Origin of the sequence: Herbaspirillum rhizosphaerae, from assembly GCF_001189965.1 — a bacterium.
Classification (GTDB): domain Bacteria; phylum Pseudomonadota; class Gammaproteobacteria; order Burkholderiales; family Burkholderiaceae_D; genus Herbaspirillum; species Herbaspirillum rhizosphaerae.
On sequence record NZ_LFLU01000026.1, the window covers coordinates 1 to 42,782 of the forward strand.

The 42,782-nt window shown below is 60.3% G+C and carries 40 protein-coding genes and 1 pseudogene; 28 read left to right on the forward strand and 13 right to left on the reverse strand.

The window, feature by feature from the left end; translation table 11 throughout:
- Positions 1–127: pseudogene (locus AKL25_RS24360) on the forward strand (ketol-acid reductoisomerase); the annotation flags it as partial.
- A gap of 145 nt (positions 128–272) precedes the next feature.
- Entirely contained in the window at positions 273–908 is a 636-nt protein-coding gene (locus AKL25_RS22635; protein WP_050479967.1) for a glutathione S-transferase family protein, read from the forward strand.
- 6 nt (positions 909–914) lie between these two features.
- On the opposite strand, the gene AKL25_RS22640 is transcribed toward AKL25_RS22635, so the two are convergent.
- The gene (locus tag AKL25_RS22640; RefSeq protein ID WP_050479999.1) at positions 915–1,400 is read right to left on the reverse strand and encodes a glutathione peroxidase; all 486 of its coding nucleotides are present in this window, start codon (positions 1,398–1,400) and stop codon (positions 915–917) included.
- A gap of 64 nt (positions 1,401–1,464) precedes the next feature.
- Entirely contained in the window at positions 1,465–2,505 is a 1,041-nt protein-coding gene (locus AKL25_RS22645; protein WP_050479968.1) for a type IV pilus twitching motility protein PilT, read from the reverse strand.
- 51 nt (positions 2,506–2,556) lie between these two features.
- On the opposite strand from AKL25_RS22645, the gene AKL25_RS22650 reads away from it, so the two are divergent.
- The 3 genes from AKL25_RS22650 to AKL25_RS22660 are packed head-to-tail and all read left to right on the forward strand — an operon-like array spanning position 2,557 to position 4,852.
- On the forward strand, positions 2,557–3,258 hold the full coding sequence (locus AKL25_RS22650) for a YggS family pyridoxal phosphate-dependent enzyme (RefSeq protein WP_050479969.1): 702 nt from the start codon (positions 2,557–2,559) through the stop codon (positions 3,256–3,258).
- A gap of 42 nt (positions 3,259–3,300) precedes the next feature.
- A complete protein-coding gene (proC, locus tag AKL25_RS22655; RefSeq protein WP_050479970.1) occupies positions 3,301–4,116 on the forward strand; it encodes a pyrroline-5-carboxylate reductase in 816 nt (271 codons plus the stop codon).
- Between the two features lie 7 nt (positions 4,117–4,123).
- Positions 4,124–4,852, forward strand: a complete 729-nt coding sequence (locus AKL25_RS22660) for a peptidoglycan DD-metalloendopeptidase family protein (protein ID WP_240475841.1) — start codon at positions 4,124–4,126, stop codon at positions 4,850–4,852.
- Between the two features lie 55 nt (positions 4,853–4,907).
- Here AKL25_RS22660 and ubiA read toward each other — a convergent pair whose 3' ends face one another.
- Entirely contained in the window at positions 4,908–5,774 is an 867-nt protein-coding gene (ubiA, locus tag AKL25_RS22665; RefSeq protein ID WP_050479972.1) for a 4-hydroxybenzoate octaprenyltransferase, read from the reverse strand.
- A 296-nt stretch (positions 5,775–6,070) separates the two neighbouring features.
- Between ubiA and ugpB the strand changes: the two genes are divergently transcribed.
- The 4 genes from ugpB (at position 6,071) to AKL25_RS22685 (ending at position 10,420) form a co-directional block, all read left to right on the forward strand.
- Positions 6,071–7,378 carry a sn-glycerol-3-phosphate ABC transporter substrate-binding protein UgpB gene (gene ugpB / locus AKL25_RS22670; protein WP_050479973.1) on the forward strand — a complete coding sequence of 436 codons (1,308 nt, stop codon included), beginning with the start codon at positions 6,071–6,073 and terminating at the stop codon, positions 7,376–7,378.
- A gap of 206 nt (positions 7,379–7,584) precedes the next feature.
- Positions 7,585–8,469 carry a sn-glycerol-3-phosphate ABC transporter permease UgpA gene (gene ugpA, locus AKL25_RS22675; protein WP_050479974.1) on the forward strand — a complete coding sequence of 295 codons (885 nt, stop codon included), beginning with the start codon at positions 7,585–7,587 and terminating at the stop codon, positions 8,467–8,469.
- Between the two features lie 27 nt (positions 8,470–8,496).
- Positions 8,497–9,348 (forward strand): sn-glycerol-3-phosphate ABC transporter permease UgpE, encoded by an 852-nt coding sequence (gene ugpE / locus AKL25_RS22680; protein WP_050479975.1) that lies wholly within the window; start codon positions 8,497–8,499, stop codon positions 9,346–9,348.
- A 1-nt stretch (position 9,349) separates the two neighbouring features.
- On the forward strand, positions 9,350–10,420 hold the full coding sequence (locus AKL25_RS22685; protein WP_050479976.1) for a sn-glycerol-3-phosphate import ATP-binding protein UgpC: 1,071 nt from the start codon (positions 9,350–9,352) through the stop codon (positions 10,418–10,420).
- Positions 10,421–10,493: 73 nt separating this feature from the next.
- Here the strand turns inward: AKL25_RS22685 and AKL25_RS22690 are convergent, their stop codons facing one another.
- Positions 10,494–10,958, reverse strand: coding sequence for a RidA family protein (locus tag AKL25_RS22690; protein ID WP_050479977.1), 465 nt, complete (start codon positions 10,956–10,958; stop codon positions 10,494–10,496).
- 118 nt (positions 10,959–11,076) lie between these two features.
- Between AKL25_RS22690 and gcvA the strand changes: the two genes are divergently transcribed.
- From gcvA to cheD, 3 genes are all read left to right on the forward strand, one after another.
- Positions 11,077–12,000 (forward strand): transcriptional regulator GcvA, encoded by a 924-nt coding sequence (gcvA, locus tag AKL25_RS22695; protein WP_240475842.1) that lies wholly within the window; start codon positions 11,077–11,079, stop codon positions 11,998–12,000.
- 23 nt (positions 12,001–12,023) lie between these two features.
- The gene (locus AKL25_RS22700; protein ID WP_050479979.1) at positions 12,024–13,100 is read left to right on the forward strand and encodes a fumarylacetoacetate hydrolase family protein; all 1,077 of its coding nucleotides are present in this window, start codon (positions 12,024–12,026) and stop codon (positions 13,098–13,100) included.
- Between the two features lie 348 nt (positions 13,101–13,448).
- Positions 13,449–14,051: a chemoreceptor glutamine deamidase CheD gene (gene cheD, locus AKL25_RS22705; RefSeq protein ID WP_050479980.1), complete on the forward strand. Its 603-nt coding sequence runs from the start codon at positions 13,449–13,451 to the stop codon at positions 14,049–14,051.
- A gap of 26 nt (positions 14,052–14,077) precedes the next feature.
- On the opposite strand, the gene AKL25_RS22710 is transcribed toward cheD, so the two are convergent.
- The 5 genes from AKL25_RS22710 to AKL25_RS22730 are packed head-to-tail and all read right to left on the reverse strand — an operon-like array spanning position 14,078 to position 17,614.
- A complete protein-coding gene (locus AKL25_RS22710; RefSeq protein WP_050479981.1) occupies positions 14,078–14,461 on the reverse strand; it encodes a nuclear transport factor 2 family protein in 384 nt (127 codons plus the stop codon).
- 47 nt (positions 14,462–14,508) lie between these two features.
- Positions 14,509–15,516: a TRAP transporter substrate-binding protein DctP gene (gene dctP, locus AKL25_RS22715; protein ID WP_050479982.1), complete on the reverse strand. Its 1,008-nt coding sequence runs from the start codon at positions 15,514–15,516 to the stop codon at positions 14,509–14,511.
- Between the two features lie 57 nt (positions 15,517–15,573).
- Positions 15,574–16,212, reverse strand: a complete 639-nt coding sequence (gene yfcF, locus AKL25_RS22720; protein WP_083444843.1) for a glutathione transferase — start codon at positions 16,210–16,212, stop codon at positions 15,574–15,576.
- A gap of 39 nt (positions 16,213–16,251) precedes the next feature.
- Positions 16,252–16,620, reverse strand: a complete 369-nt coding sequence (locus AKL25_RS22725) for a glyoxalase superfamily protein (protein ID WP_050480001.1) — start codon at positions 16,618–16,620, stop codon at positions 16,252–16,254.
- Between the two features lie 46 nt (positions 16,621–16,666).
- On the reverse strand, positions 16,667–17,614 hold the full coding sequence (locus AKL25_RS22730) for a LysR substrate-binding domain-containing protein (RefSeq protein WP_050479983.1): 948 nt from the start codon (positions 17,612–17,614) through the stop codon (positions 16,667–16,669).
- Positions 17,615–17,746: 132 nt separating this feature from the next.
- Here AKL25_RS22730 and AKL25_RS22735 point away from each other — a divergent pair, with 132 nt between their 5' ends.
- On the forward strand, positions 17,747–18,139 hold the full coding sequence (locus tag AKL25_RS22735; protein WP_083444844.1) for a c-type cytochrome: 393 nt from the start codon (positions 17,747–17,749) through the stop codon (positions 18,137–18,139).
- Between the two features lie 76 nt (positions 18,140–18,215).
- Here AKL25_RS22735 and AKL25_RS22740 read toward each other — a convergent pair whose 3' ends face one another.
- Together AKL25_RS22740 and recG are read right to left on the reverse strand one after the other, a co-directional pair.
- Complete coding sequence (locus AKL25_RS22740) at positions 18,216–20,072, reverse strand: DUF4153 domain-containing protein (protein WP_050479984.1); 1,857 nt, start codon at positions 20,070–20,072, stop codon at positions 18,216–18,218.
- 108 nt (positions 20,073–20,180) lie between these two features.
- Positions 20,181–22,322 (reverse strand): ATP-dependent DNA helicase RecG, encoded by a 2,142-nt coding sequence (gene recG, locus AKL25_RS22745; RefSeq protein ID WP_050479985.1) that lies wholly within the window; start codon positions 22,320–22,322, stop codon positions 20,181–20,183.
- 98 nt (positions 22,323–22,420) lie between these two features.
- Between recG and queA the strand changes: the two genes are divergently transcribed.
- Genes queA through AKL25_RS24365 form a run of 3 tightly spaced genes read left to right on the forward strand, consistent with a single transcriptional unit; the run spans position 22,421 to position 24,833 of the window.
- Positions 22,421–23,473 (forward strand): tRNA preQ1(34) S-adenosylmethionine ribosyltransferase-isomerase QueA, encoded by a 1,053-nt coding sequence (gene queA, locus AKL25_RS22750; protein WP_050479986.1) that lies wholly within the window; start codon positions 22,421–22,423, stop codon positions 23,471–23,473.
- 2 nt (positions 23,474–23,475) lie between these two features.
- Positions 23,476–24,603, forward strand: coding sequence for a tRNA guanosine(34) transglycosylase Tgt (gene tgt / locus AKL25_RS22755; RefSeq protein ID WP_050479987.1), 1,128 nt, complete (start codon positions 23,476–23,478; stop codon positions 24,601–24,603).
- A gap of 29 nt (positions 24,604–24,632) precedes the next feature.
- Complete coding sequence (locus tag AKL25_RS24365) at positions 24,633–24,833, forward strand: entry exclusion lipoprotein TrbK (protein ID WP_157050738.1); 201 nt, start codon at positions 24,633–24,635, stop codon at positions 24,831–24,833.
- 85 nt (positions 24,834–24,918) lie between these two features.
- Here the strand turns inward: AKL25_RS24365 and manD are convergent, their stop codons facing one another.
- Positions 24,919–26,127: a D-mannonate dehydratase ManD gene (manD, locus tag AKL25_RS22760; RefSeq protein WP_050479988.1), complete on the reverse strand. Its 1,209-nt coding sequence runs from the start codon at positions 26,125–26,127 to the stop codon at positions 24,919–24,921.
- 309 nt (positions 26,128–26,436) lie between these two features.
- Between manD and AKL25_RS22765 the strand changes: the two genes are divergently transcribed.
- The 7 genes from AKL25_RS22765 (at position 26,437) to AKL25_RS22795 (ending at position 35,917) form a co-directional block, all read left to right on the forward strand.
- Positions 26,437–27,216, forward strand: coding sequence for a FadR/GntR family transcriptional regulator (locus AKL25_RS22765; protein WP_240475843.1), 780 nt, complete (start codon positions 26,437–26,439; stop codon positions 27,214–27,216).
- Positions 27,217–27,594: 378 nt separating this feature from the next.
- Positions 27,595–28,779, forward strand: coding sequence for a porin (locus AKL25_RS22770; protein ID WP_050479990.1), 1,185 nt, complete (start codon positions 27,595–27,597; stop codon positions 28,777–28,779).
- A gap of 134 nt (positions 28,780–28,913) precedes the next feature.
- Complete coding sequence (locus AKL25_RS22775) at positions 28,914–30,215, forward strand: ABC transporter substrate-binding protein (protein WP_083444845.1); 1,302 nt, start codon at positions 28,914–28,916, stop codon at positions 30,213–30,215.
- Between the two features lie 90 nt (positions 30,216–30,305).
- Positions 30,306–31,286 (forward strand): carbohydrate ABC transporter permease, encoded by a 981-nt coding sequence (locus AKL25_RS22780; protein ID WP_050479991.1) that lies wholly within the window; start codon positions 30,306–30,308, stop codon positions 31,284–31,286.
- Between the two features lie 52 nt (positions 31,287–31,338).
- Entirely contained in the window at positions 31,339–32,391 is a 1,053-nt protein-coding gene (locus AKL25_RS22785) for a carbohydrate ABC transporter permease (RefSeq protein ID WP_050479992.1), read from the forward strand.
- A gap of 19 nt (positions 32,392–32,410) precedes the next feature.
- Positions 32,411–33,466 carry an ABC transporter ATP-binding protein gene (locus tag AKL25_RS22790; protein ID WP_050479993.1) on the forward strand — a complete coding sequence of 352 codons (1,056 nt, stop codon included), beginning with the start codon at positions 32,411–32,413 and terminating at the stop codon, positions 33,464–33,466.
- 36 nt (positions 33,467–33,502) lie between these two features.
- On the forward strand, positions 33,503–35,917 hold the full coding sequence (locus AKL25_RS22795; RefSeq protein ID WP_050479994.1) for a glycoside hydrolase family 31 protein: 2,415 nt from the start codon (positions 33,503–33,505) through the stop codon (positions 35,915–35,917).
- A 108-nt stretch (positions 35,918–36,025) separates the two neighbouring features.
- On the opposite strand, the gene AKL25_RS22800 is transcribed toward AKL25_RS22795, so the two are convergent.
- Positions 36,026–37,675, reverse strand: coding sequence for an acyl-CoA synthetase (locus AKL25_RS22800; RefSeq protein ID WP_050479995.1), 1,650 nt, complete (start codon positions 37,673–37,675; stop codon positions 36,026–36,028).
- Positions 37,676–37,952: 277 nt separating this feature from the next.
- Here AKL25_RS22800 and yajC point away from each other — a divergent pair, with 277 nt between their 5' ends.
- From yajC to AKL25_RS24565, 5 genes are all read left to right on the forward strand, one after another.
- The gene (yajC, locus tag AKL25_RS22805) at positions 37,953–38,285 is read left to right on the forward strand and encodes a preprotein translocase subunit YajC (protein WP_029364038.1); all 333 of its coding nucleotides are present in this window, start codon (positions 37,953–37,955) and stop codon (positions 38,283–38,285) included.
- Between the two features lie 122 nt (positions 38,286–38,407).
- Positions 38,408–40,306 (forward strand): protein translocase subunit SecD, encoded by a 1,899-nt coding sequence (gene secD, locus AKL25_RS22810; protein WP_050479996.1) that lies wholly within the window; start codon positions 38,408–38,410, stop codon positions 40,304–40,306.
- 69 nt (positions 40,307–40,375) lie between these two features.
- Positions 40,376–41,320: a protein translocase subunit SecF gene (gene secF / locus AKL25_RS22815; RefSeq protein WP_050479997.1), complete on the forward strand. Its 945-nt coding sequence runs from the start codon at positions 40,376–40,378 to the stop codon at positions 41,318–41,320.
- A gap of 82 nt (positions 41,321–41,402) precedes the next feature.
- Positions 41,403–42,263: a tRNA cyclic N6-threonylcarbamoyladenosine(37) synthase TcdA gene (gene tcdA / locus AKL25_RS22820; protein WP_050479998.1), complete on the forward strand. Its 861-nt coding sequence runs from the start codon at positions 41,403–41,405 to the stop codon at positions 42,261–42,263.
- A 319-nt stretch (positions 42,264–42,582) separates the two neighbouring features.
- Positions 42,583–42,782: hypothetical protein (locus AKL25_RS24565; protein ID WP_205627300.1), on the forward strand; the 200-nt coding region annotated here is incomplete at its 3' end.

Consider the following 42,782-nt stretch of genomic DNA (forward strand, 5'->3'; position numbering starts at 1 on the left):
CGCACCGACCTTGCTGTCGCGTCGTCGCATCAACGCTGAACACCAGATCGAAATCGTGGGTGAAAAATTACGTTCGATGATGCCTTGGATCAAAGCCAATAAACTCGTGGACCAATCGAAGAACTAAGCCATCTCTCAAAACTGTCGTTCCAACGAAAGTGGGAACCGAGTGTCGTGAAGACGGTTGAAGAAAAGGACGCCTTGGCGTCCTTTTTTATTTCGGGGTATCTTTATGAGCCTTATCCTGTTCATCACCTACTGAGGAGACACCAGTGCAACTGATCGGCATGCTCGATTCCCCCTATGTCCGCCGCGCCGCCATTTCTTTGCAATTGCTCGGCTTGCCGTTCGAACATCAGTCAATCTCGGTGTTCAGCACTTTCGATCGCTTCCGTGAAATCAATCCGCTGGTGAAGGCGCCTTCGCTGATCTGCGACGACGGCATGGTGCTGATGGATTCGATACTGATCACGCAATACGCCGAAGCATTTCCTCAGAAGAAGCGCAGTTTGCTGCCGGCCGATCTGGGCGAGTTGCAACGCGCCTTGCGCATCATCGGCCTGGCGATGACGGCGTGCGAGAAGAGTGTGCAGATTGTCTATGAACACAAACTGCGACCCGCCGAGAAGTTGCACCAGCCTTGGCTGACGCGCGTGTCCGGCCAATTGCTGGAAGCGTACAAGGCACTGGAAGATGAGTTCACCAAGCGGCCACGTGCGGTGACCAGCGCCACCATCGATCAGGCTACGCTGACCACTGCAGTGGCCTGGTTCTTCAGCCAGCAACTGGTCGCCGACGTCGTGCCGGCGGCCGATTACCCTGCACTGGCTGCTTTGTCGGAAGCTGCGGAATCATTGCCCGAGTTCGTTGCCGCGCCGTATGGCGACGGTATCTGTCACGTGCATTGAACAGTCTTATTCAGCCAGCAGCTTTTCAATGTCGGCCACCATGTCTTCCGGTTTGGTGGCCGGCGCATAGCGCTTGAAGACGGTGCCGTTCTTGCGCACCAGGAATTTGGTGAAATTCCATTTGATGGCCTTGCTGCCTAGCAGGCCGGGCGCTTCCGCCTTGATGTAGGTGAACAGCGGGTCGGCCTTGTCGCCGTTGACGTCGATCTTGGCGAACAGCGGAAAACTGACGCCGTAGTTCTTTTCGCAGAAGGCACCGATCTCTTCCGCCGTGCCCGGTTCCTGGCCGCCGAACTGGTTGCAGGGGAAGCCGAGCACTTCGACGCCCTTGTCCTTGAATTCGCGGTAGATCTTTTCCAGGCCCTGATACTGCGGCGTGAACCCGCATTTGCTGGCGGTGTTGACGATCAGGACGACTTTGCCGCGATACTGATCCAGCGCGGTCGGCGTGTTGTCGGGCAGGGCGGGCTGGAAGTCGTAGATGGTGGGCATGATGTCCTCGTCGCGGTAAGTGAAAGAATGACGTCCATGATAGCCCATGGGCTATCACCGGGCTTCAGGCAAACTGCTCGGGGCTTCTGGCTGCCGCGCGCGCCGTCTCCGCGGTAATCAATTCCTTGCGCAGCAATTCGGCCAGGCCGTGATCCAGCGTCTGCATGCCGGCGCCCGCCGAGGTTTGCATGACCGATATCATTTGTGCAACCTTGCCTTCGCGGATCAGGTTGCGGATGGCGGGTGTGCCGAGCATGATTTCGTGTGCGGCGATGCGGCCGTCGCCGGCTTTGGTTTTCAGCAGCACTTGCGAGACGACGGCGCTCAGCGATTCCGACAGCATGCTGCGGACCATTTCCTTTTCTTCTCCGGGAAATACGTCGACGATGCGGTCGACGCTTTTGGCGGCGGAGGAGGTATGCAGTGTGGCCAGCACCAGATGGCCGGTTTCGGCTGCGGTCAGCGCCAGGCGTATGGTGTCGAGGTCGCGCAGTTCGCCGACCAGGATGACATCCGGGTCCTCGCGTAAGGCCGAGCGCAGCGCATTGGCGAAGGAATGCGTATGAGCGCCGACTGCGCGCTGGTTGATCAGGCTTTTGTCCGATGTATGCACGAACTCGATGGGATCTTCGATCGTCAGGATGTGGGCGGGGTGATGCGCATTGATGTGGCGGATCATGGCGGCCAGCGTGGTCGATTTGCCGGAACCGGTGGGACCGGTGACCAGGATCAGGCCTTGCCGGCGCAGCGCCAGTTCGCTCAGCACCGGCGGGGCGCCGAGTTCCGCCAGGCTCGGGATCGCGTGCGGAATGGTGCGAATGACCGCTGCCGGGCCGCGCACCTGATGGAAGGCATTGACGCGAAAGCGCGCCAGTCCGGCGTTGTCGATGGCGAAGTCGCACTCCAGGTCGCGGCGATAAGCATCGGCCTGGGTCTGATCCATGATGGCGTCGAGCATATGGCCGATTTCCTGCGCCGCCAATGCGGGCAGATTGATGCGCCGTATATCGCCGCGTATGCGCAGCATGGGCGGTAAACCGGTGGAAAGATGCAGGTCGGAAGCGTGATTCTTGACTGAAAAGGCGAGCAGGTCGGGAATGTCCATTTATAATCTCTTGCAGAAAAACAGTGTTGTCCCTCCCCGAACCAAAGAATTATGTCGTCAATCGCAAAACAGTTGCAAGTTGTTAACGCTCGTATCGCCGTCGCCGCGCAAGCCGCAGGTCGCGATACGCAAGACATCCAGCTGCTCGCGGTGTCGAAGTTTTTTGATGTTTCGTCTGTATTGGACGCCGTGCGCGCCGGGCAGACCGCATTCGGCGAGAATTACGTCCAGGAAGCGCTCGACAAGATCGCCGCGCTGAAACTGGCGGCGCCGGAGGCCGTGGTTGCATGGCATTTCATCGGCCCGATCCAGAGCAACAAGACGCGCCAGATTGCAGAACATTTCGACTGGGTGCATTCGGTCGATCGCGAAAAAATCGCGCGCCGCTTGTCGGAACAACGCCCGCCGGAATTGCCGCCATTGAATATCTGCCTGCAAGTCAACATCAGCGCCGAAGACAGCAAGAGCGGTTTGTCGCCCGACGAGTTGCTGCCGGTGGCGCAGGCGGTCGCCGCAATGCCGGGACTGCGTTTGCGCGGACTGATGGCGATCCCGGCGCCGACCGACGTGGAACAAGAACAGCGCGCGGCGTTCCGGCGCCTGCGTGAATTGTCGGCGCTGCTGCTTGGCAGCGGCATCGCCTGCGATACGCTGTCGATGGGGATGTCGGCCGACATGGATGCCGCCATCGCCGAAGGCGCAACGATCGTGCGCGTCGGCACGGCGATTTTCGGGCAGCGCCAGACCAGCTAACGTAGATAGAGTCATCCGCAGTTATCGATAGGAAGAAAGCATATGTTGAAGATAGGTTTCATTGGCGGCGGCAATATGGCCACTGCATTGATTGGCGGTCTCGCAGGCAAACTGACGGACGGCAAGAACATTCACGTCATTGATCTCAATCCGGAATCGCTGCAAACACTTGCTCAGCGTTTCGGCGTCACCACGGCGCTGCAGGTGGACGACACGCTGGCGCAATGCGATGTCGTCGTGCTGGCGGTCAAGCCGCAGCAGATGCGCCAGGTGGCCGACAGTCTCAAGCCCTTCATCTCCACGCAACTGGTGCTGTCGATTGCCGCCGGCATCCGCAGCGCCGATCTGTCGCGCTGGCTCGGCGACCATCAGGCCATCGTGCGCGCCATGCCGAATACCCCGGCGCTGATCGGCAAAGGCATCACCGGCATGGCGGCCATGGCAGGCGTCAGTGTCGAGCAGCGCGCCGCTGCAGACGCCATCCTGCGCGCCGCCGGTGCGACCGTGTGGCTATCCAGCGAAGACCTGATAGATCCGGTGACGGCGGTGTCGGGCAGCGGCCCGGCCTATGTGTTCTATTTCATGGAAGCCATGCAGCAGGCCGCGCTCGAGCTGGGGCTCACCGCCGAGCAAGGCGTCGAACTGGCGAAGGCGACGTTTGCAGGTGCTGTCGAACTGGCGATCCGTTCGCCGGAGCCGCTGTCCCTGTTGCGCGAACGCGTGACGTCGAAGGGTGGCACGACCTACGCGGCGCTCACCAGCATGGAAAACAATGGGATCAGGCAGCACATCATCACGGCCGTCAAGGCCGCCGCTGCCAGAGGGAAGGAATTGGGGGAGGAGTTTGGCAAGGATTAGTCTGAACGTGCGTCGATACAGTTGCATTTTTCTCGCAGTGCTGCTGGCAGCCTGCGCAGGCGCCCCGCAAGCGGATGGCGATTTTTATACGGTCAGAAAAGGCGACACGCTGATCGCTCTCGGCCGGTCATTCGGCCAGAGCTATCACGATCTGGCGGCGTGGAACAAGATTTCCGACAAGGACGAGATCGAGGTCGGCCAGGTCTTGCGCATCAGGCCGCCGCCATCGGTGGCGCCGATTTCGCGCGCGCGTCCGGCGCGTCCGACCGAGTCGGGCGTGCGTGAACGCAAAGCGGCTGAGGCGAAGAAGGAAGCGGCCCCGGCAGCGCCTGCAACGTCGGCGGCGCCTTCAGTCGCTGAAGCCGAGCGCCTCAACTGGATGTGGCCGGCGCAGGGCAAACTCAGCCCGACCACCGACCGCAATCTGAAGGGAATCGATATCGTTGGCACCAGCAGCCAGCCGATCTGGGCTGCCGAAGCCGGCAAGGTGACATATGCCGGACGCGGTATCCGCGGCTACGGCAACATGATCATCATCCGACACAGCCGCACGTTGTTGTCGGTCTACGCCCACAACAAATCGATCATGGTCAAGGAAGGGCAGACCGTCAATCGCGGCCAGCAGATCGCCGAGATGGGCGACAGCGACAGCAGTACGGTCAAGCTGTACTTCGAGATCCGCAGCAACGGCAAGCCGATCAATCCGACGCCGCTGCTGCCGAAGCCGCACAGTTGATACCTGCTTGTGATCGGGGCTTCATCGCCGGATCGCAAACAGGTTGAATGCAAGGTTAACGCAAGGCGTAGTCCAGCGCCACACCGGCAAACATCGCAGCGCCCAGCCAGTTGTTGTGCATGAACGCGGCGAAGCAGCCGGTGCGGTCGCGTTCATGGATCAGGCGATAGTGATACACCGCGCAGCCGGCGGCGACCAGCATGCCGAGGCTGAACCAGGTGCGCAAACCGTATTGCCAGCCCACCGCCCAGAACAGCCCCAGCGCGGCGACATAGCACAGCATCACCGCCAGCACGTCGAAGCGGCCGAAAGTAATTGCCGATGTTTTCATGCCCAACTTGATATCGTCGTCGCGGTCGACCATCGCGTACTCGGTGTCGTAGGCAACCGCCCAGAAGATGTTGGCGATCAGCATCAGCCACGCCGCCAGCGGCACCGCATCCTGCACCGCCGCGAATCCCATCGGAATGCCGAAGCCGAACGCGATCCCCAGATAAGCCTGCGGAATCGCAAAGAAGCGTTTGAAGTAGGGATAGCTGCCGGCCACGATCAGCGCCGCAACCGACAACTGTTTGGTCAGCCCGTTGAGCGGCAGGATCAGCAGGAAAGAAATCAACGCCAATACCCCGGCGACCATCAGTGCTTCCCAGCCTTTGATCTTGCCTGCCGTCAGCGGACGGTCGACGGTGCGTTTGACGTGCTTGTCGAAATCGCGGTCGGCGTAGTCGTTGATCGCGCAGCCGGCCGAACGCATCAGAATTGTTCCCACCGTAAAGATCGCCACGATATGCCAGTCCGGACGACCATCCGACGCCAGCCAGACCGCCATCAGTGTCGGCCACAGCAAGAGCAGGATGCCGATGGGTTTGTGCAGGCGGATCAGCCGGAAGTAGAGATCGAGGCGCTGATTCAAGTGGTTCATAAGTGATTCATGTCAGGCAGACAAGAGAAAAGCGTCATTATAAATGGTGGCTCAAGGGCGGGTCAGCGAGGGCGGACGGGCAAAGATTCCTGACAATGCCGACAGGAATCGGCAGAACTTTTTTTCACCGGCTTTTTGCTGTCGTGAACAGTTGTAACAAGTGCTGTGAATTTTTGATCAAAAAAAGAAAAATTATTTGCGGACGGCCAAATTAGACGTTAATGTACGCCCGGTGTAACGAGACAGTCACAATGACTTGATAACATCGGTCACCTTTTTTCGGGAGGATTACCCTAATGAAACTGCATCTGAAAGCCTTTGCAGCAGCCGCTGTGATGGCGACAATGACAAGCTCCGCTTACGCGGTTACTGAAATTTCGTGGTGGCATTCGATGACCGGCGCCCTGAGCGAACGCGTCAACACCATGGCAGACGAATTCAACAAGAGCCAGTCCGATTACAAAGTTGTGCCGGTATACAAGGGTACTTACGATGAATCGATGGCAGCAGCGATTGCCGCTTATCGCGCAGGCAATGCTCCGGACATTCTGCAGATTTTTGAAGTCGGCACAGCGACCATGGTTTACTCCAAGGGCGCCATCAAGCCGGTCTATGAAGTGATGCAGCAAGCAGGCGAAAAGTTTGACCAGAACGCCTACGTGCCGGCCGTCTCCGGTTACTACTCGACCGCGAAGGGCATGATGTCCTTCCCGTTCAACAGCTCGACCACGATCATGTTCTACAACAAGGACCTGTTCGCCAAGGCCGGTCTGGATCCGAACAAGCCGCCGGTCACCTGGCAAGAGTTCGTCGGCATGGCTGCCAAGATGAAGGCCAGCGGCGTCACCTGCCCTTACACCACCACATGGCAATCGTGGGTGCACCTGGAATCGTTCGCAGCATGGCACAACACTGAAACCGCTTCCAAGAGCAACGGTTTCGGCGGCCTCGATGCGCGCCTGAAGATCAATGGCCCGCTGCAAGTGCGCCATATCGAAAACATGTCCAACTGGGCCAAGCAAGGCTACTTCATCTACGCAGGCCGCAAGGATGAAGCCAACGCCAAGTTCAACGCCGGCGAATGCGCAATCATCACCGGTTCGTCGTCCGCTTACGCCGATATCCGCAAGAACGCCAAGTTCAAGTTCGGCGTGGCACCGTTGCCGTACTACAGCGACGTTGCAGGCGCACCGCAAAACACCATCATCGGCGGCGCATCGCTGTGGGTCATGGGCGGCAAGAAAGCCGACGAGTACAAGGGCGTAGCGAAGTTCTTCACTTACCTGTCCAAGCCTGAAGTGCAAGCCAAGTGGCATCAGGAAACCGGCTACCTGCCGGTGACCAAGGCAGCTTACGAAATCACCCAGAAGTCCGGTTTCTATGAGCGCAATCCAGGCACCGACGTCGCCGTCAAGCAGATGATCGTCAAGACCACCGACAAATCGCGCGGTATCCGTCTGGGCAACTACGCACAGATCCGCACCGTGATCGACGAAGAGCTGGAAAACGTCTGGACCGGCAAGAAGACACCGAAGGATGCGCTCGACAGCGCCGCCAAACGCGGTGACGAATTGCTGGCACGCTTCGAAAAAGCAAATAAATAAAAATCGTATGAGCTGCATTCCCGGCGCTGACTTCAGGCAATCGGGAATGCAGTTTCAGCAAACGATGGCAAGACACTCAGCCCCGGCCCGCGCCGGGGCGATGTATTTTCTAGCTGCTTGGAAAATGACTCGGCAATTTACCGATGCGGGATGTAAACGTTCTCGGCAATCCTGATGCCGCATCGCTTTTAGGGACATAAGCTATCGTGGAAAAACGCGCTCGCTTCACATCGTCATGGCTGCCGTATGCGCTGGTCGCACCGCAGATCCTGATCACGATATTATTTTTCTTCTGGCCCGCAGTGCAGGCCCTGTATCAGTCAGTGCTGTTGCAGGATGCCTTCGGCGGCTATTCCGAATTCGTCTGGTTCGACAACTTCGCCGCCTTGTTCGGCGACCCGACTTACCTGGCGGCCTTCCAGACCACGGCGATCTTCTCGGTGCTGGTGGCGGTGGGCGGCATGGTGCTGTCGCTGATCCTGGCGGTGTTCGCCGATCGCGTCGTCAAGGGCGCGGCGATCTACAAGACCTTCCTGATCTGGCCCTACGCGGTGTCGCCGGTAGTGGTGGGCGTGCTGTGGATGTTCCTGCTGAGTCCTTCGCTGGGATTGATCTCGCACGTGCTGGCCTGGCTCGGCATCAACTGGAACTACATGGTCAACGGCAACCAGGCCATGACCCTGATCGTGATTGCCGCGATCTGGAAACAGATCAGCTACAACTTCCTGTTCTTCCTGGCCGGTCTGCAATCGATTCCGAAATCGCTGATCGAAGCGGCCGCCATCGACGGCGCGGGTCCGGTCAAGCGCTTCTTCACGATCATCTTCCCGATGATCTCGCCGACCACCTTCTTCCTGATGGTGGTCAACATCGTGTACGCGTTCTTCGACACCTTTGCGATCGTCGAAGCGACCACCCACGGCGGTCCGGGCAAGGATACGGAAATTCTGGTCTACAAGGTCTTCAGCGACGGCTTCAAGGGCGGCGATCTCGGCAGCGCGGCAGCGCAGTCGGTGGTACTGATGGTGATCGTGATCCTGCTGACCGTCGTCCAGTTCAAGTACGTGGAAAAGAAGGTGCAATATGCCTAAGCATTTCAGCCTGAAAGGAGCGCCAGCATGATTGAACGCCGCCCCATTCTCGACGCGGTCAGCCACCTGGTGCTGATCATCGGTGCGATCATCGTGATCTTCCCGCTGTACGTTGCCTTCATCGCCAGCACCCAGACCGCCGAGCAATCGGCCATGTCGCCGTTGTCGCTGATGCCCGGTACGGAACTGGTCGCCAATTACAAAACCGTCCTGACGCAAGGCGCTTCCGGCAACGTGTCGTCGCCGCCGGTGTCGCGCATGCTGTGGGTCAGCCTGGTGACGGCGCTGGTGATCGCGATCGGCAAGATCTCGATTTCCATGCTGTCGGCATTTGCCATGGTCTACTTCCGTTTCAAGGGCCGGAATCTGTTCTTCTGGATGATTTTCGTCACCCTGATGCTGCCGGTCGAGGTGCGCATCACGCCGACCTATCAGGTGGTGTCGGATTTCGGCATGCTTAACAGCTATGCCGGCCTGACGGTGCCGCTGATCGCCTCGGCGACGGCAACCTTCCTGTTCCGGCAATTCTTTTTGACGGTGCCGGACGAGCTGGCGGAGGCGGCGCGCATCGACGGCGCCGGTCCGTTGCGCTTCCTGAAAGATGTGCTGTGGCCGCTATCGCGCACCAACGTGATTGCGCTGTTCGTGATCATGTTCATCTACGGCTGGAACCAGTATCTGTGGCCGCTGATGATCGCCACCGAGCAGACCATGTACCCGATCGGCATCGGCATCAAGACGCTGATCTCGGGCGGCGACTCGGCGGTGGAATGGAATATGGTGATGGCTACGATGATCCTGGCAATGTTGCCGCCGGGGCTGGTCGTCGTGGTCATGCAAAAGTGGTTCGTTAAAGGTTTGGTCGATTCCGAGAAATAACATGGCAAAAATTCACCTCAAGCAAGTCAAGAAGACTTACGGCAAAGCGCCGAAAGCAGTCGACGTCATCCACGGCATCGACATCGATATCGCCGACGGCGAATTCATCGTCATGGTCGGTCCTTCCGGCTGCGGCAAGTCGACGCTGTTGCGCATGGTGGCGGGGCTGGAAGAGATCAGCTCCGGCGACATCATGATCGGCGACCGCGTGGTCAACAACCTGGAGCCGAAAGAGCGCGATATCGCGATGGTGTTCCAGAACTACGCGCTGTATCCGCACATGAGCGTGTACGAGAACATGGCCTACGGTCTCAAGATCCAAGGCTTGCCCAAGGCCGAGATCGACACCCGCGTGCAACGCGCGGCGGAGATCCTGGAGCTGGGCGCGCTGCTGGAACGCACGCCGCGTCAACTGTCCGGCGGCCAGCGCCAGCGTGTGGCGATGGGCCGCGCGATCGTGCGCAAGCCGGCGGTGTTCCTGTTCGACGAACCTCTGTCGAACCTCGACGCCAAGCTGCGCGTGCAAATGCGTCTGGAAATCCAGAAGCTGCACGCCTCGCTGCGCACCACCAGCCTGTACGTGACGCATGACCAGGTCGAAGCGATGACGCTGGGCCAGCGCATGATCGTCATGAACAAGGGGCGCGCCGAACAGATCGGCACCCCGGCCGAAGTCTACGGCAAGCCTGCCACGACCTTCGTCGCCAGCTTTATCGGCTCGCCGCCGATGAACCTGCTCAACGGCAAGCTCAGCGACGACGGCGCACGTTTCACCTTTGACGACGGTTCGACGGTCGAACTGCCGGCATCGAAGAACATCGGCGGCGGCGCACGCATCCTCGGCATTCGTCCTGAACATCTGCAACTGGGACGTCCCGGCCTGAACATGCAGGTGGAACTGGTCGAAGCGCTGGGCGCCGAGTTGCTGGTGCACACGCGTTGCGGCGGCCAGTCCATGGTGATCCGCTGCGCGGCAGGCACTGACGTGGCGATGGGGCAATTGGTGACGGCCGGTTTCGACGCGAATCTGTTGCACTGGTTCGACCCGCAAACGACGCACCGTATTGACTGAGCGCTAACGATCAGTCGTTCGTCAAAGAAGCCGGCAGAAGTTTGCCGGCTTTTTTGTGTCCGTTTTTCGGAGATCAGCTTTCCAACGCCACCACGATATCGAGTTCGACCGCCGCATTGCGCGGCAATTGTGCAACGCCGACGCTGGTGCGCGCGTGGCGCCCCTGTTCCGCTCCGAACAATTCATAGATCAACGACGACGCGCCATCGGCCACGGCGCTTTGCTGGCTGAAATCTTCGGTGCTGTTGACGTACACGTTGAGCCGCAAAATCTTGTCGATGCGCTGCAGGTCGCCGACGGTGTCGCGCAAGGCGGCCAGTGCGCGGATCAGCGCGGCGCGCGCTCCCATTTTTGCATCCTCGATACTGACCTCGCGGCCCAGCTTGCCGGATACCAGCACACGGTCGCCGTCGCGCGGCAGTTGGCCGGCGATCCAGGCCAGTCCCTGATGAACGACGCCGGGGGCATATTGTGCGCCGGGTGCGGCGGAGGCGGGCAGGGTGATGGCGAGTTCGGCGAGACGTTGTTCCAGATTCATTGCGGTTCCTTGGTGACGTGAAAGGCGGTTGCTTGTGTTGAGGTCTATAATAAATTTCCTCGGGCCGGAACTGCAAAGCATCTTTTCTCAGGGCGGCCTCAATATTTCTCATATCACGATGGCTGCTCGCAAACTTCCTTCGCTCAACGCCCTGCGCGCCTTCGAGGCATCGGCGCGGCATCAGCGTTTTACGCTGGCAGGCGAAGAGCTTAACGTCACTGCCGGCGCCGTCAGCCATCAGGTCAAGGCGCTGGAAGATGAACTCGGCATCGTCTTGTTCGAGCGCTTGTCCAATCAGTTGCGGCTGACGCCGGCCGGACAGCGTTATCTGGAGGTCGTCGGCGACGCCTTCGACCGCATCGAAAGCGGCACGCGCGGCTTGTACGCGCAGGCGGACCGGCAGCAGCTGGCGATTTCCACCTCGCCCAACTTCGCCGCCAAATGGCTGGTGCCGCGTCTGGGCGAATTCACCGCGCAGTATCCGGAAATGGCATTGCGGCTGGACCAGAGCGAGCGCCATACCAACTTTATCCGCGAACAAATCGATGTCGCCATTCGCTACGGCCAAGGACCCTGGCCCGGCTTGTCGTGCACGCGTCTGGGCGATGAATTCCTGCTGCCGGTATGTGCGCCTTCGCTGATGGCTTTCAGGTCGCTGAAGGAAATCGCCACCGCCGGCTTGCTGCATATGAACGACCGCCAGGCATGGGCGGACTGGTTTGCGGAACAGGGTGAGCCGGATGAGTCGGTCGCGGTCAGCGGCGGCGTCGTCTTCAATCAGGAGAGCGCGGCGGTCGATGCCGCCGTGGCCGGGCAGGGCGTTGCATTGGCACGTTCTTCGCTGGTGGCGCATGCCTTGCAACAGCAACGCCTGATCGTGCCGCTGGCGTCGTCGTTGACGCTGAAGCAGACCGAACCGGCCTATTGGCTGGTGTATCCGCAAGAAGGCGAGATGAACGGCAACGTCGCCGCCTTCACCAACTGGTTGTTGCAGTCGTTTGAAAAAGACCGGCAGTTCTGGAAGGAGTTGACCGGTAAATAAATCACTAAAAAGAGGAGACACGGATGGACAAGAATCGTCGCAACTGGATCAAGGCCGGCGCCTCGGCGGCAGTCGGCAGCATGTTGATGGGACAGAATCCGGCGCGGGCGCAAACTGCGAACAATGGCCAGCAGTCGCTGGTGGTGACGCCGCTGGCCGGCAAGATCGGCATGCGCCTGGCGACGGCGCGGCTGGGTTCTGCCGCGACGCCGCTGATCATAGCGGTGCTCGACGACGGCCGCGTGGTCGATATCAAGAGCGAGGCGCAACGCCAGAACGCGACACTCGGTTTCGATGCTTCGTCGATGCTGGCCTTGGTCGCCAGCGGCAATGCGGGATTTGCCCAGGTGAAAGCTATAGTTGATCGCGCCGCACAACAACCGGGCTTGCCGAATCTCAGCCAGACTAGCCTGATGTCGCCGATTCCGCGTCCCGACCGCAACATCTATTGCGTCGGCTGGAACTACCTCGATCATTTCGAAGAAGGCAAGAACGCGCGCGCCGACAAGGCAGTGCAGAAGCTGCCCGATCATCCGGTGTTTTTCACCAAGGCCACGCATACGATGAACGGCCCCTTCGATCCGATTCCCCATGACATCACCAATTCCAACACCACCGACTGGGAAGCCGAGCTGGCGGTCGTTATCGGCCAGCGCGGGCGCAATATTCCGGAAGACAAGGCGATGGATTATGTCTTTGGCTATTCCGCCTATAACGATACGACCTCGCGCGAAGTGCAACAGAAGCGCCACGGCGGGCAGTGGTTCAAGGGCAAGAGTCTGGATGGACACGGGCCGATGGGGCCGTGGATCGTCACAGCTGCGGGCGTGCAGCTCGACGACGTGCGCGTGATCTGCCGCGTCAACGGCGTCGAAAAGCAGAACGCCAGCTACAAGCAGATGTATTTCAAAATCCCGCGCATCATCGCCGAGTTGTCGCGCGGCATGACGCTGGAGCCGGGCGACATCATCGCCACCGGCACGCCGTCGGGCGTCGGCTTTGCGCGCACGCCGCCGGAGTTCCTTAAACCGGGCGACCTGCTGGAAACGGAAATCACCGGCGTCGGCATCATTCGCAACCCGATCAGGTCGGAAGTCTAGGCAAGAAACATGCAGTAAAGAAACGGCCCGGCATCGTGATGGATGCCGGGCCGTTTTTTCGTGCCGAAATTCTTCCCGCAATAGAGATCAGCGCTGAGGGATCTCGCCAATACGTACTTCTACGTGTGGCAAATTATTCCTGTTTCGCCGCGGCAAATCTTCTCGCTTTGCATGCTGCAACGCCAGCCGGGCGTGCTGTTCCTGCCATCGCGCGCTCGCGTCTGGAGAGCACATAAGGGATTCCCCTATATCGTCAATGCATGCTCGTGCATAAAATCGTTTCAACATACTCAATAAGATGTCACCCTAAGACAATGATCGGTGCCCCACGCCGGAACAGGAAAAACGATGAACGCAAATATCGAGCAGTTCGCTTCCCACGTCTATCACGATCGCAACTTCAATTGCGATACGGCAAAAATTCTTCCCGGCGAATACTATTACACCCACCACGACATGATGATCGTGACCGTGCTGGGTTCCTGCGTATCGGCCTGCATTCGCGATCGCGTCAGCGGCATCGGCGGGATGAACCATTTCATGCTGCCGGACGGCGGCAGCGACGCCGACAGCCCGATTTCATCCTCGATGCGCTATGGCACTTACGCCATGGAAATCCTGATCAACGAAGTCCTCAAGGCCGGCGCCAAGCGCGAGAATCTGGAGTCCAAGGTCTTCGGCGGCGGCGCGGTGTTGCGCGGATTCAATGCGATCAACGTCGGCGAGCGCAATGCGGCTTTCGTCAGGAGTTATCTGCGCACTGAAGGTATTCGCGTGGTGGCGGAAGACCTGAACGACATCTGGCCGCGCAAGGTGCATTACTTCCCGCGTTCGGGGAAAGTCCTGGTCAAGAAGCTGAAGTCGGCCGATCCGGCGCTGGAAATGAAAGAACGCGATTACGCCGGCAAACTGGCCAAGAAGCCAGTCGGCGGCGACATCGATCTGTTTTAATCTGTTTTGATCAGCAGGAAAATTTCTCAATACTTTTCTTCTACGAGCGGCACGCGCTGTGCCGGATCGTAGAAGAAGGTTTCTTCGGCGATGTGCTCGCCTTCCCAGCGCTGGTACGCCAACTCTTCCATTCGCGTGACGGTACCGTCCAGCCATTCGAAGCGGAAGATCCAGCGGATCACCACTTTGTCGCCTTCCACGAATACCGGCCGTACGCACTTCGATTGCAATGATTTCACGCGCGCCATGACCTTGCGTTCATTGGCGACGTGCGCGTCGCGGCCGAAGCGCGGCGGATTGCCGTTTTCCTGCATGGTGGAATCTTCGGCGTAGAACTCTTCCACCGCCTCAATGTGCGCATTCGCTTCGACGCGAGCGATGAATTTTTCCAGCGTGTCTTTGCTTGGCATCAGGGTCTCCTCAATTTTTCCGGATTTCCGGCGGTTCTTTACAAGGCTTATTTTGCCTGCAATACCGCCGCGCAGCTTGCTTTGATCTCGCTATTTTTACCTTGCTGCCACCAGCTGTCGGCCTGCTCCTGGCCCGCCTTGCGCAGCGCCAGGCGCATGCTTGCCGCCGGTTGCAGGTTCAATTGCATGTTGTGTTCCTTCATGCGCGCGTAGTTGTCCTGGATGCGGTTCTTGACGTTGGCCCAGTTGGCGTCGCTGGTGGCCCGGGCGGCTTGCGTCAGGATGGCTTGCTGCGCCGGCGTCAGTTTGTTCCAGGCATCGTTGTTGATGATGGTGTAGCTCAGCGGGATGGCGTAGCTGATCGCGGTGAAGTTGGGCAACTGGTCCCACAGGCGATTGCCGGCGCCGCCGTCGCCCGACGACAGCACGGCATTGAGTTCGCCCGAGGCCAGTTTCGGACCGACGGCAGAGAACGGCAGGTTGACGCTGTTGGCGCCGACGCGCTGGAACACGCCGCGGCTGTTGTCGTCATAGGTGCGGATATGGAGCGTCTTGACCGCCTCGACATCCGGCAGCGGCTTGGCCGACCAGATGCCCGACGGCGGCCATGGCGTGGCGTACAGCAGGCGCATGTTCAGCGCCGCCAGATGGCGTTCCAGTTCGGGCTGGGTGCAGGTGAAGAGCGATTGCGCCTGTTCGAAATCGTCCACCACGAAAGGCAGCGACGACAGCAGGAAGAACGAATCGCTGCCGCCCAGAATGCCGGCGAAGAGCGTGCCGATCTCTGCTTTACCGCTGCTCACGGCGCTGACCTGGTCTTTGCCCTTGTAGGGATTAGCGGCTTCCTGCAGCGTGGCGACGGCGATGTCGCCCTTCGACAATTGCTTCACCGCTGCGGCAAATTGCAGGTCTGCGCTCGCCGTGATCGAGGTCGCCGGATATTCGTTAATTAATTGCAGCGATGCACTTTGTGCGGCGACCGGCCCGGCCTGCAGCAGTAATACCGAGATAGAAACAGCGAGGCTGCAACGTTTCACCAATACGGAAAGAGACATGGGAATTCCTCTGGTTATTCTTGTTAGCGGATCAAGCCGCACGAGCAGGGAAGACGATTACAGTACTGTCGGTCGTTCCAGCGCCAGCCAGCGTTGCACCGACGGACGTTGCCATTGGCGCTGCGCGTAGGCGATCAGCTTGGGCGGCAAGGCATCGCCGTGCAAGGCCAGGCGGTTGAGCATGACGGCAAGGTCGGTGTCGGCAATACACCATGGTCCGAACAGATTCTCGGCGTCTTCGTTCAGCAAGGCATCGACGCCGTCGATCAGTTTGCGGGCGGCAAACTGTGCGGCGGTCGACAAGGGATCGTACTTCTTGCCGAGGAACACTGCTTCGGTAGGACGTTCTTGCCGTATCGGTCCGAGGTCGCTACGCAGCCAGGCCTGGATTTCGCGGGCTTTGGCCTTTTGACGCGGATCTTGCGGATAGAGCGGCGCCGATCCGGGGAAGCGGTCTTCCAGATATTCGTCGATGGCAGACGATTCCGACAAATGAAAATCGCCTTCGCACAGCGTCGGGACGCGATGCGTCATGGACAGTTGCGCGTACTCCGGCAAGTGATTGTGCTGCAGCGTCAGGTCGACGGTGCGCAGCTCGAAGGGCTGGTTTTTCTCGGTCAGCGCGACGAACGCGGACATCGCATAAGGGCTGAGGAACTGGGCATCAACGTACAGCGTGAAAGACGGCGGGTTCAAATCGATTCCTCCGGAAAAGGTTGGGACGGGGATGATGTATTACTGGTCGTGCATTTGTTCGCAAAAGCGCAGGCGGTTGCCGAAGGGATCGGCGATTTGCATCTGGCGGCCCCAGGGCAGATCTTCCACGCCGGGGCGGGCGTAGGGATAATCTCTGGCGATCAGTTCCTGATGGAAGGCATCGATGCCGTGCATCCGTGCAAAGACGGTCGCGCCCGGCGAGGCGTCGCCGTAATGCTCGCTCAGATGCAGGATCAGGCCGGTGCGGCTGACCTGGAGGTAGAGCGGCGCCCCCGGTTCAAAGCGGTGCTGCCAGTCGATTTGGAAGCCGAGGAAGTCAACATAAAACTCCCTGGCCTTGTCTTCGGCAAAGATGCGAATGATCGGGATTGCCGGCATCAACTGCACGTCTGATTGCACGCAGGAATTCCTTTATTCGTGATGGGCGAGGGCTTCAGCCTTCGGTAACTTCTGCTTCATGCAGCATGTCGACGCCGGGCAAGTTGCAGGACAGCACGGCCTTGCGTACGGTATCGATGGCGGCCTGACGGGTGAAGCTCTTGCGCCAGGCAATCACCACGCGGCGCGACGGCACCGGTTTGCTGAACGGCACATAGCGCACCATGCCATCCTTGGCGTGCATATCCGGCACTGAAGCCTGGGGCAGCACGGTGATGCCGATGCCGGACGACACCATGTGGCGGATGGTTTCCAGCGACGAACCTTCGAAGGTGCGCGCGATGCCGTCGCCGGCGGTCGAGAAGCGCGACATTTCCGGGCAGACTTCCAGCACCTGGTCGCGGAAGCAATGGCCGTTGCCGAGCAGCAGCATGGTTTCTGTCTTCAGGTCCTGGGCCGTGATTTCCTTGCGCTCGGCCCATTTGTGATGCTTGGGCAGGGCGATGACGAATTCTTCGTCGTACAAAGGTTGCACGATCAGGCCGTGTTCAGGGAAGGGCAGCGCCATGATGGCCGCATCCAGTTCGCCCTGGCGCAGCAGTTCGATCAGGCGGGTGGTGAAATTTTCCTGCAGGATCAAGGGCATCTGCGGCACCGTCTCGATCATGGTCTTGACCAGCGAGGGCAGCAGATAAGGGCCTATGGTGTAGATGATGCCCAGGCGCAGCGGGCCCGACAGCGGGTCTTTATTCTGGCTGGCGATTTCCTTGATGGCGGCGGTCTGTTCCAGCACGCGCTCGGCCTGCGCCACGATTTGCGCGCCCAGCGGCGTCACGGATACCTCAGTGCCGCCGCGTTCGAAGATGATGACGCCGAGTTCGTCTTCCAGTTTCTTGATCGCGACCGACAAGGTCGGCTGCGCCACGAAACAGGCTTCGGCGGCATGGCCGAAATGCTTTTGGCGTGCGACGGCGACGATGTACTTGAGTTCGGTGAGTGTCATAGGGGCTTTATAGACTTATGCGAGCTGATATGCGCAGACTATAGCTCATTTGCGGGTGGCATGCAGGGCAGGGGCGGCATGGTAGAGTTGCCGCCAATCGCAGGATGCACAATCGGATTCGCAGGCAAGAACATGAGTAAAAAACAAGTATGGATCCGCGCCTCGGTATTGTTTGCCACGGCGTTCTTTTTGATGCGGCCGTTGCCGTCGGAGGCTGCCGGCGACGCGGTTGCCGGCAAGGCAGCGTTTGCCAAATGCGCCAGTTGCCACCAGATCGGCCCGTCGGCGCGCGCCGGTTTCGGACCGCAGCTCAACGGCATTGTCGGCCGGCCGGCGGGATCGACCGGGGATTATCGTTATTCGGCGGCGATGCAGAATTCGCACATCGTCTGGACCGAAGACAAGCTGCGCGCTTTCATGAAGTCGCCGGGAGATGTCGTGCCCGGCACCAAGATGCGGTTCTGGGGGATCGGCGACGAGCAACAACTCAGCAATCTGGTCGCGTATCTGAAAACGTTTCCCTGAAGCCTGTCCTTGATTCTCTCTGTCCGTCGCCATTCAATGGCCTCCTGCGAGGGAACCTGGACAGGTTCTCTGCTACTTATTTGTCACCGGCTTTGGCGCAATCGACATTCGTCTGTTGCCCGGTGTCCAAGCGCAGGCGCAGGCCGTCAATCTCGAGATCGTGCTGCAAGGGCGCCTGCCATTTCAGCGTCCCCTGCTCGGCTGCCTGGCGTAGTCGCTCGGCACAGGTCGGTGTGGGAATTAGCTTGCCGGCGAATTGCCAGTTGCCGGCGTCGCCGGGAACGAACAAGCTTGGGTTGTTGTGCTCCTCGAAAATCAGCAGTTGCTCGCTGCCGGTAGGATCGGGTTTGACGAGATAGGCATCGCATTGTTGCGTTGGCCGGGTCAGGCATCCCGGCTGGGTCCAACGCTCAGGGGCGTCGCGCCAATCTTGTTTGGCAAACTGCGGAGGCAACTGCCGGTCGGCCGGATGCATGCGGATATTCTTGGTGAGATCGACCGTGACAACGCCGTCGAATTGTTCCGCTTGCCAGTTGTTTTTTGCATGTAACGCCAGGTTTGCTTTTTCACGGATGAGGTCGGCGTGAGCGCCCTCCTTCTGTTCGCTCAGGCGCTGGAGTTGCATGACGCCGTAGCGGTCTCCATCGAAACGCAGGAAGCGATAATCGAAGCGCTCCGGTTCGACCTTGCCGCTCTCGAGTCGATGCACCTGGCTGAGGACCGCGATGCGCGCCGGATCGGCCAGCGGCGACAGCAGCGCCAGAAACACTAGCAGGAGGGCGAAGGCGGCGGCGATGTTGGTGGTCGATATCTGCCGCAAATTGTGCCGCAGCCGGATGGCCGCGATGCCGTATCCGAACGCGTACAGCGCCGCGATCAGTGCACAGACGGCGCCTGCGATGCGGCTGACGGTCCAGCCGTATTCCGCCACACGCAATCCCAGCGAGTACATGGCCAGCAACACCAGCGGCGTCGGCAACAGGCAGGCGATGCGCGTGCACAGAGTGAAGAAGCGCTGACCGCGCTGCTCTGTTTCGCCCAGGCGGTTGCCGTCTTGATATACCGTGTTGACCAGCACTACCAGCAAGCCGGTTGCGCCAAGCAAGACCTGCGATGCCCGACGTGTCTGCCACAAGGGTTCCAGTCCGGTCGCCAGAATGCTGAGCAGGAAACCCGCCACGATCAGCGTCGCCATCGGCAGCAGCCAGGACAGCAGGCTGAGCAGCAGCTTGCGGATGCCGGCGACGATGTGCGGGCGCACGTCGCTCAGATGCAGCGCGAACGAGAACGCCAGCGTTGTGGCCGGGATATGGAACCAGCTTTTCTTGATCAGTGCATCCAGGAAGTCGAGCTTGATCAGCGAAAACAAGGCATTGCCGGTTTCCAGCACGAGCCAGAACAAGCCGGTGAACAGCGCGGCAAACAAAAGCTGCACCAGCAGTTTCCATGCAATTTCAAAATAGCCGCGGTAGCTGGCGATGCGCTTGCCGTCGGCATTGCCGGCCAGGATCATGGCTTGCGCGATGAACAAGCCCGCCACAGTGAGTATGAACAAGGCTGCGGAGGGAGAATGGTTGCGGCTGCCGGCAGATACGCCTGAGGGTAATAGCTGGAACAGATCGGTGCGCCAGCCGTCGTAATAACCGAGTCCGGACAGAACGACGGTCAGCACGCCGAGCCAGATCAGCAGCTTGCGCGCCGGGAGATGGCCGATGGCGGAAATGGCGATCAGCGGCAGGAAGCCGGCCAGCATGACCAGCGCGATGAACAGGGGAGATTGCGTCGATAGCCAGGTCTTTTCGGTTTCGCTGTAATACAGCGCATAGAGCAGCAGTCCCTGGATCAGCCCCAGTACGACGCGCAGGATGCCCGAGAACGCGCTGACCGGCGAACGCAAGGCATCCTGGCTATCCGTGGCGTGATTGCTTGGCATGGAGCCTCCGTGTGAAAGACGTGGATTTCAGAAGCCGCTAATGTCCGCGAAGTGCGGCAAGTTGTAAATGCGCGTGCGCGGCCGGAAGCGGGAAAGTCCGTAATTTCGTCAAACTTTGAGAAAATCTTCCTTGCCGCCCAGCCAGCGCTGCAAATGGGCATCGACGATGGCATCGTCATTTTGTAACAGCGTCTGCGCCAGGTTACGCGCTTTTTCCACCAGCCACTGATCGGTCGCAAGGTCGGCGAAACGCAGCAGGGCTTCACCGGACTGGCGCGCGCCGAGGAATTCGCCGGGGCCGCGGATTTCCAGGTCGCGGCGGGCGATTTCAAAACCGTCGGCGGTTTCGCGCATGGTCATCAGGCGTTGCTTGGCGGTGCCGCCGAGCGGGCTCTGGTACAGCAGGATGCAGGCGCTGGCGGCAGCGCCCCGGCCGACGCGGCCGCGCAATTGGTGCAACTGCGACAGGCCGAAGCGTTCGGCGTGTTCGATCACCATCAGGGAGGCATTCGGCACGTCGACGCCGACTTCGATCACGGTGGTGGCGACCAGCACGTGGATTTCGCCGCGGCTGAAGGCGTCCATGACATCCTGTTTTTCTGCTTGCTTGAGGCGGCCGTGCACCAGGCCGATGCGCAGGTCGGGCAGGGCTTCGGCCAGCATCGAATAGGTGTCGGTCGCGGTCTGCAATTGCAGCGCTTCGGATTCTTCGATCAGCGGGCAGACCCAGTAAACCTGGCGGCCTTCGAGGGCGTTGGCGTGCACGCGCGCGATGACTTCTTCGCGGCGGTTCTGGTCGATGGTGCGCGTGACGATGGGCGTGCGGCCGGGCGGCAGTTCGTCGATCACGGAGACTTCGAGATCGGCGTAATAGGTCATCGCCAGCGTGCGCGGGATGGGCGTGGCGGACATCATCAGTTGATGGGGCACGGTTTGCGGCAGTGCGGAGATGTCTGCATCGGCATCCAGCGCCTTGTTGCGCAAGGCCAGTCGCTGGCCGACGCCGAAGCGATGCTGTTCGTCGACGATCACCAGGCCGAGTTTCTGGAACTGCACGTTGTCCTGGATCAGCGCATGCGTGCCGATGACCAGGCGCGCCTCGCCGGACTCGATGAGCGCGTTGGCCTCGGCCTTTTCTTTTTTCTTGAGGCTGCCGGTGAGCCAGGCGACCTTGACGCCGAGCGGCTCCATCCACGCGGCGATCTTGCGAAAATGCTGGTCGGCCAGGATTTCGGTCGGCGCCATCAGCACCGCCTGAAAGCCGCTGTCGATGGCTTGTGCCGCGGCCACCGCGGCAACCACGGTCTTGCCGCTGCCGACATCGCCTTGCAGCAGCCGCTGCATGGGGAAGGATTCCTGCAGGTCGTGGCGGATTTCTTCCAGCACGCGTTGCTGCGCGCCGGTCAGCTTGAAAGGCAATTGTTTGATGAAGGCCTTGGAAATCTTGCCGACGGTCGGCAATGCGCTGGCGTTGCGGGCGCGGCGCGCTGCTTGTGCGCGCTTGAGCGACAGCTGCTGCGCCAGCAGTTCGTCGAACTTCATGCGGATCCAGGCCGGATGCGAGCGTTCTTCCAGCGCGTATTCGTCGACGTCGGTCGGCGGATTGTGCAGCTCGCGCACCGAGGCTTCGAAACCGCCCAGCTTCAGCTCATCCAGCGTGGCTTGCGGCAGCGTGTCGCGCCAGTCGATGCGCGAGAGGGCGCCGGCAATGGCTTTGCGCAGATAAGCCTGCGACAGGCCTTCGCCGGCCGGATAGACGGGCGTGAGCGCGGTCGGCAGCGGCGCGCCTTCGAGCACGACTTTATAGGTGGGATGAACCATCTCGGCGCCGAAGAAGCCGTGGCGCAATTCGCCGCGCACGCGTACGCGCACGCCTTCGGCCAGTTGCGTGGCCTGGCTGCCGTAGAAATTGAGGAAGCGCATCACCAGCGGACCGCTGTCGTCGGCAATGGTGACGACCAGCTGGCGGCGCGGGCGGAACTGGACGTCGCTCTTGCTGACCACGCCTTCGACCTGCACCACCTGCGTGCCGCGCAGGCTGGCGTCGTGGATGCTCATGACCTGCGTCTCGTCCTCGTAGCGCAGCGGCAGGTGCAGGGCCAGGTCCATGTCCGAGCGCAAGCCCAGTTTGGCGAGCTTGTTTTGCGCCTTCTGGGCATTGCTCAGCGGCGGAGCGCTCTTCGCGGCTTTGGCTGCGGCCTTGTCCTTTTTGACGCTGTCGGCGGAAGCTTTCTTCTTCGGTGCTGGCATGCAGAGAGGTTTCTATGTCGAGAAAGCGTAAAATAGAGGGTTCGGCGCTATTTTACTGTGTTTAATCACAGTATTGCTGCTTCCATTACTTATTTTCCATGTATTCACTTTCCGATTTCGATTTCGACTTGCCGCCCGAGTTGATCGCGCAACTGCCGTTGGCCGAGCGCAGCGCCTCGCGCCTGCTGCAGGTGGACGCGCAGTCAGGCAAGCTCGCACTGACCGACCGCCGTTTCGCCGATGTGGTCGACCTGCTGTCGCCCGGCGATTTGCTGGTATTCAACAACACCCGCGTGCTCAAGGCGCGCTTCTTCGGCGTCAAGGAAACCGGCGGCAAGGTCGAAGTGCTGGTCGAACGCGTGCTCGACAGCCGCAGTGTGCATGCCCAGGTGCGGGCGTCCAAGTCGCCGCCGGCAGGAACGCGCATCCGCCTGGCCGATGCCTTTGACGTGATTGTCGGCGAGCGCTACGGCGAGTTCTACACGCTGCAATTTCCGTCGGATGTGTTCGAACTGCTGGAGCAATACGGCAGCCTGCCCTTGCCGCCTTATATCGAGCACGAAGCCGACGAGTTCGACGAGACGCGCTACCAGACCGTGTACGCCAAGGAACCGGGCGCCGTTGCCGCGCCGACTGCCGGCCTGCATTTCGACCAGGGCCTGCTCGACAAGCTCAAGGCCAAAGGCGTCGATACCGCCTTCGTTACGCTGCACGTCGGCGCCGGCACCTTCCAGCCGGTGCGGGTGGAAGACCTGTCCGAGCACAAGATGCACAGCGAGTGGTACACCATCGGACAAGAGACGGTGGACAAGGTGCGCGCGGTGAAGGCGGCGGGCGGCAAGATCGTCGCCGTCGGCACCACCAGCATGCGCGCGCTGGAGTCGGCATCGCAATTCAGCTCTAACCCCGGCGCACTGGAAGCCGGCAGCGCCGACACGCGGCTGTTCATCACACCGGGCTATACCTTCAAGACGGTGGATCGCCTGATCACCAACTTCCACTTGCCCAAGTCGACGCTGCTGATGCTGGTCTCGGCCTTCGCCGGCTACGACAACATTCGAGCCGCTTACGCGCACGCCATTGCGCAGCAATATCGATTCTTCAGCTATGGCGACGCCATGCTTTTAACTTGTGACGCTTTTAACGCCTAACTATGCTTGAATTTACCCTCCTCAAAACCGACGGCAACGCCCGTCGCGGCCGCGTCAAACTTAACCACGGCGTGGTCGAGACGCCGATCTTCATGCCGGTCGGCACCTACGGCTCGGTCAAGGCGATGTCGCCGCTGGAACTCAAAGAGATCGACGCCCACATCATCCTCGGCAACACCTTCCACCTGTGGCTGCGCCCGGGGCTGGAGGTGATGGCCAAGTTCGGCGGGCTGCACGGTTTCATGGGCTGGGACAAACCGATCCTGACCGACTCCGGCGGCTTCCAGGTGTTCTCGCTGGGCGACATGCGCAAGATCACGGAAGAGGGCGTGCACTTTGCTTCGCCGATCAACGGCGACAAGCTGTTCCTGTCGCCGGAAGTGTCGATGCAGATCCAGCGCGTGCTGAACTCCGACATCGTCATGCAGTTCGACGAATGTACGCCGTATGAAATCGACGGCCGTCCCGCCACGCAAGTGGAAGCGGCACAATCGATGCGCATGTCGCTGCGCTGGGCCAAGCGCTCGCGCGATGAATTCCAGAAGGGCGAAAATCCCAACGCGCTGTTCGGCATCGTCCAGGGCGGGATGTTCGAAACCTTGCGCGACGAATCGCTGGCCGGCCTCAATGAACTCAACTTCGATGGCATCGCCATTGGCGGCCTCTCGGTCGGCGAGCCGAAAGAAGACATGATGCGCGTGCTGGAACACATCGGACCGCGCCTGCCGGCCGACAAGCCGCACTACCTGATGGGCGTCGGCACGCCGGAAGATCTGGTCGCCGGTGTGGCCAGCGGCGTCGACATGTTCGACTGCGTCATGCCGACCCGCAATGCGCGCAACGGCTGGCTGTTCACGCGTTTCGGCGACATCAAGATCAAGAACGCGCGCTACAAGGAAGACACCAAGCCGCTCGACGAAACCTGCGACTGCTACGCCTGCAAGAATTTCTCGCGCGCCTACCTGCATCACCTGCACCGCACCGGCGAAATCCTTGGCGCGCGCCTGAACACCATTCACAATCTGCATTACTACCTGCAGATCATGAAGGAAATCCGCGCCGCCATCGACGACGGACAGTTCACGCAATTCGTTGCGAAGTTCAAGGAAGACCGCGCGCGCGGCGCCTGAGTTTTTCGATCAGTTGACAGGGAGAACGCTTGAAATTGAAATCCGCACTGATCGTATTGATCGTCGTTGCCGCCATCGGCGTTGTCGTCTATCAGAATATGAGGAGAGAGCCAAAGCCTCCTGAAGCGACGGCGGCCAACTGTTCACCGGAGGCGATTCGTGGCGTTGCCAACATTGTTGAGAGATCGGTCATTTCAGCACAATGCGCCAAGCAGACTGGTTCAAAGTAAAAAGATCAGGCAAGGCTTGCAATAAAAAACGGGAAGCACTCAAGTGCTTCCCGTTTTTTTTTGTTTCATGTCCGCGATCGTCGGCTTACCAGTTCCACACCGTGCCGTCGCGCAAACGGCAAGTCGGCAGATACGCACGCTCATAAGGGAATTTGAGCGCCGCCGCTTCATCGATGTCCACGCCCAGGCCCGGCGCGTCGGGCAGCATCAGATAGCCCTTGTCGAAGTAGTAGCCGTGCGGGAAGACCGCGTCGGTTTCCGGCGTGTGGCGCATGTATTCCTGTATGCCGAAATTCGGCACCCACATGTTGAAGTTGAGCGCTGCCGCCATGCTCACCGGCGACAGATCGGTGGCGCCATGGCAGCCGGTGTGCACCTGATACAGCGAGGCCAGATCGGCGATGCGGCGCAGGTGGGTAATGCCGCCGGCGTGGACGACGGTGGTGCGGATGTAGTCGATCAGCTGGTTCTGGATCAGGTCCTTGCAGTCCCAAATGGTGCTCATGATTTCACCCACGGCCAGCGGCGTGGTGGTGTGCTGGCGGATCAGCCTGAAGGCTTCCTGGTTTTCGGCCGGCGTCGCGTCTTCCATCCAGAACAGCTTGAACGGTTCCAGCGCCTTGCCCAACTGTGCCGCTTCGATCGGTTTGAGGCGGTGATGGCAATCGTGCAGCAGGTGATGATCGCTGCCGTATTTCACGCGCACCTTTTCGAACAGGTCGGGCGTGTGGCGCAGGTAGAGCGGGGTGTCCCAGATTTCTTCGTCGGGCAGGCCCTTGTCGGCAGGCTCGTAATACATGTTGCCCTTGCCGACGCCGTAGGCCTTGTCCAGCCCCGGCACGCCGGATTGCACGCGAATCGCCTTGTAACCCATGTCGATGTAATGGCCGACCGCATCCAGCGCTTCGGCATGATCGCGGCCGTTGGCGTGGCCGTAGACCATCACGCCCTCGCGGCTCTTGCCGCCCAGCAGTTGATATACCGGCAGGTTGGCGGCTTTGCCCTTGATGTCCCACAGCGCCATGTCGACGGCGGCGATGGCGGTCATGGTGACCGGGCCGCGACGCCAGTAGCCGCCGCGATAGAGGTATTGCCAGGTGTCTTCGATGCGCGAGGCGTCGCGGCCGATCAGGCAGGGAATGATGTGGTCTTCCAGATAGGATTTGACGGCAAGTTCGCGTCCGTTCAGGGTGGCGTCACCGATACCGTAGATGCCCTGATCGGTTTCTATCTTGAGGGTGACGAAGTTGCGGCCTGGACAGGTCACGATGACCTTGGCGCTGAGGATCTTCATGGATGCGATTTCCTTGTCTCGATGCGGAGCGGCCCGGTTTCTGATGGTCTGGGCGCCCGGTTGTTCTGGATGAATTTCAATGTGGTCTAACCAATATTGATTATGGCACTCCAATTTGCAGGGCGCAATAGCCTGTCAGATCGGTGTCTCTGTCGCCTTTTGTTTTTAAGCCACAGACTGGTGCGTACGGAGATTGACATGGTTAGACCAAAATGAGAGTATCGCTCAAATTGGTAAGCCACTGATTGCTTTGAACGCTGCTTTTCTATACAGTGGATAGACCAATTTAAGTCTAAAAAAGAGGGTTTTATGGCAGATCGTCAGAGTCGATCATTAGCCGCAAACGTGGATAACGTAGCAAAAGACAAAGTAGCAAGAAAAGCAGCGCGTTCAGAATTGTTGGAACCAGTTTCAGCGCCGGAGCGCTCGTATCAGCGCCTGGCGGAACAGATTGCAGATCTGATCCTGCAAGGCGAGTTCAAGGCCGGCGAGCGTCTGCCTTCGGAGCGCAGCCTGGCGGACCGGTTTGAAATCAGCCGCACCTCGGTGCGCGAAGCGATCATCGCGCTGGAGGTGCAGGGACTGGTGGAAGTGCGCGGCGGGTCGGGCATTTATGTGTGCGACGCGGCGACCAAGCCGGTGGGATTCATCCCCGACGGCGGCGCCGGACCGTTCGAGTTGTTGCGGGCGCGCTGGGTGATCGAGTCGGAAGTGGCGGCATTGGCGGCGCAGAACCGCACCGATGCCGACATCGACAAGATCTACACGCAGCTGGCGGCAATGGGGCGCAATTTCAACGACAAGCTGGCCAATGAAGCGGATGACCGGTTGTTCCACATCCGCATCGCCGAAGCCAGCGGCAACAGCGTGATGGCGCAAGTCGTCACGGCATTGTGGGATCAGTTGCGCGGCGTGTTGTGGAAGAAGCTGGAAGAGCATTTCCACACGCCGCAGCTGCGCGAAGCCTCGCTGGAAGAACACCAGAAAGTCTTCGACGCGCTGGTGGCGCGCGATCCGGTCGCAGCACGCGACGCGATGCGCGAGCATCTGGAGCGTGTGATGAATGAATTCAAGAAAGCATGGCGTTAGGATTTTCTCTCGCGTCATGCTGAAAAGGAAGGTCCCGCAGAGGACCTCACACATGACGGAGACGGCAATGAAAACAATCGGCACCAGCACAGACCTGTGCATCCCGGCGTACGCCTCAGTGTGCGCTTTCCCGCCCTTCACATAGGACGCGGTCCGAACTGACCGGCGCTGCGGCAGCAGCGTCTTCCCGTTAATACCACATGGCATGCAGCAGTTTCGTCGCGCTGCGGCGGGAGCATTGTTGCGTCTTCGATTTGTGCGTTTCATAGATGTCAGTTGTCACACAAGGTTTTTGAATCCGGTGTTGCCCCGCAGGGCCGGAATCAATTTAGGGCGGAGCAATACCGCGTATATCCGAGCATAAGAAGAGGAGAAGAAATGAAACTACGACGCAGTTTGGCAATGGGAGGGCTGGCAATTGTCGCGGCAGGAGCATCGGTGCAGGCATCTGCACAGAGCAGCGTGACGATCTACGGCGCGATCGACGATGCGCTGGTCTACACCAACAATCAAGGCGGTCTGCACAATCTGTATCTGCGCACCGGCAACCTGAACGCCAGCAAGATCGGCTTCAAGGGATCGGAAGATCTGGGCGGCGGCTCGCAAGCCGTGTTCACGCTGGAAAACGGTTTCGACGTCAACACCGGCGCCATGAGCTCGGCCAACACGCTGTTCAACCGCCAGTCCTTCGTCGGCCTGGTCAACAATACTTACGGCTCGATGCTGCTCGGCCGTCAGTACACGCCATACTTCCAGTACGTCGGCGCCATCGGTCCTACCAGCGTACTGACCGGCGCGACCGGCGCCCACCCCGGCGACGTCGACGGTCTGGATACGACCGTGCGCATCAGCAATGCAGTGACCTACATCTCGCCGACCTTCGGCGGCGGCGCGCAGATCAGCGCCTTGTACGGTTTCGGTGAAACGGCCGGTTCCACTTCCACCGGCAATGCCTACAGTCTGGCAGGCAAGTACGATGTCGGTCCGTGGAATTTTGCGCTCGGCTTTCAGCGCCTGAAGAACGGTTCCGGTCCGGCCACGGCCTGGAACTCGACTGCTTCCGGCAGCTTCGCCACATCGGCCATCAACAACGGCTATGCATCTTCCGACAACGTTGTGATGATCGCCGCCGCCACGCGTTACACCACCGGCAACTGGATGTTCGGCGCCAACTACGCCAACGCTCAGTACAAGCCAGGCACCGGTTCGCTGTTCTCGCAAAAAGCGACTTTCGATACGCTGGGTGTGATCACGACTTATCAGGCGACACCGGCATGGATGCTGGCGGCAGGCTATAGCTACACCCGCGAGCGCGCCGCCAACGGCATCAACGATCCGGCCAAGTATCACCAGATCGCTCTGGAAGAAACCTACTCGCTGTCTAAGCGCACGGCCTTCTACCTGCTGCAAGCCTATCAGCTGGCGCGCGGCCAGACGCTGGGTAAAGCCGGCGCAGGCAATATCGTCAACGCCGTCGCGGTGGTCGGCGATTCGCAAAACGGTTCGCCGTCGTCAGGACGCAATCAGGCTGTGATCATGGCGGGTTTCCGTCATTTCTTCTGAGTTTGACGGCGTAAGCTTGCGGACTGAAATAGCTTGAGGTTAGCCACTCCGGCCTGCTAAGGTTGGGGTGGCTTTTTTGGCAGAAAATAATAATCAGCAGCTGCTTCTAAGCAGCGCGATATCGTGGAGACAACATGATCGACTCAAAGATGGCCACTGGCCGCAACCGCCATGCCCGGAACCTGTTGGCGTCATGTGCGGCGCTGGTCGCGCTGAGCTGCAGTGTTGCAGCACAAGCAGCCGATGTGCGCGTCATGTGCTATCAGGACGGCAACGAATGCGACGTCACCGCTGAACTGGCCAAACGTTTCGAAGCAAAAAATCCCGGCACCAAAATCATCATCGACAAGGTTCCCTACAAGACCGTGGTCGAGCAGCTCCCCGTGCAGCTCGCATCGGGCCAGGGCCCCGACATCGCCCGCGTGACCGAGATCGGCGGGCTAGCCAAGTACTACATGGACATCGGTCCCTACGTGCAGGATCGCAATTACTGGGAAAAGAATTTCGGCAATACCCTGTCGTGGATGCGCACCAGCGCCGGCGACAAGGGCATCTACGGCCTGATGTCGCAACTGACGGTGACCGGTCCCTACGTCAACAAGACCTTGTTCGAACAAGCCAACGTGCCGCTGCCGGGCCCGAAAGCGACCTGGGACGACTGGGTCGCCGCCACGCGCAAAGTCGCCAAGGCCACGCAACTGGAAGCATCCATGGCATGGGATCGCTCCGGCCACCGGTTTGCCGGTCCCGCCATCAGCTACGGCGCCAAATTGTTCAACGCCAACGGCGATCTGGTCGTCGATGACGGCTATAAAGCGCTGGTGCAAAAATTCGTCGGCTGGAACAAGGACGGCACCATGTCCAAGGAAGTCTGGGCCGGCGCCGGCGGCTCCGCCTATCGCGACGGTTTTGAAGATTTCAAGAACGGCCGCATCGTGATGTATCTGAGCGGTTCCTGGCAGATTCGCCGCATGAGCAGCCAGATCGGCAAAAATTTCGACTGGATCGTCGTGCCCAATCCTTGCGGACCGGCGGCCTGTTCCGGCATGCCGGGCGGCGCTGCGTTCGTCGCACTGAAGGGCAGCAAGTCGCCCAAGGAAGCCGGCCGCTTCCTCGACTTCCTGGCGCAGGAAGACGTCTACGCCGAAATGATGGCCAAGACCGAAAACCTGCCGGCGCATCAGGGTCTGGTGCAGAAGGGCGTCAATTACACCTCGGCGCCGGAAATCAAGGCGGCGCTGATGGCCTTCTCCGCCGACATTCCGCGCCTGTCGCCGCTGGCCTATCGCCTGCAAGGCTATCAGTACAACCGCTCGCTGATGTTCCCAACCGTCACGCGGGTGACCCAGGCCATCGTCGGCGAGATGAGCGTCAACGACGCCATGACGCGGCTCTCCAGCGACATGGCGGAGTCGGTCAGGCAGGCGAAGAAATAAACCTCCCGCCGCGCTGGCCGCATCCCGGTCGGCGCGGCGCGGATGGACTTGCCGTCGTGTCTTGCTGCCGTTTTCTTGTCAGGAGAAGTCGTGGGTTTCATCGCAAGCTGCTTTTTCAATCTGTTTGAACCGTTCTTCCGCATCGGCCAGCGCTGGCTCGGCCTGTCGCGCATCGCCTGGCTGTTCGTCGCGCCCAACCTGATCATCTTCGGACTGTTCACCTTCCTGCCCATCGTCATCAACTTCCACTACGCGATGACCTCCGGCGTGCAGATCATGCCGGCGGCGCGCCCCTTCGTGGGAGCGGAAAATTTTTCCATGCTGTTCGAATGCAGCAATCACTTCGACATCTCCACCTGCAACCAGGATCTGTTCTGGAAAGCGATCGCCAATACGTCGAAATTCACCGTGCTGCAAGTGGTGCTGATGGTGTTCTTTTCGCTGCTGACGGCGCTGGTGCTCAACCGCAAGATCATCGGCCGCAGCTTCTGGCGCGGCGTGTTTTTCTATCCGGTGCTGCTGTCGCCGGTGGTAGTGGCGTTGCTGTGGAAGTGGATATTGCAAAAACACGGCTTGCTCAATGCCGGCCTGATGGCAGGCGGCTACGACGCGCAAGAGTGGCTGACCGACGCCAACTGGTCGTTCTTTTGGGTGATCTTCGTGTCGATCTGGGCGCACATGGGGTTCTACACGCTGATCCTGCTCGCCGGCTTGCAGGCGATTCCGCGCGATGTCTACGACGCCGCCGAGATGGATGCCGCGTCGCCATGGCGCACCCTGAGCCGCATCACGATCCCACTGCTGATGCCCAACCTGATCGTGGTGGTGGTGCTGGCGCTGATTCGCGCGATCCAGATCTTCGACGAGGTGTTCGTGCTGACCGGAGGCGGTCCGGGCTCGGCCACGACCTTCATCGTCCAGTACATCTATCAGGTCGGTTTTGCGGAGCAGATCCATCTGTATGGTCTGGCGGCTGCCGCGTCGCTGGTGCTGGCGGCAGGCATCCTGGTGCTGACGCTGCTGCAACTGAAGCTGTCGCGTGCCGGCGAGGCCGGAAAGAAAAAACGCTGATGACGCTGCAGATCGGAAAGAACATTGACACGAGACCATTGAGACTGCCGGCATGAAAAATTTCCTTACCCGTACCCGCGGTCGCCGGCGCCTGCACTGGACCGACTGGCTCAGCTACCTGTATCTGTTGATGGGGCTGCTGCTGATGTTTGCACCGGTGTTGTGGCTGGTGCTGTCGTCGTTCAAGAGCGAGGCGGCGATCAGCGAATTTCCGCCGACCTTGCTGCCCTACACGCAAAAGATGGTCAAGCTCAGCGGCGCAGCCGATGACGGCAAGCCGCATCCGGTATTCACTGTCAAGGGCGCGGACGGCAAACCGCGCGAAATGGCAGAATTGCGCCGCATGGGCATCATCGCCACCATGGTCGATCCCGCGCAGCCGGGCCAGGAATTGAAGATCAACATCAGGGAACGCAAGCCGGTGCGCGAAGTGAGCGTGGCGACCGGCAACTACACCGAGCTGTTCGGCAAGTTCAACTTCCTGCAAAACCTCAACAACAGCGTCTTCATCACGGTGATGGCGACGGCGATCACCTTGCTGTTCAATTCGATGGCGGCCTTCGCCTTGTCCAAATATCGCTTCACCGGGCAGAAGGCGGTGTTGCTGCTGATCGTGGCGACGCTGATGATCCCGCCCACCATCATCCTGGTGCCGGCGTTCCTGATCGTTTCCGGCGTCGGTCTGTTCAACAGCCTGTGGGGCGTGATCTGGCCGGCAGTGGCGACGCCCACCGGCGTGTTCCTGCTGCGCCAGTACATGCTGACCATCCCGGACGAACTGATCGAAGCGGCGCGCATGGACAACGCCAGCGAGTGGCGCATCTACTGGAAGATCGTGCTGCCCTTGTCGGCGCCGGCGCTGGCGGTGCTGGCGATCTTTTCCGTCATGTGGCGCTGGAACGATTTCCTGTGGCCGCTGCTGGTCTTGTCCAAACCGGAGAATTTCACGCTGCAGCTGGCGCTCAATTCCTTCCAGGGCGAGCTGACCACCGAGTGGCACTATCTGCTGGCGATGACCGTCATCACGCTGGTGCCGGTCACGCTGGTGTTCGCATTTCTGCAAAAATACATCGCCACCGGCATCGCCAGTGCGGGCGTCAAATAGTCAAATCTGGAGCTCAGGAATGGCCACACTGAAGTTGCAACAAGTCGTCAAACGTTTCGACGCCACGACCACGCTGCACGGCATCGATCTGGAAGTGAAGGACGGCGAATTCGTCGTCTTCGTCGGTCCCTCCGGTTGCGGCAAGTCGACCTTGCTGCGCGTCATTGCCGGACTGGAACCGGCGACGTCGGGCCAGGTGCTGATCGCCGGCCAGGATGTCACCGACAGGTCTGCGGCCGAGCGCGGCTGCGCAATGGTGTTTCAATCCTATGCTTTGTATCCGCACATGAGCGTGTACGACAACATGGCCTTCGGCCTGATCAACTCCGGCGTCAAGAAGCCCGACGTATTGAGCAAGGTCAACGAGGCGGCGCGCATGCTGCGGCTGGAAGAGCTGCTGCAGCGCAAGCCTACGCAATTGTCGGGCGGCCAGCGGCAGCGTGTGGCGATCGGCCGCGCCATCGTGCGCGATCCCAAATTGTTCCTGTTCGACGAACCGCTGTCCAACCTCGATGCGGAGCTGCGCATCTCCATGCGCGCCGAAATTCGCGACCTGCATACGCGCCTCGGCACCACCATGATCTACGTGACGCACGATCAGGTCGAAGCCATGACCATGGCCGACAAGATCGTCGTGCTGCGTGCCGGCAAGGTGGAGCAGATCGGCGCGCCGCTGGAGTTGTACAACCGTCCGGCCAACAGTTTCGTGGCCGGCTTCATCGGCTCGCCGCGCATGAATTTCCTGCCGGTGGCGGCGCTGGACGCCAATCTGATCCAGCGGCTGCAATTGCCGGCGGCGGCGCACACCATCGGCATCCGTCCTGAACACGTGGTGCCCGATGCGGCCGGCGCGATCGCCTTGCAGATCACGCAGATCGAGCGCATGGGCGGCAGCAGTCTGATCCGGGGAAAAATCGGCAACCATCAGGACAGCAACTTCGAATTCGTGGTCAACGGTCAGACCAATTTGCAGGAACGCAGCAGCGTGCTGCTGGATTTCCCGACGGCGCAACTGCATTGCTTCGGCGCCGACGGCGCGCGGATCGAACTTGGCATGAAGCGCCACGCAACGTAAAGACTACATATCGCAACAAGCACATCGGATTACGCCATGACTTCATTGCTGCACCCACCGCAATTCCAGCTCGAAAAACAAGACGGTAACCATCTGCGCCTGCTCAGCGACACGGCGGCGACAATCGACATCTTCGTGCTGGAGCACGACATCCTGCGCGTGCGCGTCTTGCCGGACGGCCTGACGCACGGACCGCGCAGCTGGGCCATTGCGCCGGGACAGGAAGACGTGGCGATCGACGGTCGCGACCGTCTCGATCTGAGCGGCTTTGCGCTGCCGGCCTTCACTCTGCGTGAAGAGGCCGGCACGCTGCATGTGCAGACCGAGGACGTGCGCCTTGAGATCGTGCTCAACGGCGGTCGTTGCCGCTGGTCGCTCAGGCGCGACGGCGTCTGGCATACCGTGCTGGAAGACCGCGCGACGCAGGCCTACAACTTCAGCTGGTGGGACGAACGCGTGTATCACTACAAGGCGCGCCGGTCCGATGAAATCTATCTGGGCCTGGGCGAGCGCGCCGGTGCGCTCAACCGCGCCGGCCAGAGCTACAAGATGGTCAACGTCGACTGCATGGGCTACAGCGCGAAGACCACCGATCCGCTCTACAAGCACATCCCGTTCTATCTGACCTGGCAGCCGCAGGCGGCGCTCGGTTTCGGCCTGTTCTACGATACGCTGGCCGATTGCGCCTTCGACATGGGTCGCGAGATGGACAACTACCACGGCCTGTATCGCCATTTCGTGGCCGAGCACGGCGACCTCGATTACTACTTCATCGCCTCTGCGCATTCGCCGCTGGATGCGGTCAAGCGCTTCACCTGGATGACCGGCACGCCGGCCTGGATGCCGAAGTCGGGCCTGGGCTATTCCGGCTCGACCATGAACTACACCGATGCACCCAACGCCCAGGAGCGCATGCAGGAATTCATCGACAAGTGCCGCGAGCACGACATCCTGTGCGACTCCTTCCATCTGTCGTCCGGCTATACCTCGATCGGCGCCAAGCGCTACGTCTTCAACTGGAATCACGAAAAATTCCCCGACATCCACGCCTTCACCAAAAGCTACGCCGACAACGGCGTGTCGCTGTGCGCCAACATCAAGCCTTGCCTCTTGCAGGATCATCCGGCGTTCGAACAGGTGCAGCGCGCCGGCCTGCTGATCGCGGCGCCCGACGGCCAGCCGTCCTGGGTGCAGTTCTGGGATGAGGTGGGCGCCTATCTCGATTTCACCAATCCCGCCACCATAGACTGGTGGAAAGGGCAGGTGACGACTGCGCTGCTCGACTATGGAATCGCCTCCACCTGGAACGACAACAACGAATTCGAAGTGTGGGACACGAAAGCCGTCGCCAACGGTTTCGGCAACTCCTTTCCCGCACACCAGGCCAAGGTCTTGCAAACCATGTTGATGATGCGCGCCTCGCGCGACGCCCAGCGCGAACATGCGCCGCACAAGCGGCCTTTCCTGGTGTCGCGTTCCGGCGGCGTCGGCATGCACCGCTATGTGCAGACCTGGTCGGGCGACAATTACACCTCGTGGGAAACGCTGCGCTACAACATCAGGATGGCGCTGGGGCTGGCTTTGTCGGGCATCTCCAACATCGGTCACGACATCGGCGGCTTCGCCGGTCCGGCGCCGGGGCCGGAGCTGTTGCTACGCTGGGTGCAGCATGGCGTGTTCCTGCCGCGCTTCAGCATTCACTCATGGAACGACGACCGCAGCGCCAATGAACCGTGGATGCATCCGCAGGTAACGGCGCAGATTTCCGATCTGATCAAGCTGCGTTACCGCCTCATTCCTTATTACTACCATCTGCTGTGGCAATGGCATCGCAGCTACGAGCCGGTGCTGCGCCCGACCTTCGCCGAGTTTCCCTGCGACCCGCGCTGCTATGAAGACAGCGACGACATGATGGTGGGCGACGCCTTGCTGGTGGCTTCGGTGGTGGAAGAGGGGCGGACGGAGCGCGCAGTGTATCTGCCCGAAGGCGCGCGCTGGGTGTCGTACTGGAGCGGCGAACTGTTCGACGGCGGCAAGACCGTCACCTTGCCGGCTCCGTGGGAGCAGCCGGTGTTCCTGATTCGCGAAGGCAGCGTGGTGCCGCTGAACGTGGCCGAACAGCATTTCGGCAAGCCGGCGGATCAACGCGCCTTCCTGGTCGTGCCGCCGCAAGGCGTGGCCGAAGTGGAGGGCAGCTGCATCGAAGACGATGGCGTCTCGGAAGCCTGGCGCGACGGCGACTACGGATACTGGCATGTTGTCGCGCGCGGCGACGACAGGGCGCTATACCTGGAGCTATCGTTCAGCGGTCAGTTGGCGCGCCCGCACAGCACAGTGCAAATACATGTGCCGGCCTACGAGAAGCGTCAGATCTCCATTGCCAACGGCGCCTTGCTGGCGCAAGAGCAGATCGGCGGCTGGCTGCAACTGACGATCGCTCTCGCCGACTAAGAGCCGCTGACAAAACACCGCTGGCAGCGTTGCTTCTCCTTGCCGTACATTCGTACTGTCTGCGTCGGCGCGCCTTGCCATCAGCGTTTTGTCAGCGGCTCTAAGCGCCTATGCCTGCTGCGGCTGTGCACGCCACTCGCTGACGCGAGCCCGCAGCTCGCGCCGGATCACCTTGCCGGTGGTGGTCATCGGCAATTCATCGACGAAGAAAATTTCGCGCGGATATTCGTGCGCGGCGAGGCGTACCTTGACGTGTTCCTGAATCTCTCGCTTGAGCTGGTCGTCGCCGGCGTATCCATCCTTGAGCACGATGATGGCCACCACGATTTCCGTGCGTTGCGCATCGGGCGAACCGATCACCGCGACCATCTTTACGGCCGGATGCTGGAGGATGTTGTCTTCGATCTCGCCGGGGCCGATGCGGTAACCGGCTGAGGTGATGACGTCGTCGTCGCGGCCGACGAAGCGGATGTAGCCGTCTTCGTCCATGCAGCCGGTGTCGCCGGTGAGCAGCCAGTCGCCGACGAACTTGTCTTGCGTGGCTTGCGGATTATTCCAGTATTGCAAGAACATCACCGGGTCGGGGCGCTGCACGGCGATGTTGCCGTCGCTGCCGGGCGGCAGCACCCGGCCCTGCGCGTCGACGATGGCAAGCGTGTGCCCGATGGCGGCGCGGCCGATGGCGCCGGGTTTGCAATCCATGATGGCGGCGCAGGACGACACCGTCATATTGCATTCGGTCTGGCCGTAGAACTCGTTAATGGTCAGGCCGAAAGTCTTGCGGCCCCAGTCGAGCAATTCGATGCCCAGCGATTCGCCGCCGCTGGCGACGGAACGCAGTTGATAGTTCCAGCGCTTTTCCGGATCGGCGACGGTGCGCATCATCTTCAATGCGGTCGGCGGCAGGAAGGTGTTGCGCACGCCGTAATCCTGCAGCAACTGAAAGGCCGCCTCGCCGGTGAATTTTTCGAAGCGATGCGCCACCAGCGGCACGCCGTGATGCCAGGCCGGCAGGAAGACGTCGAGCAGCCCGCCGATCCAGGCCCAGTCGGCCGGCGTCCACAGCAGGTCGCCTTCCAAGGGAAATAAATTATGCGACAGTTCCACGCCCGGCAGATGGCCTAGCAGCACGCGATGCGCATGCAAGGCGCCCTTGGGCTGGCCGGTGGTGCCGGAGGTGTAGATGATGACGGCGGGATCGTCGGCTTTGGTCTTGACCGGCGTCAGGTCGCTGCTGGCTTGCTTTAATGCCTGATGCAAATCCACGGTGCCGTCGAAGGCGCCGTCGATGGTGAGAATGGTCTTCAGCTCCGGCAGGCGATCGCGGATGCCGGCCAGCTTGGCGGCGCCGGCGGCATTGGTGACGACCACGCGCGTGCCGCTGTTGTGCAGGCGGTATTCCAGCGCTTCGGCGCCGAACAGCGCAAACAGCGGGATTGCAATCGCGCCGATCTTGTAGGCGGCGACGTGGGCCATTGCAGTTTCGGGCGCTTGCGGCAGCAGAATGCTGATACGGTCGCCGATTGTCACGCCGCAGCTCAGAAACAGATTGGCGAGACGGTCCGAGCTTTCCTTGATCTCGCCGAAGCTGTAGCGGCGGCTGGAACCATCGGCTGCGACGTGGATCAGAGCAAGCCTGCCCGGATCGGTTTCGGCCCATTTGTCGCAGACATCGACGCCGATGTTGTAGTACTCGGGGATATTCCAGCGGAAGGCGTCGTTGATTTCCTGATAAGGCCGGGCTTCGATGGGCAGCATGGTGGTACGGGTCTCCTGGGGTGAGTCTGGCAGTCGCGAGGCAATTCTTTGCTCTTGTTGGCTTGCTAATGTACCCCTGTACCCCCATATTGGCGATGCCGATATAACAAGTTTTCCTCACGGCAAGGCAGTTTCTCCCTGTTTTCTCAGTACTTTTTCGCCGCTTTTTCCGGTTAACGGCGCTTTCCCCCGATTCAGCCCGTCCGGAATGGGGGGAAGCGCCCGGCGCAATGCTAAAATGCGGGGCTATTTTTTAAACAACCATTTGGAGCGACACGTGTTTATTACCGATGCAATTGCACAAACCACTGCTGCAGGCCCAGGCGGCCTGATGGGCAATCTGACCAGCTTCCTGCCCATCATCCTGATGTTCGTTGTGCTGTACTTCCTGATGATCCGCCCTCAGATGAAGCGTCAAAAAGAACAAAAGGCCATGATGGAAGCACTCGCCAAGGGTGACGAAGTCGTGACTTCCGGCGGCTTGCTGGGCAAGATCGTCAAGGTGAGCGATGCTTACATCACCGTTGAAGTTTCCGAAGGCAATGAAGTCGTCGTGCAAAAAGCAGCGATCACCACGCTGCTGCCGAAGGGCACTCTGAAAGGACTGTAATCGGTCCGGCCGCATGGCTGACATGGGCGCATCGCGTATTTTTTTCTGACGCGGATGCGCCCTTGTTCACATTTGCTGCAAACGAATCCATCCTGGATGTTCATCATCAACGCTGAATCAATATGAATCGTTATCCTCTCTGGAAGTACGTCTTAATCGTCATAGCCCTGCTGTTCGGCACGTTGTATACGCTGCCCAACTTCTTCGGCGAATCGCCTGCCGTGCAGATCAGCAGCGCCAAATCCACCATCAAGGTGGACAGCTCGGTCGCCGAGCGTGTGCAGCAGGTCCTGCAACAGGGCAGCCTTGCGCCAGAGAGCGTGGTTTTCGATAACAGCAGCACCGCGCCGTCCGTGCGCGCCCGGTTCGCCAACACCGATACCCAGTTCAAGGCCAAGACCCTGCTGGAAAAAGGCCTGAATACCGATCCTGCCGATCCGACCTATATCGTCGCCTTCAACCTGCTGCCGAATACGCCGCAATGGTTGCAAAGCCTGCACGCCTTCCCGATGTACCTGGGTCTGGATTTGCGCGGCGGCGTGCACTTCCTGATGCAGGTCGACGTCAAGGCAGTGATGAACAAGCGCCTGCAAGGTTTGCAGGCTAGCGTGCGCAGCGTGCTGCGCGACAAGAACATCCGCCATAACGGCATCAACCGCAACGGCGACCAGATCGACATCCTGTTCCGCGATGCCGACACCCGCAACAAGGCGCGCAACGTGCTGGCCGGCGAAGTCTCCGAACTGGCGTTGCAAGACGCCGGCACCGGTGAAGACCTGAAGCTGATCGCCACACTGCGTCCTGAGGCGCTGAAGCAGACGCAGGAAGACGGCGTCAAGCAAAACATCTCGACCCTGTCCAAGCGCGTCAACGAACTGGGCGTGGCGGAACCGATCATCCAGCGCCAGGGTGCCGACCGTATCGTGGTCCAGCTGCCGGGCGTGCAGGACGTGTCCCGCGCCAAGGATATCATCGGCCGTACCGCCACGCTGGAAGTGCGCATGGTCGACGACTCCGTGACCCGCGGCACCGAAGAAAGCGCAACGATTCCTTTCGGCTCGGAACTGTTCAAGGTCGGCAAGGGCGCGCCGGTCGTGCTGTACAAGGATCCCGTCCTGACCGGCGACTATATCTCCAACGCATCGGCCAGCTTTGATGAAAACCATCAGCCTGCCGTCAGCATCGACCTCAACGGCGACGGCGGCCGCAAGATGCGCGACGCCACCCGTGAAAAGGTCGGCAAGGCAATGGCCATCGTCCTGTTTGAAAAAGGCAAGGGCGAAGTCCTGACTGTGGCGACCATCCGCTCCGAACTGGGTTCGCGCTTCCAGATCACCGGCATGGGTTCCGCGGAAGCCTCGAGCGACCTGGCGCTGCTGCTGCGCGCAGGTTCGCTGGCGGCGCCGATGGAAATCATCGAAGAACGCACCATCGGCCCGCAACTCGGCGCTGAAAATATCCGCAAGGGCTTCGACGCGACGCTGTACGGTTTCGCCGCCATGGCCATCTTCATGATCGTGTACTACCAGTTGTTCGGCCTGTTCAGCGCGCTGGCGCTGTCGGTCAACGTGCTGCTGCTGATTGCCGTGCTGTCGACGCTGCAGGCCACGCTGACCCTGCCGGGTATTGCGGCGATCGCGCTGGCGCTGGGTATGGCGATCGACTCCAACGTGCTGATCAACGAACGCATCCGCGAAGAACTGCGCAACGGCAATTCGCCGCAGGCAGCCATCAGCATCGGTTTCGATCGCGCCTGGGCAACCATTCTCGACTCCAACGTGACGACGCTGATCGCCGGCCTGGCGCTGCTGATTTTCGGTTCGGGCGCGATCCGCGGTTTCGCGGTGGTGCACTGCCTGGGTATCCTGACGTCGATGTTCTCGGCGGTGTTCTTCTCGCGCGGCCTGGCCAACCTCTGGTACGGCCGCAAGAAGAAACTGACCAGCCTGGCCATCGGCCAGATCTGGAAGCCGGAAGCCAAGGCCGATGTCGACACCAAGCCGGGCGTCAAAGTCAAATAAGCGCAGCGAACAGAATCCCGTGCGCCTTTGCCCGACAGATGGCAGAGGCGCAGAACTGAAAGGTATGTGATGGAATTTTTCCGCATCAAAAAAGATATCCCCTTCATGCGCCATGCGTTGATCTTCAACGTCATCTCGGCGCTGACCTTCGTGCTGGCAGTGTTCTTCCTGCTGAGCAAGGGCTTGCACTTCTCGATCGAATTCACCGGCGGCACCGTGATGGAAGTCGCGTACACCAAGCCGGCCAACATCGAAAACATCCGCAAGTCGGTCGAAGGCCTGGGCTTTACCGATACGCAAGTGCAGAGCTTCGGCACGGCGCAGGACGTGATGATCCGCTTGCCGGCCCAGCATGGCGTCAATGCCACCCAGCAAAGCGAAAAAGTCATCGCCGCGCTGACGGCGCAGGATCCTGACGTCAAGCTGCAGCGCGTGGAATTTGTCGGCCCGCAGGTCGGCGACGAACTGGCGCACGACGGCCTGATGGCGCTGGGCATGGTGGTGATCGGCATCGTGATCTACCTGGCCTTCCGCTTCGAATGGAAATTCGCGGTCGCGGCCGTCATTGCGAACTTGCATGACGTGGTGATCATCCTCGGCTTCTTCGCCTTCTTCCAGTGGGAATTCTCGCTGACCGTGCTGGCCGCGGTGCTGGCGGTGCTGGGTTACTCCGTCAATGAATCGGTGGTGGTGTTCGACCGGGTGCGCGAAGCCTTCCGGGATCGCCGCTACGGCAAGCTGTCCGCGCCGGAAGTGCTGAACCACGCGATCACCAGCACCATTTCGCGCACCATCATCACTCACGGCAGCACCGAAATGATGGTCTTGTCGATGCTGATCTTCGGCGGCCCGACGCTGCATTACTTTGCGGTTGCGCTGACCATCGGCATCTTGTTCGGTATCTATTCGTCGGTGTTCGTCGCCGCAGCGATCGCCATGTGGCTTGGCGTCAAGCGCGAAGACCTGATCAAGCCGGCCAAGCCGAAAGACGAAACTGACGGCGCCGTGGTATAAGTTTTCCACGCGTGAGGTTTGTACTGCCGCAGGCTGTTTCTCAGGAAACAGCCTGTTTTACTTTGTTACCCGGATAACTATCATGTCCAACGTTCAACCTGTCGTTGCTCCCAACGACGCCGATATCGATTTCGACCGCCGTTTCGGCGGCATCGCCCGCCTTTATGGCGCGCAAGGCCTGGCGCGTTTTCGCGCGGCGCACGTGTGCGTGGTAGGCGTGGGCGGCGTCGGTTCATGGATCGTCGAAGCGCTGGCGCGCAGCGCCATCGGCAAGATCACCATGATCGACCTCGACAACCTGGCCGAATCCAACGTCAACCGTCAGATCCACGCATTGACCGATACGCTGGGCAAGGCCAAGGTCACGGCGCTGCATGAGCGCATCATGCAGATCAATCCGTATTGCGAAGTCACCGAGGTGGAAGACTTCCTCACGCCCGACAATGTCGGCGAAATGATCGGCGTCGGCCGTTTCGACTACGTGGTCGACGCCATCGACAACGTGCGCGCCAAAGTGGCGCTGATCGCCTATTGCCGTGAACATAAAGTGCCGCTGCTGACCAGCGGCGGCGCCGGCGGCCAGATCGACCCGACCAAGATCGAGATCCGCGATTTGTGCCGTACCGAGCAGGAACCCTTGCTGGCAAAGGTGCGCAAGCGCCTGCGCGCGTGGCACAAGTTTCCGCGCGGGACCAAGAACAAGTTCGGCATCGATGCGGTGTTCTCGACGGAGCCTTTGCGGTTTCCGGAAGGAGAGGTTTGCGAGGTCGATACGGACGATGCTGCGGATGGGCTGGATACGGTCGATGCCGATGGTCGTCGTCAGGATGCCGGTGTCACCGGGCTTAATTGCGCCGGGTTTGGCTCGGCGATGGTGGTGACGGCTTCGTTTGGGTTGGTGGCGGCGGGGTTTGTGTTGAGGAAGATTGTTGAGCGGCCTTGAGGGCGCTCATGTGGATCGTGTTTTGTCCCGACTTCCTGCTGTAGATAATTTGGTTTTTCTTTCTTCGATCAACCATGCCGGGGGTAGCCCGGCGGCTACTCACTTTTCTTGCTCCGCCAAGAAAAGTAAGCAAAAGAAGGCGGCCGCTGGGTCGTAGCCCCTTCGGGGTTCCCGGCGCCGTCAGGCGCAAATCGGGAGAAAAAATAAACTCGCTTCGCTCAGACAGATTTTTTCTCTTAATCCGATTTGCACCTGCCGTCACCGGCTACTCTCAAGCGGACTTCGAGACTGGCTCGCTGCGCATCGCCAGGGGACTGAGGTGGCTTTATCTTCTCCGGCCTTTTTGGTTTCGTCGTTCCAACGAAAGTTGGAACCCAGTGTCGTGATGAAGTTTGAAGAGGCGCTGACGTCACTGGGTCCCAGCGTTCGCTGGGACGACGTTAAAAAGGACAAGGGAAAATTTTTAGAGCTCAGGTACCTGAAGCACGACGCCGCAGGCGAGTGCCCCTTGGCGAGGCG

What these genes read in the sequence shown, in the direction of transcription:
- AKL25_RS22640 (WP_050479999.1), bottom strand. Translation starts at nt 1,400, where the DNA reads ATGCCCACCATCTACGACTTCCAGCCCGCCCTGCCCGACAACACGCCG.
- AKL25_RS22645 (WP_050479968.1), bottom strand. Translation starts at nt 2,505, where the DNA reads ATGGACATTCCCGACCTGCTCGCCTTTTCAGTCAAGAATCACGCTTCC.
- AKL25_RS22650 (WP_050479969.1), top strand. Translation starts at nt 2,557, where the DNA reads ATGTCGTCAATCGCAAAACAGTTGCAAGTTGTTAACGCTCGTATCGCC.
- proC (WP_050479970.1), top strand. Translation starts at nt 3,301, where the DNA reads ATGTTGAAGATAGGTTTCATTGGCGGCGGCAATATGGCCACTGCATTG.
- ubiA (WP_050479972.1), bottom strand. Translation starts at nt 5,774, where the DNA reads ATGAACCACTTGAATCAGCGCCTCGATCTCTACTTCCGGCTGATCCGC.
- ugpB (WP_050479973.1), top strand. Translation starts at nt 6,071, where the DNA reads ATGAAACTGCATCTGAAAGCCTTTGCAGCAGCCGCTGTGATGGCGACA.
- ugpE (WP_050479975.1), top strand. Translation starts at nt 8,497, where the DNA reads ATGATTGAACGCCGCCCCATTCTCGACGCGGTCAGCCACCTGGTGCTG.
- AKL25_RS22685 (WP_050479976.1), top strand. Translation starts at nt 9,350, where the DNA reads ATGGCAAAAATTCACCTCAAGCAAGTCAAGAAGACTTACGGCAAAGCG.
- AKL25_RS22690 (WP_050479977.1), bottom strand. Translation starts at nt 10,958, where the DNA reads ATGAATCTGGAACAACGTCTCGCCGAACTCGCCATCACCCTGCCCGCC.
- gcvA (WP_240475842.1), top strand. Translation starts at nt 11,077, where the DNA reads ATGGCTGCTCGCAAACTTCCTTCGCTCAACGCCCTGCGCGCCTTCGAG.
- AKL25_RS22700 (WP_050479979.1), top strand. Translation starts at nt 12,024, where the DNA reads ATGGACAAGAATCGTCGCAACTGGATCAAGGCCGGCGCCTCGGCGGCA.
- cheD (WP_050479980.1), top strand. Translation starts at nt 13,449, where the DNA reads ATGAACGCAAATATCGAGCAGTTCGCTTCCCACGTCTATCACGATCGC.
- AKL25_RS22710 (WP_050479981.1), bottom strand. Translation starts at nt 14,461, where the DNA reads ATGCCAAGCAAAGACACGCTGGAAAAATTCATCGCTCGCGTCGAAGCG.
- dctP (WP_050479982.1), bottom strand. Translation starts at nt 15,516, where the DNA reads ATGTCTCTTTCCGTATTGGTGAAACGTTGCAGCCTCGCTGTTTCTATC.
- AKL25_RS22730 (WP_050479983.1), bottom strand. Translation starts at nt 17,614, where the DNA reads ATGACACTCACCGAACTCAAGTACATCGTCGCCGTCGCACGCCAAAAG.
- AKL25_RS22735 (WP_083444844.1), top strand. Translation starts at nt 17,747, where the DNA reads ATGAGTAAAAAACAAGTATGGATCCGCGCCTCGGTATTGTTTGCCACG.
- AKL25_RS22740 (WP_050479984.1), bottom strand. Translation starts at nt 20,072, where the DNA reads ATGCCAAGCAATCACGCCACGGATAGCCAGGATGCCTTGCGTTCGCCG.
- recG (WP_050479985.1), bottom strand. Translation starts at nt 22,322, where the DNA reads ATGCCAGCACCGAAGAAGAAAGCTTCCGCCGACAGCGTCAAAAAGGAC.
- queA (WP_050479986.1), top strand. Translation starts at nt 22,421, where the DNA reads ATGTATTCACTTTCCGATTTCGATTTCGACTTGCCGCCCGAGTTGATC.
- tgt (WP_050479987.1), top strand. Translation starts at nt 23,476, where the DNA reads ATGCTTGAATTTACCCTCCTCAAAACCGACGGCAACGCCCGTCGCGGC.
- manD (WP_050479988.1), bottom strand. Translation starts at nt 26,127, where the DNA reads ATGAAGATCCTCAGCGCCAAGGTCATCGTGACCTGTCCAGGCCGCAAC.
- AKL25_RS22765 (WP_240475843.1), top strand. Translation starts at nt 26,437, where the DNA reads ATGGCAGATCGTCAGAGTCGATCATTAGCCGCAAACGTGGATAACGTA.
- AKL25_RS22770 (WP_050479990.1), top strand. Translation starts at nt 27,595, where the DNA reads ATGAAACTACGACGCAGTTTGGCAATGGGAGGGCTGGCAATTGTCGCG.
- AKL25_RS22775 (WP_083444845.1), top strand. Translation starts at nt 28,914, where the DNA reads ATGATCGACTCAAAGATGGCCACTGGCCGCAACCGCCATGCCCGGAAC.
- AKL25_RS22785 (WP_050479992.1), top strand. Translation starts at nt 31,339, where the DNA reads ATGAAAAATTTCCTTACCCGTACCCGCGGTCGCCGGCGCCTGCACTGG.
- AKL25_RS22790 (WP_050479993.1), top strand. Translation starts at nt 32,411, where the DNA reads ATGGCCACACTGAAGTTGCAACAAGTCGTCAAACGTTTCGACGCCACG.
- AKL25_RS22795 (WP_050479994.1), top strand. Translation starts at nt 33,503, where the DNA reads ATGACTTCATTGCTGCACCCACCGCAATTCCAGCTCGAAAAACAAGAC.
- AKL25_RS22800 (WP_050479995.1), bottom strand. Translation starts at nt 37,675, where the DNA reads ATGCTGCCCATCGAAGCCCGGCCTTATCAGGAAATCAACGACGCCTTC.
- secD (WP_050479996.1), top strand. Translation starts at nt 38,408, where the DNA reads ATGAATCGTTATCCTCTCTGGAAGTACGTCTTAATCGTCATAGCCCTG.
- secF (WP_050479997.1), top strand. Translation starts at nt 40,376, where the DNA reads ATGGAATTTTTCCGCATCAAAAAAGATATCCCCTTCATGCGCCATGCG.
- tcdA (WP_050479998.1), top strand. Translation starts at nt 41,403, where the DNA reads ATGTCCAACGTTCAACCTGTCGTTGCTCCCAACGACGCCGATATCGAT.